The 57,138-nt window shown below is 40.4% G+C and carries 59 protein-coding genes, 1 tRNA gene and 1 riboswitch; of the genes, 50 read left to right on the top strand and 10 right to left on the bottom strand.

The genetic code is table 11. The features are described 5' to 3' along the window. Positions 1 to 233: ATP-binding protein (locus BSG1_RS04570; RefSeq protein WP_006835723.1), on the top strand; the 233-nt coding region annotated here is incomplete at its 5' end. A gap of 141 nt (positions 234 to 374) precedes the next feature. After that, on the top strand, positions 375 to 926 hold the full coding sequence (locus BSG1_RS04565) for a YtxH domain-containing protein (RefSeq protein WP_006835722.1): 552 nt from the start codon (positions 375 to 377) through the stop codon (positions 924 to 926). A 384-nt stretch (positions 927 to 1,310) separates the two neighbouring features. Here the strand turns inward: BSG1_RS04565 and BSG1_RS20750 are convergent. After that, positions 1,311 to 1,407: transfer RNA gene (locus BSG1_RS20750), tRNA-Sec, on the bottom strand. A 254-nt stretch (positions 1,408 to 1,661) separates the two neighbouring features. Here BSG1_RS20750 and BSG1_RS04560 point away from each other — a divergent pair. The 12 genes from BSG1_RS04560 (at position 1,662) to BSG1_RS04505 (ending at position 14,155) form a co-directional block, all read left to right on the top strand. Continuing rightward, on the top strand, positions 1,662 to 2,195 hold the full coding sequence (locus tag BSG1_RS04560; RefSeq protein ID WP_044022391.1) for a hypothetical protein: 534 nt from the start codon (positions 1,662 to 1,664) through the stop codon (positions 2,193 to 2,195). A 630-nt stretch (positions 2,196 to 2,825) separates the two neighbouring features. Continuing rightward, on the top strand, positions 2,826 to 3,044 hold the full coding sequence (locus tag BSG1_RS04550; RefSeq protein ID WP_006835719.1) for a DUF1659 domain-containing protein: 219 nt from the start codon (positions 2,826 to 2,828) through the stop codon (positions 3,042 to 3,044). A 37-nt stretch (positions 3,045 to 3,081) separates the two neighbouring features. After that, the gene (locus BSG1_RS04545) at positions 3,082 to 3,297 is read left to right on the top strand and encodes a DUF2922 domain-containing protein (protein ID WP_006835718.1); all 216 of its coding nucleotides are present in this window, start codon (positions 3,082 to 3,084) and stop codon (positions 3,295 to 3,297) included. A gap of 90 nt (positions 3,298 to 3,387) precedes the next feature. Next, entirely contained in the window at positions 3,388 to 3,528 is a 141-nt protein-coding gene (locus tag BSG1_RS20115; RefSeq protein WP_083802837.1) for a YvrJ family protein, read from the top strand. Between the two features lie 558 nt (positions 3,529 to 4,086). Further along, a complete protein-coding gene (locus BSG1_RS04540; protein ID WP_006835715.1) occupies positions 4,087 to 5,232 on the top strand; it encodes an exonuclease SbcCD subunit D in 1,146 nt (381 codons plus the stop codon). Further along, complete coding sequence (locus BSG1_RS04535) at positions 5,229 to 8,363, top strand: AAA family ATPase (protein WP_006835714.1); 3,135 nt, start codon at positions 5,229 to 5,231, stop codon at positions 8,361 to 8,363. The genes BSG1_RS04540 and BSG1_RS04535 overlap by 4 nt, the downstream gene beginning before the upstream one ends. Before the next feature lie 393 nt (positions 8,364 to 8,756). Next, a complete protein-coding gene (locus BSG1_RS04530) occupies positions 8,757 to 9,050 on the top strand; it encodes a hypothetical protein (RefSeq protein WP_006835713.1) in 294 nt (97 codons plus the stop codon). After that, positions 9,047 to 9,847, top strand: a complete 801-nt coding sequence (coaW, locus tag BSG1_RS04525) for a type II pantothenate kinase (RefSeq protein ID WP_006835712.1) — start codon at positions 9,047 to 9,049, stop codon at positions 9,845 to 9,847. Before BSG1_RS04530 ends, coaW begins: the two co-directional genes overlap by 4 nt. 120 nt (positions 9,848 to 9,967) lie before the next feature. Beyond that, positions 9,968 to 10,564, top strand: coding sequence for an SCO family protein (locus tag BSG1_RS04520; RefSeq protein ID WP_006835711.1), 597 nt, complete (start codon positions 9,968 to 9,970; stop codon positions 10,562 to 10,564). Positions 10,565 to 10,964: 400 nt separating this feature from the next. Beyond that, positions 10,965 to 11,501 (top strand): GNAT family N-acetyltransferase, encoded by a 537-nt coding sequence (locus BSG1_RS04515; protein ID WP_006835709.1) that lies wholly within the window; start codon positions 10,965 to 10,967, stop codon positions 11,499 to 11,501. A gap of 197 nt (positions 11,502 to 11,698) precedes the next feature. Continuing rightward, entirely contained in the window at positions 11,699 to 13,591 is a 1,893-nt protein-coding gene (gene selB / locus BSG1_RS04510; RefSeq protein ID WP_006835707.1) for a selenocysteine-specific translation elongation factor, read from the top strand. 84 nt (positions 13,592 to 13,675) lie between these two features. Then, a complete protein-coding gene (locus BSG1_RS04505; RefSeq protein WP_006835706.1) occupies positions 13,676 to 14,155 on the top strand; it encodes an 8-oxo-dGTP diphosphatase in 480 nt (159 codons plus the stop codon). A 55-nt stretch (positions 14,156 to 14,210) separates the two neighbouring features. Here BSG1_RS04505 and BSG1_RS04500 read toward each other — a convergent pair whose 3' ends face one another. Then, positions 14,211 to 14,978: a SurA N-terminal domain-containing protein gene (locus tag BSG1_RS04500; RefSeq protein ID WP_006835705.1), complete on the bottom strand. Its 768-nt coding sequence runs from the start codon at positions 14,976 to 14,978 to the stop codon at positions 14,211 to 14,213. Positions 14,979 to 15,160: 182 nt separating this feature from the next. On the opposite strand from BSG1_RS04500, the gene BSG1_RS04495 reads away from it, so the two are divergent. Next, a complete protein-coding gene (locus tag BSG1_RS04495) occupies positions 15,161 to 15,598 on the top strand; it encodes a Dps family protein (protein WP_006835704.1) in 438 nt (145 codons plus the stop codon). A 43-nt stretch (positions 15,599 to 15,641) separates the two neighbouring features. On the opposite strand, the gene BSG1_RS04490 is transcribed toward BSG1_RS04495, so the two are convergent. Then, on the bottom strand, positions 15,642 to 15,911 hold the full coding sequence (locus tag BSG1_RS04490; protein WP_006835703.1) for a YpbS family protein: 270 nt from the start codon (positions 15,909 to 15,911) through the stop codon (positions 15,642 to 15,644). A 221-nt stretch (positions 15,912 to 16,132) separates the two neighbouring features. Between BSG1_RS04490 and BSG1_RS04485 the strand changes: the two genes are divergently transcribed. The 8 genes from BSG1_RS04485 (at position 16,133) to BSG1_RS04455 (ending at position 24,942) form a co-directional block, all read left to right on the top strand. Then, positions 16,133 to 16,690 (top strand): VanZ family protein, encoded by a 558-nt coding sequence (locus BSG1_RS04485; RefSeq protein ID WP_006835702.1) that lies wholly within the window; start codon positions 16,133 to 16,135, stop codon positions 16,688 to 16,690. An 86-nt stretch (positions 16,691 to 16,776) separates the two neighbouring features. Next, on the top strand, positions 16,777 to 17,010 hold the full coding sequence (locus BSG1_RS04480) for a hypothetical protein (RefSeq protein WP_006835701.1): 234 nt from the start codon (positions 16,777 to 16,779) through the stop codon (positions 17,008 to 17,010). 1,827 nt (positions 17,011 to 18,837) lie between these two features. Further along, positions 18,838 to 19,413, top strand: coding sequence for a GNAT family N-acetyltransferase (locus BSG1_RS04475; RefSeq protein WP_006835700.1), 576 nt, complete (start codon positions 18,838 to 18,840; stop codon positions 19,411 to 19,413). Between the two features lie 89 nt (positions 19,414 to 19,502). Then, complete coding sequence (locus BSG1_RS21515) at positions 19,503 to 19,637, top strand: hypothetical protein (RefSeq protein WP_006835699.1); 135 nt, start codon at positions 19,503 to 19,505, stop codon at positions 19,635 to 19,637. Positions 19,638 to 19,727: 90 nt separating this feature from the next. After that, the gene (locus BSG1_RS04470) at positions 19,728 to 19,910 is read left to right on the top strand and encodes an H-type small acid-soluble spore protein (RefSeq protein ID WP_044022389.1); all 183 of its coding nucleotides are present in this window, start codon (positions 19,728 to 19,730) and stop codon (positions 19,908 to 19,910) included. Between the two features lie 423 nt (positions 19,911 to 20,333). Next, on the top strand, positions 20,334 to 20,756 hold the full coding sequence (gene gsiB / locus BSG1_RS04465) for a glucose starvation-inducible protein GsiB (protein WP_006835697.1): 423 nt from the start codon (positions 20,334 to 20,336) through the stop codon (positions 20,754 to 20,756). Between the two features lie 208 nt (positions 20,757 to 20,964). Continuing rightward, the gene (gene ggt / locus BSG1_RS04460; protein WP_006835696.1) at positions 20,965 to 22,668 is read left to right on the top strand and encodes a gamma-glutamyltransferase; all 1,704 of its coding nucleotides are present in this window, start codon (positions 20,965 to 20,967) and stop codon (positions 22,666 to 22,668) included. A gap of 975 nt (positions 22,669 to 23,643) precedes the next feature. Next, a complete protein-coding gene (locus BSG1_RS04455; protein ID WP_044022411.1) occupies positions 23,644 to 24,942 on the top strand; it encodes a Glu/Leu/Phe/Val family dehydrogenase in 1,299 nt (432 codons plus the stop codon). 41 nt (positions 24,943 to 24,983) lie between these two features. Here BSG1_RS04455 and BSG1_RS04450 read toward each other — a convergent pair whose 3' ends face one another. Continuing rightward, positions 24,984 to 25,814 (bottom strand): hypothetical protein, encoded by an 831-nt coding sequence (locus BSG1_RS04450; protein ID WP_044022388.1) that lies wholly within the window; start codon positions 25,812 to 25,814, stop codon positions 24,984 to 24,986. 225 nt (positions 25,815 to 26,039) lie between these two features. Here BSG1_RS04450 and BSG1_RS04445 point away from each other — a divergent pair, with 225 nt between their 5' ends. From BSG1_RS04445 to BSG1_RS04420, 6 genes are all read left to right on the top strand, one after another. Continuing rightward, positions 26,040 to 26,684: a class I SAM-dependent methyltransferase gene (locus tag BSG1_RS04445; protein ID WP_044022387.1), complete on the top strand. Its 645-nt coding sequence runs from the start codon at positions 26,040 to 26,042 to the stop codon at positions 26,682 to 26,684. A gap of 93 nt (positions 26,685 to 26,777) precedes the next feature. Continuing rightward, positions 26,778 to 27,239: an S-ribosylhomocysteine lyase gene (locus BSG1_RS04440; protein ID WP_198008184.1), complete on the top strand. Its 462-nt coding sequence runs from the start codon at positions 26,778 to 26,780 to the stop codon at positions 27,237 to 27,239. A gap of 15 nt (positions 27,240 to 27,254) precedes the next feature. After that, positions 27,255 to 28,172: a PLP-dependent cysteine synthase family protein gene (locus BSG1_RS04435; protein ID WP_044022386.1), complete on the top strand. Its 918-nt coding sequence runs from the start codon at positions 27,255 to 27,257 to the stop codon at positions 28,170 to 28,172. Between the two features lie 4 nt (positions 28,173 to 28,176). Next, complete coding sequence (locus BSG1_RS04430) at positions 28,177 to 29,313, top strand: bifunctional cystathionine gamma-lyase/homocysteine desulfhydrase (RefSeq protein ID WP_006835689.1); 1,137 nt, start codon at positions 28,177 to 28,179, stop codon at positions 29,311 to 29,313. 352 nt (positions 29,314 to 29,665) lie between these two features. After that, positions 29,666 to 30,619 carry an ElyC/SanA/YdcF family protein gene (locus tag BSG1_RS20110; RefSeq protein ID WP_198008181.1) on the top strand — a complete coding sequence of 318 codons (954 nt, stop codon included), beginning with the start codon at positions 29,666 to 29,668 and terminating at the stop codon, positions 30,617 to 30,619. Between the two features lie 179 nt (positions 30,620 to 30,798). Further along, a complete protein-coding gene (locus tag BSG1_RS04420; protein ID WP_006835687.1) occupies positions 30,799 to 31,326 on the top strand; it encodes a GNAT family N-acetyltransferase in 528 nt (175 codons plus the stop codon). A gap of 371 nt (positions 31,327 to 31,697) precedes the next feature. Here the strand turns inward: BSG1_RS04420 and BSG1_RS04410 are convergent, their stop codons facing one another. From BSG1_RS04410 to BSG1_RS04400, 3 genes are all read right to left on the bottom strand, one after another. Beyond that, positions 31,698 to 32,207: a hypothetical protein gene (locus tag BSG1_RS04410; RefSeq protein WP_006835685.1), complete on the bottom strand. Its 510-nt coding sequence runs from the start codon at positions 32,205 to 32,207 to the stop codon at positions 31,698 to 31,700. 130 nt (positions 32,208 to 32,337) lie between these two features. Beyond that, a complete protein-coding gene (locus tag BSG1_RS04405; protein WP_006835683.1) occupies positions 32,338 to 33,228 on the bottom strand; it encodes a VanW family protein in 891 nt (296 codons plus the stop codon). A 19-nt stretch (positions 33,229 to 33,247) separates the two neighbouring features. After that, on the bottom strand, positions 33,248 to 34,066 hold the full coding sequence (locus BSG1_RS04400) for a hypothetical protein (protein WP_006835682.1): 819 nt from the start codon (positions 34,064 to 34,066) through the stop codon (positions 33,248 to 33,250). A gap of 252 nt (positions 34,067 to 34,318) precedes the next feature. On the opposite strand from BSG1_RS04400, the gene BSG1_RS04395 reads away from it, so the two are divergent. From BSG1_RS04395 to BSG1_RS04355, 11 genes are all read left to right on the top strand, one after another. Continuing rightward, positions 34,319 to 35,302, top strand: a complete 984-nt coding sequence (locus BSG1_RS04395) for a ring-cleaving dioxygenase (protein ID WP_006835681.1) — start codon at positions 34,319 to 34,321, stop codon at positions 35,300 to 35,302. Positions 35,303 to 35,315: 13 nt separating this feature from the next. Continuing rightward, the gene (locus BSG1_RS04390) at positions 35,316 to 35,927 is read left to right on the top strand and encodes an alpha/beta hydrolase (RefSeq protein WP_006835680.1); all 612 of its coding nucleotides are present in this window, start codon (positions 35,316 to 35,318) and stop codon (positions 35,925 to 35,927) included. Between the two features lie 514 nt (positions 35,928 to 36,441). Further along, entirely contained in the window at positions 36,442 to 36,681 is a 240-nt protein-coding gene (locus BSG1_RS04385; protein WP_006835679.1) for a hypothetical protein, read from the top strand. 308 nt (positions 36,682 to 36,989) lie between these two features. After that, positions 36,990 to 37,283, top strand: a complete 294-nt coding sequence (locus BSG1_RS19710; protein ID WP_006835677.1) for a hypothetical protein — start codon at positions 36,990 to 36,992, stop codon at positions 37,281 to 37,283. 56 nt (positions 37,284 to 37,339) lie between these two features. Then, positions 37,340 to 38,239 carry an EamA family transporter gene (locus BSG1_RS04375; RefSeq protein WP_044022408.1) on the top strand — a complete coding sequence of 300 codons (900 nt, stop codon included), beginning with the start codon at positions 37,340 to 37,342 and terminating at the stop codon, positions 38,237 to 38,239. A gap of 123 nt (positions 38,240 to 38,362) precedes the next feature. Continuing rightward, positions 38,363 to 38,497, top strand: a complete 135-nt coding sequence (locus BSG1_RS21290) for a DIP1984 family protein (RefSeq protein ID WP_006835675.1) — start codon at positions 38,363 to 38,365, stop codon at positions 38,495 to 38,497. A 268-nt stretch (positions 38,498 to 38,765) separates the two neighbouring features. Further along, positions 38,766 to 38,897: a DIP1984 family protein gene (locus BSG1_RS21625; protein WP_006835671.1), complete on the top strand. Its 132-nt coding sequence runs from the start codon at positions 38,766 to 38,768 to the stop codon at positions 38,895 to 38,897. Positions 38,898 to 39,156: 259 nt separating this feature from the next. Continuing rightward, a complete protein-coding gene (locus tag BSG1_RS04370; RefSeq protein ID WP_006835670.1) occupies positions 39,157 to 39,702 on the top strand; it encodes a GNAT family N-acetyltransferase in 546 nt (181 codons plus the stop codon). 16 nt (positions 39,703 to 39,718) lie between these two features. Then, the gene (locus tag BSG1_RS04365) at positions 39,719 to 40,555 is read left to right on the top strand and encodes a DUF2785 domain-containing protein (RefSeq protein WP_006835669.1); all 837 of its coding nucleotides are present in this window, start codon (positions 39,719 to 39,721) and stop codon (positions 40,553 to 40,555) included. A gap of 12 nt (positions 40,556 to 40,567) precedes the next feature. Beyond that, positions 40,568 to 41,044, top strand: coding sequence for a GNAT family N-acetyltransferase (locus BSG1_RS04360; RefSeq protein WP_006835668.1), 477 nt, complete (start codon positions 40,568 to 40,570; stop codon positions 41,042 to 41,044). 112 nt (positions 41,045 to 41,156) lie between these two features. After that, positions 41,157 to 41,459, top strand: coding sequence for a GNAT family N-acetyltransferase (locus BSG1_RS04355; RefSeq protein WP_332248295.1), 303 nt, complete (start codon positions 41,157 to 41,159; stop codon positions 41,457 to 41,459). Positions 41,460 to 41,625: 166 nt separating this feature from the next. Here the strand turns inward: BSG1_RS04355 and BSG1_RS04350 are convergent, their stop codons facing one another. Next, entirely contained in the window at positions 41,626 to 42,123 is a 498-nt protein-coding gene (locus BSG1_RS04350) for a L,D-transpeptidase family protein (protein ID WP_006835665.1), read from the bottom strand. Positions 42,124 to 42,351: 228 nt separating this feature from the next. Here BSG1_RS04350 and BSG1_RS04345 point away from each other — a divergent pair, with 228 nt between their 5' ends. Then, positions 42,352 to 43,833 carry a Na+/H+ antiporter NhaC family protein gene (locus tag BSG1_RS04345; RefSeq protein WP_006835664.1) on the top strand — a complete coding sequence of 494 codons (1,482 nt, stop codon included), beginning with the start codon at positions 42,352 to 42,354 and terminating at the stop codon, positions 43,831 to 43,833. Between the two features lie 116 nt (positions 43,834 to 43,949). On the opposite strand, the gene BSG1_RS04340 is transcribed toward BSG1_RS04345, so the two are convergent. Next, positions 43,950 to 45,242 (bottom strand): NCS2 family permease, encoded by a 1,293-nt coding sequence (locus BSG1_RS04340; RefSeq protein ID WP_006835663.1) that lies wholly within the window; start codon positions 45,240 to 45,242, stop codon positions 43,950 to 43,952. A 95-nt stretch (positions 45,243 to 45,337) separates the two neighbouring features. Further along, a riboswitch (purine riboswitch) is annotated at positions 45,338 to 45,438 on the bottom strand. A gap of 650 nt (positions 45,439 to 46,088) precedes the next feature. Between BSG1_RS04340 and BSG1_RS04335 the strand changes: the two genes are divergently transcribed. From BSG1_RS04335 to BSG1_RS04300, 8 genes are all read left to right on the top strand, one after another. Beyond that, a complete protein-coding gene (locus BSG1_RS04335) occupies positions 46,089 to 46,817 on the top strand; it encodes a YwaF family protein (protein ID WP_006835662.1) in 729 nt (242 codons plus the stop codon). A gap of 81 nt (positions 46,818 to 46,898) precedes the next feature. After that, entirely contained in the window at positions 46,899 to 47,201 is a 303-nt protein-coding gene (locus BSG1_RS04330) for an EthD family reductase (RefSeq protein WP_006835661.1), read from the top strand. Positions 47,202 to 47,312: 111 nt separating this feature from the next. Continuing rightward, positions 47,313 to 47,720 carry an NUDIX hydrolase gene (locus BSG1_RS04325; protein WP_156791393.1) on the top strand — a complete coding sequence of 136 codons (408 nt, stop codon included), beginning with the start codon at positions 47,313 to 47,315 and terminating at the stop codon, positions 47,718 to 47,720. Positions 47,721 to 47,934: 214 nt separating this feature from the next. Next, positions 47,935 to 48,471: an RNA polymerase sigma factor gene (locus tag BSG1_RS04320; protein ID WP_232214190.1), complete on the top strand. Its 537-nt coding sequence runs from the start codon at positions 47,935 to 47,937 to the stop codon at positions 48,469 to 48,471. Next, positions 48,452 to 49,624 (top strand): RNA polymerase sigma factor SigX, encoded by a 1,173-nt coding sequence (locus BSG1_RS19705; protein WP_006835658.1) that lies wholly within the window; start codon positions 48,452 to 48,454, stop codon positions 49,622 to 49,624. The genes BSG1_RS04320 and BSG1_RS19705 overlap by 20 nt, the downstream gene beginning before the upstream one ends. Positions 49,625 to 50,116: 492 nt before the next feature. Beyond that, positions 50,117 to 52,126: a putative bifunctional diguanylate cyclase/phosphodiesterase gene (locus BSG1_RS04310; RefSeq protein WP_052302358.1), complete on the top strand. Its 2,010-nt coding sequence runs from the start codon at positions 50,117 to 50,119 to the stop codon at positions 52,124 to 52,126. A 32-nt stretch (positions 52,127 to 52,158) separates the two neighbouring features. Next, positions 52,159 to 52,725, top strand: coding sequence for a GNAT family N-acetyltransferase (locus BSG1_RS04305; protein WP_044022384.1), 567 nt, complete (start codon positions 52,159 to 52,161; stop codon positions 52,723 to 52,725). A gap of 103 nt (positions 52,726 to 52,828) precedes the next feature. Continuing rightward, on the top strand, positions 52,829 to 54,514 hold the full coding sequence (locus BSG1_RS04300) for a M3 family oligoendopeptidase (protein WP_006835655.1): 1,686 nt from the start codon (positions 52,829 to 52,831) through the stop codon (positions 54,512 to 54,514). Positions 54,515 to 54,744: 230 nt separating this feature from the next. Here BSG1_RS04300 and BSG1_RS04295 read toward each other — a convergent pair whose 3' ends face one another. Beyond that, the gene (locus tag BSG1_RS04295) at positions 54,745 to 54,972 is read right to left on the bottom strand and encodes a hypothetical protein (protein ID WP_006835654.1); all 228 of its coding nucleotides are present in this window, start codon (positions 54,970 to 54,972) and stop codon (positions 54,745 to 54,747) included. A gap of 742 nt (positions 54,973 to 55,714) precedes the next feature. Between BSG1_RS04295 and rlmN the strand changes: the two genes are divergently transcribed. Beyond that, a complete protein-coding gene (gene rlmN / locus BSG1_RS04290; protein WP_006835652.1) occupies positions 55,715 to 56,791 on the top strand; it encodes a 23S rRNA (adenine(2503)-C(2))-methyltransferase RlmN in 1,077 nt (358 codons plus the stop codon). Positions 56,792 to 57,138: the final 347 nt, after the last annotated feature.

Raw genomic sequence — 57,138 nt, 5'->3', positions numbered from 1 at the left:
GGGAAGGAATGGACGAACAGACACTAAATAAACTTGGAGAGCCTTTTTATACCACAAAGGAAAAGGGAACAGGCCTGGGCTTCATGGTATGTATGAGGATCTTAAAAGATCACTATGGATCAATCCATGTAGAAAGCGAAAAAGGCAAAGGGACAACCTTCGATATTTCATTGCCGGCTGCGCTTCCTAAGAAATCGAAAAGAGGCAAACAGGCTGCAAAAGAATCGGTTTAAAGCTGTAGAGAAGTTTACAGCTTTTTTTGTATGGAAAATTTTGCAGTTAGTTAGCGATAGGCATTAAAGTTTAAAGTCATCAAAAACGGGAAAGAAAAAAATAAGCATATAACTAAAACAAGTCTAGGAGGATGTTTATTTATGACACAAACAATATCGTATAATGATACTAATGTTGCAACTAACGAAGAAGAGAAGAATGGTAAATTAGTAAAAGGAATGGTGCTTGGCGCAGTAGTTGGAGGAGCATTGGCAATGCTGGATTCTAACACAAGACAGAAAGTGGCTTCCAATACCAGGACTATGAAAGACTCTACAATGGATATGGTGGGACAGGTTAAAAATGATCCATCCGGTGTAAAAAATGATCTTCAGGATCGTCTTAAATCTGCTTCATCTGTTCTAAAAGAAGCCATCAATGATGCTCAAAATTTATATGAAAAAGTAAATGGAGACATCGTAGAACAAGTAAATCAAGTAAAAGATGAATCTAATGAAATTCTATCATCAGCGAAAGATGCTACATCAGACTTGAAGGAAATTGGCGGCAAGGTGAAAGAAGCCGGCGAAGAAGTAATGGATGAAAATTCAACTCAATCTTCAAGTAATACAACTAGTGGATCCACTACTAATAACAGCACTAACACTAGCACAAACAATAATGACAGCAAAATTCCAGGTCAGCTTGGATAAAAAACCGGTTTTTAACCGGTTTTTTATTTTGCAGAAAAATCATTTTTACCGTATAAGCACTGTTCTTGTGACCTTGATCGTTTTTTACCACCTTGTCTCGCAAAGATTTGAAAGGTGGCACTAGTCTTCCTATTATGCGAAAATTGTCTTGAAAGTGATTAGGTACATATTATTGATTTTTACTGATTAATAGGTAGTGACCTGTTATAGGAAAGGCGGTTTATTTTATGGGATTATTAGTAGATCTTAGCGGCATAATCATTGGTTTCATACTAATTTATGCTGCCTACAGGATGTACAAGAAAGGTAAGAACAATAATTAAAAAAGCCCCTAAGGCAGATGCCATAAGGACTCAAATATATTTTAGTGTTATTATGTACATTTGGCGGGACTGCCTGGGAATCGAACCCAGCGGAGACGGCACGCGCCTCCCAAGCGGTTTTGAAGACCGAGGCATGCACCAGCAACACAATCAGCCCCATGTATTGAACAAGATCTATTATGGAATAGTTTTAACGATTTTTCAAGTAGAAGGTTCTGGCTATTTTGATTCAGAAATCAGGTAATATTTACAATATTTAAACTTTAACGAAATGGGGGAATATTCCTTTACCTTTGGCTGGAAGACATGATAAGATACATATCGGCTGAGACATAGATAGCTGCCTTTAAACGCAGTTGCTTATCTTGCCAATATTCTATTCAACATGGGGATATCAGAAAGGATGAAGAACATGAAAAAATTATGGTGGTTAGCATTGGCTCTTTTGTTAGCGGTTGCAGGTTGTGCGAACAACGGAGAAAACAATGCAGCTGGCGATAACACAGCTGAAAATGCGGAAGATACAGAGGCAACTGAAGAAGAAACTGTTGATGCTTCAGGTGCAATGATGGACTTCTACTTGAATATGACTAGCACGCTTAACGGAATCGATAATGAGCTGAATGACTATGAAGCTGCTATGGGCGGAGAAGAAGCTCCAAGTGCAGAACTGAAAGCGGCAGCTGCTGAATCGGCTGCAGCTGCTAGTGAAGCAGTAAAAGGATTTGAAGTATCAGGAGATCTTTCTCAATTTGAAGAAGAACTTGAAACATTCAAAACGACTCTTGCTGAATCTTATGACATGAAAGCTGCTGAACTTCAAAATGAAGAAGTGAACTTCGACGCGGCAAACGAAAAGTTCACAGAAGCTGAAGAGCAAATCGGAAGCCTTCTTGAAGAAGCAGGACTTGTAAAATCAAGTCTTAGCAACGATATTAACGGCTAATAGATAGTCAGAAAAGATTGTCCCTACCTAGGGGCAATCTTTTTTTGTGGAACAAGATTCCACATGTCTTTCAAGGCACCAGGAACAATGGGTATTGGTATGCGACTTTCCTTAACCTACAAAATCTCATACGAAAGGGAGCATGATTGGTAGGTGAATGCAGGCTAATTTCATACATCACATACAAATCACCTAGTTATTGGTATGTCATTTCGCCAAACCTTGTACTCTCATACAAATGCGAACATTATTGGTAGGTGAGTGCAACTATACCTCCTAAATCACATAAAAATCTACGCAATATGGGTAGGCGACATTCCTTAACCTGCAAACTCCAATACAAATATAAGCTGAATCCCGCCTCGCCTGCTATTCCCCACACAAACCAGCCCCTAATAGTAACAAACCATTCAATCTCGGCAAAAATGACAACATAGGCAATTGGATCACAACGCAATATGCATCTCGTCCTGAATCCTCCCTCAGCCTGCTGATCACAGTTTCCATAGATAACTCCCTCACATAAACCAAACCAAAAAAGTCTCTATTAAAAAGTTTAAGAAACCTGAATTTCCAGGTGTCCATATCCACCTCTTTTTTCTATATAAAGGGTGAAAGGAGGTGAGGCACATGGCAACAGCAGATTTGAAAAGTATCAAGCTTAAAATGGTGTTTGATAATGGAGTGGATTCAGAAGGTAAGCCGCAATATTCCAACAAGACTTACAGCAATATTAATTATGCTTCGCCGCCAGATGAAATTCTTCAGGCAGCAGATGCATTGGCAGGACTGAGTGTAAGACCGCTGGTACTGCTTGAGAAGAATGACAGCTTTGACATCAACGCCTAAGTAATGGTTGGGGTTTAGTAGAAAGGAGGTGTGATTAATGGCAAAAACATTGGAATTACAATTCACTACCCAGTTGGGGAAAACGGCGCGTCTATCCATTGACGAACCAATTGAACCAGTAGATCCAGCCAATGTAAAAATGGTTATGGACACTCTGATTGCCACAAATGTCTTCCAAAGTAATAGTGGCGCCTTGGCTGCAGCAAAGGGAGCGCGGGTAATCGAGCGCAATGTGACGGAATATGAAGTGTAATGGCAGTAAAGGTGTCCTGTCGGCTTCGGCCATAGGGCACCTTCTTTAATAGAGAAGTGTTTAAATCTTATCTTGAAGGAGGTGAAGAGAATGGAACAACTGATTCCGTTTATCTCTGAAGTCGGTTTTCCGATTGTGGTTACGATGTACCTGCTTCATCGAATCGAGTCAAAGCTTGAAGCTGTCATTAGCTCCATTCGGATGCTGCCGCAGGAGATGAAGAATCAATAAGGCTCTATTCTTAAGCTTTGTTGCTATTTAATTTGATTTCGAAAAATATATATCATTCACACGAAATATCCTGGTATGCCAGGAAGAAAAGAGCTACCTCCCTGTTCAGAGAGAAAAAACCGTTTAACCAGGGAGAAAATCCGGCACTAGGGATTTTTCCGAAAGCAACAACCTTACGAAAACAGCCATCAATAAAGCAGGTCAGCGCTTACCTTACCAAATCCAGGTCGGGTTAAGCGCTATTTTATTTAGGAATTTAATATGAACTTCGAAAAATATAGACATCAATCACTCGAAATATCCTGGTAAGCAAGGAAGAAAAGAGCTGCTCTCCCTGTTCAGAGAGAAAAAACCTTGTAACCAGGGAAAGAAACCGGCACTAGAGATTTTGCCGAAAGCACAATCTATTCGAAAACACCCTTAAATGTTAAAACGGTTATCTTCTTGTGTCCCCCTTTTCATACTCCGTTAATTCATGCCATCTCCCAAGAACTGTAACAAACCAAGAGAAATCTCTGATATAATACGGATAGAATATTTGTTCGAGGGGTGACCGTAATGAAGTTTATACATACAGCAGACTGGCATTTGGGCAAGCTGGTGCATGGTATTTATATGACAGAACAGCAGCGGGAAGTGCTGTATCAATTTGTGAATTTAGTAGAAGAAGAGAAACCGGATGCGGTTGTTATTGCCGGTGACCTGTATGATCGTTCCGTACCGCCTACGGAAGCCGTTGAATTATTGGATGAAATCCTTTATAAGATAAATGTTGAGCTTGAGACACCGGTGATCGCCATTTCGGGTAACCATGACAGTGCCGAACGGTTGTCATTCGGTACTTCCTGGTATCGCCAGAGTCGATTGTATTTGAAAGGGAAGCTGACCAATGATTTCTCACCGATCCAGGTCGAAGGGGTTAATTTTCATTTAATTCCCTATGCTGAGCCGGGCATCGTGAAGCAGCTTCTTCAGAACGATTCTATTCAATCCCATCATGATGCAATGCAAGCCCTTATCGGTGAGATAGAAAAGAATATGGACCCTGCTGAACCACATGTGTTTGTTGGACATGCCTTTGTTCTCGGAGGCAAGACATCTGATTCAGAGAGAACTTTGTCAGTAGGGGGATCGGGCTGCGTCGGTTCTGAATTGTTCGCCCCGTTCCACTATACCGCTCTTGGTCACTTACACAGTCCTGACGCGATTAAGCATGAGCGGGTGAAATATTCTGGGTCTCTATTAAAATATTCATTCTCGGAGGCCAAACAGAGGAAGGCCGTTTCGATAGTTGAAATAGATGCAAAAGGCAGTATTTCGATTGAGGAAAAGACTCTTACTCCAAAACAGGATATGCGCGAAATTGAAGGGCATTTGGAAGAACTCCTGGATCCGCAATTCTTTCAGCAGCAGAAAACAGATGACTTCCTAAAAGTGATCTTGCGGGATGAAGGTGCCCTGTTTGACCCAATCAATAAATTGAGACAAGTATATCCAAATGTTCTTCATCTTGAAAGAAAAGTAGAACAATATGATTTAAGGGTCAAAGAGGATTATTCGACCACAAGGGATGACAAAAAATCAGAACTGGAACTTTTTCAACAATTTTATGATGAAATGACCACTATGGACTTCACTGAAGAAAAAAAGGAAATTATGATAAGCGTTATCGAGAAGGCAAAGAAGGAGGCTGAAAAGAAATGAGGCCATTGAAGTTAACGATGCAGGCATTCGGACCTTATCCCAGTGCCGAAACTATTGACTTTCAGCTTCTGGGACATAGGACCATGTTTGTGATTTCAGGAAAGACAGGCGCCGGCAAGACAACCATTTTTGATGGAATATCCTTTGCGATTTATGGGAAGGCATCCGGAGAAGACAGGCACGGCAATGACCTGCGCAGTCAATTTGCCAATGACGATGATGTAACGGAAGTCTCATTGACCTTTTCTCTGCGTGGGAAGATATACCTTATCATTCGTTCTCCCCAACAGGAAAAAAAGAAGGCACGTGGGGAAGGCTTCACAACAGTCAACGCCAAGGCTGAACTTTATGCCATAAATGAAAATGGAGAAAAACAGCTGTTGGCAGCAAATGTCCGAGATGTAGATGAGAAGATCAAAGAAATCATTCAGCTCGATGCGAACCAGTTCAGGCAGATTCTGATGATTCCACAAGGGGAATTCAGGAAACTGTTGACTTCAGACAGTAAGGATAAGGAAGGCATTCTGCAAAGGCTTTTTCACACCGAATTTTACAAAATTATTCAAGATAAGTTAAAGGAAGAAAGCGACCTCTTGAAACGGGATGTCGAAAAAGCCATCGAAGATAGAACCAGGCGCCTACTGGGCATTCATCCGGAACAGAATGAGGAACTGAGGGAACTTCTTCTTAAGGAGCCTTTAAATGATCATATGATACTGGAGAAGCTCCAGCTGCATATTGAAATGATGGAAGAAAACCTATCTCAACTGAATCATACTTATGAAGAAAAGCACAAAGAACGGGACCAGCTTCAAGCACAATTGGTTCAAGCTCAAAAACTGGTAGAACAGTTTGAGAAAAGAAGAGCCCTGCGGGAAGAAAAGCGCTCTCTTGAAAAAAGACAAGAAGAAATTGATAAATTGAAAATACAAATTAAAAAAGCTTACCAAGCGGATAAATTGGTGCAGCAAGATGAGTATTGCCGCAGATTAAGCCGTGAATTAAAGACAGTCGAGCGTGAATTAGAAAAGCTGCTGGCAGAACAACAAGAATTAGCAGATAAGATGAGCAAGGCACGGAAAAATTGGGAAGAAGAGCAGCAAAAGGAAGAAGCAAGAAATGAAGCAGCCAAGAAAGTCAATACACTTGAAGGGTTAAAAGAAGATGTATACTCACTTGGACAGCTCGAGGATGAAGTTAAGGATTTGGACATAAAGAGGAATCAATTGAAAAATGAGATCAGCCGAAAGTCAGTGGAGCTGAATTCGAAAAAAGTCCTTCTAAATGAGCAGGAAAGAAAAAAAGTAAATTTAGAAGAGCTGCGATTAAAGTCCTTCGAATTAGAAAAAGAGGTTACACAGTTACAGAGTGAAGAGAAACTTTTTACACAGCTGCAAAAATTACAGAAAGAAACCGTGGAAGTGGAACGAATACTAGCCAACCGCAAAGAACAGTATCACTCTGCTTCTCAAGAAGTTGAAGATGCCCGTTCTACTTTAATCTGGCTGGAAGACAGATGGAACAAAGCGCAGGCTGGAATTCTCGCCTCTAAACTTGTTGATAAGGATCCATGCCCGGTTTGCGGATCCGAACACCATCCCAATCTTGCTCATCTACAGGATGATCTTCCGGATGAAAAAGATATCAAGGCCGCAAAAGAAATGGTGATGGTAAAAGAAAAGCACGAGAATGCGACAAGCAGAGCTTTTTATGAAATTGAAGCCAAGTACAACGCCGTCCACACTCAAAAACAAGAAGCACTCGAAGAAATAATCCAAGTTCGCGAGGTTTTTAAAGAGGAAGAGGTCGATTTGGAACTTACCTCAATAAGAAACAACTTGGAGAATAAGAATATTCAACTGAAAGGATTCAGTCTGCAATTGAAAGAACTCAACTCTATTGTTGAAAGGATAGAAGCAGCTAAAACGGGAATAACAGAGCAAGAGGAAAGATTGGAAAAGCTAAAAGGCGATGAATTAGGTGTGTCGGAAGCTTTCCATGCAAAAAAAGGTGCTTTAGACAGCAGGAGGACTGCTATTCCACTTGAAATCAGAACAAGGGAAAAATTCAATGCAGCTTTGAAGACAGCACAAGATAAACTGAATACCTTAAAGGCATCCTATGAAAAAGCGCAGGAATTATATAATCGTTTGTTAAAAGAAGTGTCTGTGAATGAAGTTCAAGTGAAAGATAAACAGCAATCTGCCTCAAGGCTTCAGGCGGAAATGGAGGAAGAACGGAATAAATTCCTTCAAATCCTTGAAGAGCAGGGATTTGAGAACTATAAAGCCTTTCAAGAAGCTAGAAGAGCAGAGTCAGAGATCAGTTTAATGGAAAAGAAAGTTACAAGTTACGGAGAAGAAGTCCGCTCCGTTCATGATAGACTGGAAGAACTTGAAAAGGCCCTTCAGGATACGGAAGAACCACAGCTTGAAAAACTCCAGCTGATTTTTACAGAAATAAACGAGGAACTTAAGAAGTTGAATGAAGAATATAATTCCTTGAAGATGAAAATTTCTGAGAATCAATCAATACATGAGTACGTCTGCAACCTCAATAAACAGATGAAAGACCTGGAAGAAAGGTACAGCATTGCTGGACATCTTTCAGAAATGGCAAGGGGACAAAATGCCCACCGCCTGACCTTTGAACGTTATGTCCTGGCATCTTTCCTGGAGGATATCCTGCTGGTGGCAAATGACAGATTGATGAAGATGACATCAGGAAGATACAGGCTGATCCGAAAAAGAGATCGAAGTAAAGGAAATGTTCAGAGTGGGTTGGAGCTGCTCGTCTTCGACCAATACACGGGACAAGAACGGCATGTGAAAACTCTTTCCGGCGGAGAAAGCTTTAAAGCGGCCTTATCATTGGCATTAGGTCTGGCCGATGTCGTCCAGCAGTATGCAGGAGGAGTCTCCCTGGCAACGATGTTCATTGATGAAGGGTTCGGTACTCTCGATCCTGAATCTCTTGACCACGCAATCGAAGCTTTGATGGATATTCAGAGCAGCGGCCGCCTCGTCGGACTCATCTCCCACGTGCCTGAGTTGAAAGAGAGGATCGATGCCCGTCTTGAAGTAATCGCATCCCAACACGGAAGTACCACAGAGTTTCACTTTTTAGCATAATAGGTAAGGAGGACCTGGAGATTTCCGGGTCCTTTTTTTTATTTCAGCATGGCAAAAGTTAGATAAGTATGGTTTCATTTCAGTTGAAAATCCATCCAAAGAGTCGAGGGTGCACTTTTTACCTTCATCATTTACTTCAATATATTATCTTCATCCTAAACTTAACCGCTTCCATAAAACTAGCTGAATCTCTTGGTTTTTGTGTAGCAGGGAGACATCCCGTTTTTATTTTAAAGAAATAACTTGGCTCACGCTATCACGCCATATGCAGTTTAAATTTAGAAGTGCACGGGTAATTCGCCAATTAGACGATTATTTTTTCCATTTTACTTTAAATTAGCATAAATTACTAATAAGATAGAAATATCTTAAAGATGGCAGGTGGTTCGAGACATGCAATTACTCTTGTTTTTATTGATCGTTCTCCTGGCTGCTGCAGTTTCTTTTATATGGAGCTGGAAGCGGCTGCTTGATTTCAATAGTTATAAAAAGCCATTTATCGAAGGGACTATATTTAATTTCATTATTTTGCTGCTGGGCTCCATATGGTGGTTTTTTACAGAGAACAATGCTGATGAACAGCTTACTGGCATTTTCTATTTCTTGGTTTGCTTTCTGATGATAATGGTATTAAACGGAGTTATATTGGCTTTCTTATTCTCTAAGAGGAAGGATTCAGCTTCATGAATAAAGTTGGTATCGATGCCGGAGGGTCACTGACCAAGGTAGTTTTTCATGAAAAAGGAAGAAGGCATTACAAAACCTTCCCTTCCAGAGACATTAACCAAATGAGCCAATGGATTCAGTGGCTGTCACCTTCGTCAGAGTTCTATGTAACGGGCGGAAAAGCGGGTTTAGTCAAAAAAATCCTTAATAACTCTACGGAGATATCTGAATTCAAGGCGGTATGTGAAGGTTCAGCACACCTTTTAGCCGAGGAGCACGCGAGACAAGGTCCATTTATCTTAGCCAATATAGGAACCGGAACCTCTTTCTTCTGGGTCAATCAAGAAAAAGGGGAATACCGACGCCTATTAGGAACTGGGATGGGCGGAGGAACTATAATGGGACTGGGAAAAATATTATCAGGAAAAGTTTCCTTTAGCGAAATAATCTCTGAGGCGAAGTCTGGCAACCGGGAAAATGTCGATTTGCTGGTGAAGGACCTTTATGAAGGCGAGGAGCCTCCCATTCCGGGCTTTCTGACAGCGGCAAACTTTGCTGGGGACCTGTCCGGAGAGGAAACTCCGAACGATTCCTTAAGATCAATGATTAACATGATTGCTGAAACTATCATTCTCCTTGCTGCTCGTGCTGCTGAGACGGAAGGTATTAAAACAATCGTTTTTACCGGAGGTGCACTGTCTGGTAATCCGCTATTAAAATCGGATCTTTCACAATTTGTAGACATCATGGAGTATGAACCAGTGTTCTTAGAGAATGGAGCTTTTGCAGGGGCCATTGGCAGCCTGATTAATAGTTAAAAGGAAATCCCTTCACAAAATATTCATGTAAAATTTTCTATGTAGATTGTATTCTTTTGGCGTTTACACTAACATAGTAAAGAAGTTGAGATTATTGCATGAAAGTTTGGAGGGATTTCTTTGTTTAAAAAATATAAGCTGCTGGCTTTTTTGATAGTGTCTGCAGTCATACTTGCAGCATGCGGTAATGGCGGATTTAAAGCAGACCACAATTGGAAAGTTCAGGATTTCAGTTATACTAACCAAAATAATGAAACTGTAAGCCTTGAGGATTTAAAGGGAGAAGTGTGGATCGCCGATTTCATTTTTACAAACTGTAATACAGTTTGTCCCCCAATGACCTATAATTTGACTCTCCTTCAGGAAAAGTTGAAGGAAGAGGGTATTGAAGATTACCGAATTGTTTCATTCAGTGTGGATCCTGAAGTGGATACGCCTGAAACATTATCTGAATTTATCAGTAAGTACGATGCTGATACAAGCAAGTGGGATTTGCTGACTGGTTATTCACAAGACCACATTTCTCAATTTGCAGAGAAATCATTTAAATCCCTTGTTGCAAATGATCCAAACAATGATCAAGTCGTTCATCAGACCAGCTTTTATTTGGTCAATCAGGAAGGGGTAACCGTTAAAAGTTATGGCGGCTACGAAGAAGTTCCTTTTGACCAAATCGCAATGGATATCGAAGCGTTGATTAAAGAAGGACAAGAATAGAAGGAAAGGGACTGTCGACAGCGGCAGTTCTTTTATTTTGCTGATATAGCTCAGGGGAGAGTTATTATCGGAAATTCCTGTGTGATTGTGTTATACGGGGCAAGTTTTGTCTGTGTTATTTCAGGTCGCATATAATTTTGTCTAGTTCATGGTTAATAGTCTGTATTTTTACTCTCTTAAAAAATTTGGTCAAATTGGGAGGTTAATAGTCCGTTTTCTATCAGGCCCCATAGAATTTGTCCTTTGATAATCCGTAATTTCCTCATGCCCTCTAAAGAATTGGTTCTTCACCGCATTAACCTTCGCCTCTCCCAGTTCCAACCACCCAAAATCCAGCCTTAAAGGAATCCCGACCACAATGTCGAATCAATAGATAAATTGAAGAAAGGCGTGGTTTAAAATGAATATAGAAATAAGGCCAATTAGAGTAAGCGATGCTGAAGAGGTTACCGAAATTATGATTCAGGAAAAAGTACTGCCGAATGTGGTATCATTACCAAGTATCCGTGTGGAGCGTTTCGAAGCGATTCTTAAAGGTGCCTCTCCGGAACAGCATGACTTTGTGGCAGTCAGCAGCGGGAAAGTGATCGGATTTGCAGGGCTGCATCAGGGGAAAGGGAGGAGGGCACACAGCGCCACCCTTTTTATCATGATCCATGAAGAGTACCACGGAAAAGGGGCAGGTACAGCCTTAATCAATAAGTTAATTGACTTGGCTGATAACTGGCTGATGCTTGAAAGAATTGAATTGACTGTTTTGGATAGCAATCATCGGGCTAAGAAGCTTTACGAGAATCTTGGTTTTTTGAATGAAGGATTCTCTAAAGGGACAATCATCCAAAACGGAAGGCACGCTGGAGAATACAGAATGGCCAGGTTCCGGCCTGGAGGGATGATTGAAGAGAGGATGACAGAGGACAGTGAAAGAAAAGACTAAAAAACGATTGTTTATGTTTGATGTGGTGTTTACTATTTTTATATTCATTTGGGTCGTGAAAACCTTTATGGATGGTGACACATCTAAAGGGCTTATTTTTTCAGCGATGCTTTTAGTTATGATGAGCATACTGATTTTTAATAGAAGAAAACGATAAACCAGATAAATATCGGGCAATTTAGGAAGAAGGTGCAGGCATGACGAAAAGATATTTTACTGTCGGAATGGCAGGACATATCGACCATGGAAAGACAGCTTTAGTAAAAGCATTGACGAATAAGGATACCGACCGCTTGAAGGAAGAGAAAGAGAGGGGGATATCCATTGAGCTGGGCTTTGCTCCTCTGATGGAGACAGAGGATATGGATATCTCTGTAGTGGATGTACCCGGACATGAAAAGTTCATCAAACAAATGATTGCGGGTGTGGCCGGAATTGATTTGGTTATTCTTGTAGTGGCTGCTGATGAAGGTGTGATGCCGCAGACCAAGGAACATCTGGAGATTCTCTCTTTTCTTGGTGTTGATCATGGCATCGTGGTACTTAGCAAGATGGATAAAGTAGATGAAGAATTACATAACCTTGCAAAAGAAGAAATCAAAGAAGAGTTGGTAGGGACTGTATTTGAAAGCTCACCTGTCATTCTGGCAGACAGTTTATCAGGGAAGGGTATCTCAGAGGTGAAACAAACGATTCTACAGTTCTTGGAGGAAGTTCCATCAAGAAGTATTACGGGAGACTTTCGGATGCCAATTGATCAGGTCTTCACTGTAAAGGGACAAGGAACAGTCGTAAGAGGGACGGTCTATGAGGGAAGTGTTAAAGAGGGAGAATCACTTATGCTCCTTCCTTCGGGAAAAGAGACGAAAGCAAGGCAGATCCAAGTCCATCACCAAGAGGCTCATGAGGCGTTTGGCGGGCAGCGGACAGCGATTAATTTATCGGGGCTGTCGAGAGAGGAAGCCGTACGGGGAAATGTCCTTGTGAAGTCTGAATTCTTTACGGTTACTGATACGATCGATGTAAGTATCGAGATGGTTGAAGATCTGGAACATCCTGTTAAACAAAGGATGCCGGTTAAGCTGCACACCGGAACATCCGAAACTATGGGGAAAATCATTTTCTTTGATCGTAATGAGGTAGAGACAGGGCAAGAGGAAATCCTCTGTCAAATAAGGCTTGATGAGAGTATTGTTGTGAAACGCAATGACCGATTCATTCTTAGAAGACCGACGCCTGCCGAAACGATTGGTGGAGGATTCATTATCGATCCAAACGGCAGCAGGTATAAGTTTGGCAATGAAACAATCCAACTCTTGGAACAAATGAAAAATGGTACACCTCTGCAGCGAGTCGAAGATACACTCTTAAAGCACAAGTCCTTAAGTAAAAGCAAGCTATTGCAAGAAACCTCGTTATCATCATCGGTGCTTGAAGAATTATTGGAAAACAAGGAGCTGCTTGTGCTTCCTGGGGGAGTTATTACTTCAGTTGAGGTGATGAGAGAAATCGAGCAATTAATGAATTCAGAGTTTGCCGAGTTCCACCGTCAGAATCCAATGAGGACAGGGTATGATAAAGCAAGAATCATACAATTTTATAAAGACCGATTTAAGGAACCTCTTTTGGAACATGTTATTAGACTAAATCTTCAAGCGGAGAAGTGGTACCAGAGCGGTCATTTCCTGGCGCTGAAGGAATTCACGCCGCATGTACCTGATCAGTGGAGAAAAAGATCAGAACAGGTTCTGGAATTATTGAAAAACGACGGGATGAAACCTGATGATCTGGCAGGGTATTTAAAACAGGCAGGAATTCCAGCGGATATGCAGCTAAATCTGATGCAATTTTATCGTGAACAGGGGAAAGTGGTCCATTTAGATGATAATATTGCCTTTCATCAAGATGTTTTTTATGGGGCGGTCCATCGATTGCATGAAGAAACCGATGAAGAATTCGCATTGCCAGAGGCGAAAGATTCGTTAGGTCTATCGCGGAAATACTTAATTCCTTTCCTGGAGAAGCTGGACAGTCTTGGGTATACAGTCAGAATTGAAAATAAACGAAAGTGGAAATCATCGGCACATTGATATAGAGGGCTGTATCGGGTAGGTAAAGGCGTAATCCGGGGCGGAAATTGTTCCCGGATAATCAATTGGATTACAGGTGATGAAATGAATTGGAAAGAATATGAGACACAGCTATACACAATGGTCATGATTGAAAAAGGGGACAAGATACTATTAGTCGAGAGGCCTTCTGAAAAAGGGTTTCCAGGGTATATTGCCCCTGGGGGAAAAGTCGACTTCCCGGAGAGTCCGGCTCAGGGAGCAGAACGGGAAGTGAAGGAAGAAACCGGTCTGACCGTTGAGAAGTTAAAATTCAAGGGAATTGATGAGTTTGTGATTCCTGCTCAAAAATACCGCTACGTCGTCTATAACTACCTTGCTGTTGAGACAAGCGGAGAATTGTTGGCTGACCCGCCGGAAGGAAATCTGAAGTGGATCGATAGGGAAGAGGCAGGCGATTTGCCCATGCAGCCTTGGTTCAGGAGGAGATTTCCATACTTTTTTAAAGAAGGGGTTTTTGAGATTCATTCTAAATGGGATGGAAATAACCGGCATGATGCCAAAGTTACAATTAGAGAATTATAAAAAACAAGCCTGCTAACATCTTTTTTTAAGATGAGCAGGCCTGTTTTGAGAATGCTTATATTTTAATTTCAATCGAAGCATTTTCTTTTAATTCCTGTACCTTTGCAGCTAAGACTTCTTGAGTCTTTTGTCTTTCCAATTCTTGTTTGATTTGATCTTTTACTTCTTCATACTCAGGAATTTGAGATTCCGATTCTTCTGAGCCGCTGCTTTGTTCGGCGTATTGGTCGTAATACGCTTTAACATCCTCGTCTTTTACTTCTTCGATAGTCAGTTCTTTTTCGACAAACGCTGTATATTTGATATTATTGGCAACTTCAGTTTTTAGCTGGTCGATTGTAAGCCCATTAGTTTTCAAAATTTCTTCAAATTGAGCTTCATCTTCATAATTGGCTTTCAACGTATCGATTTCCTTTTGAATTTCCTCATCAGTAGCCTCGTAACCTTTTTTATCCGCTTCTTGTAGAAGAAGGGTCTGGCCGATCAGGCTGTCGATCGTGCTTTCCTTAAGTTGTGTTGCAAGTTCTTCGGAAGTGGGATCCTGTCCCATTTGCTGATATTGTAATTGCGTCTGAGTGAGGAGCGTATTGTATGCTTCTCCTTTGATATCTTCATCATTCACAACTGCAACAGTCTTTTCTGCCTCAACATGCTGCTTTTCCAACTTCTTCTGCATCTCTTCCAATTCTGCTGTTTGTTCCGTCTGTTCTTGGTTAGTATTCTCGGTTTCCGCTTCTTTGCTGTTTTCTCCATTGTCTCCGCAAGCAGCCAAACCTATTGAGATCATGCCCGCAAGCATGGCTAATTTCCATTTGCTATTCATTTGAAAACCCTCTTTCGTCTAAAAATGAGGTATTTTTTAGTCTCTCTTATCCTTAGATAATCCAGAAGACAATTTAAAAATTACCTAGTGGCAAGTGTATATCATTTGTGAATAAAAGGAAAGCTAAAACAGCTGATTTAATAAGATTGAAATATAAATTATAGAAAGGGGAAAGTCACTCTATGGCCAACGGACTTACAGTAATGCTGAATAATCAACTTTCAAATTGGAATATCCTATACACAAAACTGCATAACTACCACTGGTATGTTACAGGGAACGATTTCTTTACTCTTCATGAAAAATTCGAGGAATACTATACGGAAGCCGGCCAATACATAGATGATATTGCCGAGAGGATTCTCACATTAAAAGGAAAGCCTGTTGCTACGTTGAAGAAATACTTGGAAACGGCAACAATTGAAGAAGCTTCATGCCAGGAAAATGCCAAAGAAATGGTGGAAGTCCTGATAAAAGATTTTGAACAAATCATCAAGGAATCCAAAAAGCTGATTGAAACAGCAGAAGATCTTCATGATCAGCCAACCGCTGATATGTTCATTGGAATTAAATCCTCATTGGAACAACATGTTTGGATGTTAAATGCTTATAATGCATAAGAAATACCCCGGACCTGATGAGGCCGGGGTATTTCTTATGTTCTTACTTGTTTTTCCCAGACAATGAAGCACAATAGTCTTTGACCATTTCAACTGTCACGTATTTCCGTTCGGGAACGATTCCCAGTCTTGCCTCATCATTGATTCTCTTGGTCACTTCATTTATTTTATCTGTCGAAAAGCTTTCGCCTTTAAGGCAGAGGTTTACGGCTTCATCGATATAATATTCCCTTTGCTGATCAAGTTGAAGGAATTCTTTTGCTATCGCATTTTGCTTCTTAGAATGCTCTGTGATGGCTTTATGTACACTCATTTCATTTCACTCCTGTCAGAAGTTCTTATAGACCCCTTATTATTATGCTCATTTATTTATCCTATCGCAACTGATTAAAATAAAAAAGCTTTTTCCACGAAGTTTAACTTGATTCAAAGCATATTTTCAATGAAAATAGTAATCGACACTTATAAAAGTAAGAATAATAATGTAGTATTTTAATAGAATTCAACAGTATCAAGTGAGAAAGTAGGCTGAAAATGATACAGCTCTGGAGACAGTTCAGTTGGGTTATCCCTATCTTGGCATTATTGACCGCCGCCTTGGTGACCGCCGTTTATATATGGAAGAATTACAAAGGAAAAGGAGAAGTAAAATGGTCGGATTTAATCCCGGTACTATTTACACTCATTTCAACTGGAGGAATCTTTCTAATAACACTCTCTCCGCTGGTGCCGGGAGTTGCACTCGAAGGCAATACCAATTTCCAGCCTTTTGATAACTTAAGACTGAACTTAATTTACCGAAATCACCTTGAGGTACCAATCAGAAATTTATTGGCGAACATCGTGTTGTTTATTCCGTTTGCCTTTTTTTATGCCTGGTGGATCGGAAGCCGAAAATGGGTTTTGTTAAAAACTACTTTAGCAGGAAGTATTCTTTCTATAATGGTGGAAATGATCCAATTTTCTCTTCCTCTTGGCAGGTCGACCGATATCGATGATTGGATGATGAATACATGTGGAGCCTTGTTAGGAGGATTACTTTTCAAACTATCTATCAAGATCTATAGGCTGTATAAAAGAAATAAAGGTTAATGATTTTCGTCAGAATCGGGATTAGCTCCACATTATTAAGGGAATTAGACTAAATATAAACCCTGTATTAATGAGGAGGTTATCTTTTGAGTCATTCTCATGAAAAATCGGAATCACAAAAAGCAAATGAAAAGCTGAACCAGGAATTCTATAGTGAAGAGAATTCAAGCATTGAGGAAACCTCAACAGAGAAAGCAAACCAGAAGATAAAGGATCGTTTAGAAAACGGGGAACCTTCAAAAGGGGTTAATCCAGATCACTATTTAGCCAATAATGGAAATTCCCTTGTCTTGAAAGGTAAGGACAAAAAAAAGTCGTAGAGCATGGTGTTCATGTTTTTAGACCGTAGATAAACCCCATTCAACCTTTTAAGTTGAATGGGGTTTATTAGTTTTTGAAGTAAATATTCTTGTATATCAGAGTGGACAGGGGACTCGCTAAGTCCGGTTTCTCAATCTTTTTAAGATTCATGTCTGTAATTTCAATTTACTTAAGCGTTTGTTCCATGTCGGACTATATGCAGCTGCAATATAATATTTACCTGTCTTTCGTCAAGATAAATGAATCATAACCAATACCTGGTCAACCTACATTACTAAGAGGTAATGAAGAGGGTCGACTAGTAAATCAATCGTTACAATATAACTGACTATATTCCAAAATGTTCTACACTCTTTAAGGGACATAGAGTTGATCGGAGCGGAAGGTGTACGTCTTTCTGCGGGAGCAGCAGGACGTCTAGTTTCAGAGCCCGAGGTTACGTACGTTGTTTACTCCCTTTTCGACCCAACATCTCTTCATAAATTCAATCTCCTTGGGTCGTTTACACCTTTTTCGACCCAACATCACTCCAAAATTTCAATCTCCTTGGGTCGTTTACTCCTTTTTCGACCCAACATCACTCCAAAATTTCAATCTCATTGGATCGTTTACTCCCTTTTCGACCCAACATCACTCCAAAATTTCAATCTCATTGGATCGTTTACTCCCTTTTCGACCCAACATCACTCTAAAGTTTCAATCTCATTGGGTCGTTTACTCCTTGTTCGATCCAACATATCTTCATAAATTCAATCTCATTAGGTCGTTTACTCCCTTTTCGACCCAACATCTCTCTATAGTTTCAATCTCATTAGGTCGTTTACTCTCTTTTCGACCCAACATCTCTTCATAAATTCAATCTCATTGGATCGTTTACTCCCTTTTCGACCCAACATCTCTCTAAAGTTTCAATCTCATTGGGTCGTTTACTCTCTTTTCGACCCAACATCTCTTCATAAATTCAATCTCATTGGGTCGTTTACTCCCTTTTCGACCTAACATCTCTCCAAAATTTCAATCTCACTGTGTCGTTTACTCCCTTTTCGACCCAACATCTCTCTAAAGTTTCAATCTCATTGGGTCGTTTACTCCTTGTTCGACCCAACATCTCTTCATAAATTCAATCTCATTGGATCGTTTACTCCCTTTTCGACCCAACATCTCTCTAAAGTTTCAATCTCATTGGGTCGTTTACTCCTTGTTCGACCCAACATCTCTTCATAAATTCAATCTCATGGGGGCGTTTACTCCTTGTTCGACCCAACATCTCTTCATAAATTCAATCTCATTAGGTCGTTTACTCTCTTTTCGACCCAACATCTCTCTAAAGTTTCAATCTCATTGGGTCGTTTACTCCCTTTTCGACCTAACATCTCTCCAAAATTTCAATCTCACTGTGTCGTTTACTCTCTTTTCGACCCAACATCTCTTCATAAATTCAATCTCATTGGGTCGTTTACTCCTTTTTCGACCCAACATCACTCCAAAATTTCCATCTCATTGGGTCGTTTACTCCCTTTTCGACCCAACATCACTCCAAAATTGCAATCTTATTGGGTCGTTTACTCCCTTTTCGACCCAACATCTCTTCATAAATTCAATCTCACTGTGTCGTTTACTCCTTTTTCGATCCAACATCTCTCTAAATTTTCAATCTCATTGGGTCGTTTACTCCCTTTTCGCATCTATATCTTTCCCAAGGGGAGATTATGGTGTTCCTGTTCTTTTTTTATGGAAAATTGCTTTCGTCGACAAATTCCAACACACAGACCTCACACATCTTTATTATGATAGTCTTTATATTGCTTATAAAGAGAGGGATACATATGTCATTTCCTGAGTTAGAGACTGCACGGTTAAAATTAGTTGAAATCACATTAGAGCGGAAAGAGCGGTATTTCGAAATAATGTCTCTTGAATCTGTAACAAGGTATTACGGGATGGAAAGCCTTGAAAGAATTGAGCAGGCTGAAGATATTATTAAATCGTTCAGAACGGGCTTTGAAAACAAGAGGTCAATGAGATGGGGAATCGTTATAAAGGATACCGGTGCATTTATCGGAACTGTTGGCCTGAATAACATGCAAATTGGCAATAAAAAAGCTGAAATCGGTTTTGAAATTCATCCAGATTATTGGAGCTGTGGTTATACATCTGAAGCAGCTCAAGCTGTTATTAGATATGCTTTTGAAGAATTGCATCTCTTCAGAATGGGAGCAGTCACTTTTTTGGAAAATAAAGCTTCTATCGGCCTTTTGGAGAAAATGGGCTTTATAAAGGAAGGAATATTAAGAGGGTTCATTTATCAAAATGGAGTTTCCAATGATACCAATGTATTTTCCTTGCTGCATCCTGAATGGAAAAGTCGACTGAAGGCCAAAGAGACTGCTGCCACCAATTAAGGAATTATTCTTTTGGGCATATTTCCTAGATTCGGTAGGAAACGGAAGCCTTTTCTGTTTAAATAGTAAAAGGAATAGGAGGAGAAAGAATGAATAAAAAGCGTATCAGTGTTATTTCCATAATGTTTATTATTGCAATCCTGCTTGGATGTCATTCCGAAAAACACCTGTCACCTGAAGTGGAATTGGGAGAAACGATGATCATTCATAATAACAATGGTTGACCTCCAGTCCTATTACTGTTCAGCAGAATATGAATAAATTTCATGAATTCAGGCAAACTATGTCCATCCTTAAGAATGGAGGTAGTCCCAATGGAAGTTAATAGAGTCAAACAAATACTGGCTTCTTCGGCAGATATCAATGTGACCTATCAAGGAGCAGCGGTATGGATAGATGAACTGCTTGAAGATGAAAAACTGGCGAAAGTTCACTTAAGAGGACCGCTTGAAGAACGGACTCAGGTTGCGATTGGAGATTTAATAGAAGAATCGTAAAAAAGCACCCAATTCAGGGTGTTTTTTTTGTTTGGTGTAAAGTATACAGGTATTGACAAAGTTTAAAAGGCCACATCTATATATCGAGTTAATTTCTTAAGTAATAATGTTTTAATAAAAGCGATAACTGCCATTAACAAATTACTGTAAAAATAATATTACAACACTAATTAAGAAAATGAACATAAAATTATAAACCACTAGAAGTAGAAGGCTTTATACCATAAATCAATTATAAATAGAACTACAGGAATGTTACAAAAACATTAAAATGGATTATTAGTGTTTAATAGATTGAGTACGTGGAAGAATAAGAACAAAGGTTAAGATAAAAAGCTAAAACAAATTGACACCTAAGAAAACAGCTAGAGTAAAATCATCTAAGATTAAGAAATCTATTTCATTAATTAGGAGGAATTTATAATGGCTAAAAACAACAATCAAAACAACAATGGTAAAATGAGTTTAGAAGAAGCAGGTCGTAAAGGCGGCAAAACAACTGCACAAAATCACGATAAGGAATTCTATCAGGAGATTGGCGAAAAAGGCGGAGAAGCAACGTCTAAAAACCATGATAAAGAATTCTATCAAGAGATCGGTGAAAAAGGCGGAGAAGCAACGTCTAATAACCATGATAAAGAATTCTATCAGGAAATTGGTAAAAAGGGTGGAGAAGCAACATCCGAAAACCATGACAAAGAATTCTATCAAGAGATCGGTGAAAAAGGCGGAGAAGCAACGTCTAATAACCATGATAAGGAATTCTATCAGGAAATTGGTGAAAAGGGCGGAGAATCCCGCAGCCGACAAAACAACAACAATAACAGCAGTAACAACAATAAATAAAGTCAGCTGAAAACTGTCTTTAACAAAACAAAGAAGCTTGCACTGATTCAGTGCAAGCTTCTTTGTTTCTTAGCCCCAACTTTCTATCTGAATGGTTTAAACCCTTTTGAATAAAGGGTAACGGTATTACTGAATCCAAAATGGCATACTCAATAGCAAGGAAGCGATTATTAAAGCGGGAACCAATGGATTAAGCAGGAGGGATAATATGGACGTAAGAGACATCTTGAATCACCAAAAATTTGAACGCAATGACGATCAATATAAAGCCGTTGGAGATTATGGTATGACAGCTAGCGCAACCAAGGAAGCCAGCGACATCGGGGCGGAAGTACTCAGAAATGGGGGGACAGCCGCTGATGCAATTGTGGCTATGCAGTTTGCCTTGGCTGTATCTGAACCTTTTAACACTGGCGTAGGAGCTAGCGGATTTATCATGTATCATCATAAATCCTCCGGGGAAACAAAAGTCTTCAATGGTCACTCCAAAGCGCCTGAAAGCGCTCACCCTGAACTTTGTTATGATGATAGTGGAGAATTGATACCATTTGTGGAAAGGACCATGAATGAAAGTTTTGTTGGAATCCCAGGTATTATGAAGGCTCTGGACACTATTAATAAAACATACGGTACTAAGGAATTGGGAGAGCTCATTGACCCTTCGATTGACTTGGCTGAAAATGGAATCGAGGTGAATTTCCTGTGGGATATGGCCCTAAAGCTATATGGAAGCAGGGTTGGAGATTCATCCAGGGAGTTCTTTTTCCCTAAAGGTGTTCCCCTCGTAGAGGGCGACCTTGTGAGAAACGAAGCACTCGCAAAGACCTTTCGTATTTTTAAGGAGGAAGGGATAGACGCCCTTTATAAAGGAAGAATTGGTCAGGCGATTGTAGACAGGCTGCAATCTCATAACGGCCATATGTCAATGAGTGACCTTGAAAATTATGAGTGTCAAATACAGGAACCAGTCATCAGGAACTATAGGGGATTTGATGTGGCGGTCCCTGCTCCTCCAAATGGTGGTGGAACAAATCTCCTGCAGATATTAAAGATTATTGAGCAATTTGATTTAAGTGGATATGATGCATCTTCCTGGGAGAAATATTTTATCCTGTCTGAAGCGATGCGTCTCGTATTCTCGGATAAACTTGCATACATGAGTGACCCTGACTTTCATAATATACCGATAAATGGCTTGCTGGACCCTGAGTATATTACTGAGAGGGCAAAATTCATTGATTTTAACGGAAGAAATCCGGATATTGATTTCGGGAACCCATGGAAATATGATACAAGCGGCATGACTCCCGGGGCTGCTTCACAAAAAAGGACAGAAGGCGGTGAAACGACTCACTTTACTGCTGTAGACAGATGGGGTAATGTTGCTGCCTGTACTTCCTCGCTGGAACATTACTTCGGGGCTGGGATAATGATTGAGGAGTACGGCTTTCTTCTAAACAATGATCTGACGGACTTTAAGGTTGAAAAGAACCACATTAACGAAATGCGGGGAGGTAAATATCCGGTCAGCGCGAAGTGCCCGACGATTATTTTAAAAGATGGGGAGCCTTTCATAACACTCGGTTCGCCGGGAGGCCCAACGATTGTCTCATCTGTAGCTCATGTAATTTTAAATGTCCTCGACTTTAAAATGGATTTGAAAGAAGCGATCGAACATCCTCGTATATATAACAGTACCGCACCTGAAGTCTGGGTGGAGGATGATTTCGAAGATGGAGTCAAAGAAAAGCTGAAAAGTCTGGGTATAGAGATCCTCGATGACTCCATGCCGATAGGAAATGTCCAGGCGATCATGATTGATAGCGAAAACAATAGACTATACGGAGCTGCAGATTCAACCCGTCCCGGTAAAGCATCAGGGGTTTGGAAAGATGAAGCAGAAAAACCTTAAACAAGGCTGCGATTTGCAGTCTTGTTTTTGATTTTTAATATTCGTTTGTTGCTCAAGAATGAATATTAGGTGTAAGTCAATTAATTTTTGGTTGTTAGTTAATGATGTTAGTTATCGGGATTAACAAGCAAAATTTTTTTCTTTTCACAAACTGTATTATCTTGATCTTGATCCTGCTCATTTAGTTTTTGAATAGTTGGTCTAGAAACTTATAGAATCGTTAGGTTTTTTAGTTCTAAAAACTCGAGTTTTAATGAATATAGGAACACTGTTGATAGAAGCGGAAGTTGTGCGACCTCCTGCGGGATTAGCGGGACGTCTAGTTACAGCGCACGAGGGGACTGGAACGGACTTAGCGAAATAAGTCATCAAGATCATTTCCTCACAGAGTCAATAGAGCGACGTTGAAATAAATCGGCTTCTGGATTTTTTTCTGTCTTAAGCTTTGTTACGTGCAAAGCGCACTTTTGGAAATGGGAAATGATCATCGAATCGCTAACGCTCTTCGTGATTCCTTTATCTCATGCGAGAGCCCTACAATCTGTACGTAGCTGAACGGCCGCTACCGCTTTTTAGTTCACCGCCCGCCCCGCGGAGTCGCGCGCCTGAATCGGAAATCTGGGAACACCATTCTTTAAAAACAACATTATTTTTTAATAGAGCTTAACCTAATTAGTTTTGAAGGTGAAAAGGTTCCTGCTGCATTTATCAAAAGTTAGTTGATGTTTTTGATTATAAATGCTCTCGGCCACTATTTAATAGTTCCTTACCAATTGGAAGCGTTTATCGAAAAGTCTAAGGGGTATTTGAAAAAATGAGAGAGTACGGGTATATCTAAAACTTATGAATGGAGGGAATGTAATGAGAAAACCCGATCCAGCAAAGGATATTAAAATGGATGAAAAGCCAAAAGTGACGAATAAAGAGCCGCAAAATGTCGTACAAGATGAGCCTGCAGCGGAAGTGAAAAACGAAATGCCTGTAAAAGAACAGAAAAACGGAGAAGAAATCACTAATCCTTACCAAATAGCACAGCAATTGATTAAAAGGGCAGCAGAATCTCTTGATTTGCCTGAAGGTGTCTATAACATCTTAAAGAAGCCAAAAAGAGTAATGAAAGTTTCCATCCCGGTACGCAGAGACAATGGCGAATATGTTAATTTTACAGGAATACGCTCACAGCATATCGATATCCTTGGACCGACAAAAGGGGGAATACGGTTTCACCCGGAGGTCAGTGAGGATGAAGTAAAGGCTCTTTCCATGTGGATGTCATTGAAATCTGCACTTGTAGGTCTGCCGTTTGGAGGCGGAAAAGGCGGAGTCATTGTAAATCCAAAAGACCTTTCTGAAAGAGAACTTGAAGAATTAAGCAGAGGCTATATCAGGGAACTTGAGCCAATTATTGGGCCCGAAAAAGATGTGCCTGCTCCTGATGTGAATACAAACGGACAAATTATGGGATGGATGCTGGATGAATTTGACCGTTTGCGAGGAAAGGATGTTTCAGGTTTTATTACAGGGAAGCCTGTTATCATCGGTGGATCAGAAGGCCGGATTGAAGCGACCGGAAGGGGAGTCGTCATCAACATCATGGAAGCTGCGAAGCGTTTAGGACTTGAAATGGGTAAGCTCTCAGCTGTAGTACAAGGCTTCGGAAATGTCGGTTCCATCACAGCTAAACTTCTCCATGAGCAAGGCGTAAAAGTCATGGCTGTAACAGATGCAGGAGGAGGAGCTTATCAGCCAAATGGACTGGATATCGTAGCGCTTATTGATTACGTGAACGAACATGGAACCGTAAAGGGGTTTGAGGGCAGCCAGGACATTACAAATGAAGAATTGTTTGCTGCTGATTGTGATATCCTTGTGCCTGCTGCACTTGAGAATCAAATTACAGAAGAGACTGCGCCAACGATTAAAGCAAAAATTGTTGCTGAAGCGGCAAACGGTCCAACTACACCTCAAGGTAATGAAATAATGGAGGAAAAAGGCATTTTTATTATTCCGGATATCCTGTGTAATTCCGGGGGTGTCACTGTTTCCTACTTTGAGTGGGTACAAAATGCTATGCATTATTTCTGGAAAGAAGAGGAAGTCAACGAAAAATTGAAGGAAAAAATGGAAAATGCTTTTGACAGTGTATACCGAATGAAAATGGAAAAAAATGCTTCGATGAGGGAGTCGGCTTATCTCGTTGGAGTAGGACGCCTGGCAGAAGCTATGAAGGCAAGAGGCTGGATAAAGAATTGGTCTATGCCCATTGAATGTTAAATAAACGAACTAAAGAAGGCTGATTCAACGAATATGTTGGGTCAGTCTTCTTGTTTTTTAAAAATAAAGGACTTTAGAAACGGGGAAAGAACAATCATAAAAATACTTTGAAGTATAAGTTGTATGAAAGTAATCTTGCTGTTGATAATTTTCACAAGCGAAAGAAGGTAGTTTATCGTCAACATAATGATGAAAGTCAGGATCTTAATTGATTTTGTATTCTTAATGGCGGGAAGCAGAGCTGCACCCGAAAAAATGAACATATACAATGGGGAAATCAAAAAATGTTCCTTCCATGTGTGAACCCTCCCTAAGCCGATCTTTTGTTTCTTGAATATATCCAAAATAAAGGCAAGTGTTTTTGTCACTACGCCAACTGATAAATATGTGGAAAGCCACATTACCCATTGTTTTTTTAGTTGGAGTCTGCTGTCCCAGAAATCACTGCACACGAAATAAATAGGCAGCAGCAGACTGGTATAGAAGGGCTTCCACCAGTATAGTTTGTAAATTTTCCTTTTAAGGAAGTAATACTCAATACCATGAAAATAAAAAATGAAGAAAAACTTCCACCCCCACCCAAGTCGAAATATAGAAAGGAAGGTTGCTGTTACAGGTACATAGACTGATTGGGAAAGTAAAGCTCCTATGGCATTATCAAGCTGCCGTGTTTTTAAGATTTTTGGACGATATCGATAAGAGCGAAACACATTAAAAACAAAGTACTCAAAGATATAGGCAAAACTGATATTTGATAACAGAAGAGTCATTGTCCGCCGTTCAGGTTTTTTTATAAGTGTAAAGAGTAAAAGGGAAACATGCAGCATAGATAACAATAGATACGGCAACGAATTTTTATTAATACGTTTCAAGGCTTTTAAATACCCCCTTTCTAAATGAAGTTGATAAGCTCACAGAGATCAGTTCCTTTATATACTTTGATGGATATAACGATGCTATGCCCCAAGTCCAAATATTTTTTAGATTTTTGGGTATTTGCGGATTTATTTTTCAGAAATGTTATGTTATTATTAAAAACAACAGTAAATCCAAGTATTCTTATCGGGTTTATTAGAAAAAGAACAAGGGTGATAAAAATGAGTCGTGAATTTGTTGATTTATTCAATAATTGGGCCCAAACCTATGATCAAACAGTTTCCGAAGATGGAGATATCGAATATAGAGAGGTTTTCGAGAGTTACGATGAGATCCTTCAATCAGTCGTGGAAGACACCAAAGGGCCGAATGTTTTGGAGTTTGGTGTAGGAACGGGTAACCTCACAAGAAAACTAATAAATCGTGGATACAATGTATTTGGAATAGAGCCCTCAGTAGAAATGCTGAAAATCGGTCAATTAAAAGTCCCGGAAGCGAAAATTAAAGACGGAGATTTCCTGAACTTTCAGGTGCCTGATGTACAAATCACATCGATAGTCAGTTCTTATGCATTTCATCACCTTACAGATAGTGAAAAAGAAATGGCGATTGAAAAATACAGTAGTATTCTCCCTCAAGGGGGAGTCATTGTATTTGCCGACACTGTTTTCAAAGACAAAGCTGCCAGAAGAACGATTATGGAACAGGCCATTGCCTCTTACTACAATAATCTAGTTGATGATTTAAACAGTGAGCACTATACCTACTTGGGAATCTTGAAGGGGATATGTGAAAAGCATGGCTTTACCGTTGAATTTATTCAGAAAAATAAGTATGTTTGGATTATGACAGCCACGAAAAAGTAACTGAATAATCTGGAATGGCGGGGGGAGTGAATTCAAGTACCTGTTCACTGCTTCGGCCATTCACAAAATAAAAATAGAAAGCGGGAGATGGATATGCCGAAAATGAATGTAGAAAGTTTCAATTTGGACCATACAAAGGTAAAAGCGCCTTACGTACGGTTGGTTGGTATCACTGAAGGGCAAAGCGGAGATAAGATTTACAAATATGATTTCCGTATAAAACAGCCAAACAAGGAATACATGAATATGCCTGCATTGCACTCCCTTGAACATATGATGGCTGAATTCAGCAGAAATCATCACGACCGAATTGTAGATATTGGTCCAATGGGATGCCAAACTGGGTTCTATATTACAATTCTTAATGACGAAAGCTATGAAACTGTTTTGGATGTTATAGAAAAAACTTTGAAAGATGTATTGGAAGCAACGGAAGTTCCGGCATGCAATGAAGTACAATGCGGATTTGCAGCTAGTCACAGTTTTGAAGGGGCAAAAGAACTTGCTAGAGATATGCTAGCTAAAAAAGATGAGTGGACAGAAGTATTCGCATAATAAGGGGAGCTTTACTTGAATTACGTCAAAAATGTACAAGAACTAATCGGACATACGCCATTAGTTGAACTCACCAGAATGGGAATTCCTGAGGGTGTCAGGTTATTTGCGAAGCTGGAATACTTTAACCCGGGAGGCAGCATTAAGGACCGTTTAGGCGTCAAACTGATTGCGAGTGCTGAACAGTCAGGTGCTCTTCAAGCTGGCGGAACAATTATAGAGCCGACAGCCGGAAATACTGGGATAGGCATTGCTCTTGCTGCAGTTGGAAAAGGCTATAAAGTGATATTTGTGGTCCCTGAAAAGTTCAGCGTGGAAAAACAAACACTCATGCGAGCGTTGGGAGCGGAAGTGGTTAATACACCAACAGAACTGGGGATGAAGGGCGCTATCCAAAAAGCGAAAGAACTAAGTCAAGAAATTGAAGGTTCATACTGTCCGCAGCAATTTGACAACCCTTCCAATCCGGAGACATACTTTGAAACACTTGGTCCGGAAATTTACAGTGCCTTGAATGGGAAAGTGGATGTATTTGTTGCTGGAGGAGGAACAGGCGGCACCTTTATGGGAACAGCGAGATACCTTAAAGAGAAGAACCCATCCGTAAAGACGGTCATCGTCGAACCGGAAGGATCCATTCTGAATGGCGGGGAATCAGGCCCTCATAAAACAGAAGGGATCGGGATGGAATTTCTTCCATCCTATATGGATACAAACTACTTTGATGAAATTTATACAATTAGAGATGCAGATGCATTTAGAGCTTTAAAAGAACTTGCTCTTAAGGAAGGCCTGCTTGTGGCCAGTTCATCAGGTGCAGCTTTTGTAGCGGCATTGGAGGAAGCGAAAAAAGCTGAAAAAGGAACGAACATTGTGACCATTTTTCCGGACAGCAGTGAACGTTACTTAAGTCAAGGAATTTACGAGGAGTGAAATAATGAGAAGAAAAACGAGATTAATTCATGGTGGAATTACAGGGGATGAACAAACAGGTGCGGTTTCAGTTCCAATTTATCAAGTCAGCACCTATAAGCAGGATGGTGTTGGGCAGCATAGAGGTTTTGAGTATTCCCGTACAGGAAATCCAACACGGCATGCACTTGAAAGCTTGATTGCAGATATTGAGGGAGGTCACGCAGGGTTTGCTTTCGGCTCGGGGATGGGGGCGATTACTTCACTTTTGATGCTCTTTAAATCGGGCGATCACATCATTTTCACTGATGATGTTTATGGCGGTACATACCGTCTGATTTCAAAAGTGATGAATCGTTTCGATCTATCCGTTTCATTCGTGGACACTTCAGATACAGACAAAATAAAACAGGCAATTCAGCCGAACACGAAGGCAATTTATATTGAAACACCGACGAATCCTCTCTTGAAAATTACAGATTTGGAAGCTGTGTCCGTTATCGCGAAAGAAAATGACTTACTGTTTATCGTAGATAATACGTTCAGTACACCATACTGGCAAAACCCGATTGAACAGGGAGCGAATATAGTACTTCATAGTGCTACAAAATACCTTGGCGGCCACAGCGATGTAGTAGCTGGTTTGGTTGTGGTGGATTCAGCGCAGCTTGCAGAAGATGTACACTTTGTCCAAAATTCTGCAGGTGCCATCCTTGGACCGCAGGATTCCTGGCTGTTAATGAGGGGAATAAAAACGCTCGGAATCAGAATGGAAGAAATAGAATCCAACACAAAACGTTTTGTGGATTTCCTTCAGCATAATCCGAAGGTCAGCTCCATTTACTATCCAGGCCTTGAATCACATACTGGCAGTGAGGTGCACAGGAAGCAGGCGCGCGGAGCAGGCGGGATGATTTCCTTTGACGTCGGAAGCGAAGAGAATGCAGAAAAGTTACTGACGAATGTTCGCTATTTCACGTTAGCAGAAAGTCTTGGGGCTGTTGAAAGCTTAATCTCAGTTCCTGCTAAAATGACACATGCATCCATTCCGGCAGAAAGAAGAGCGGAGTTAGGGATAACTGATGGATTAGTGCGTGTGTCCATCGGATTGGAAGATATAGAAGACCTTATAGAAGACGTTGAGCGTGCATTGGAGAAATAAATAAGTGTGAAAAAAAAGCGGGTGCATGCACTCGCTTTTTTTATGTGAATTTTTGCTAAGTTTCTTTAATTTTGTATAGGAGCTCTGAAATCAATCAGTAATGATTTTGAAACACCTGTTGATTGTAGCGGAAGGTTTGCGACTCCTGCGGGAAAAGCGAGACGTCTTGTTCCGGCGCCTGAGATCACGCGTACCCACTGGATAGTAACCCGCGGAGTCACGCACCTGCAGCGGAAACTCAGCATCAGTATGCATGTTAATGCATTATATATAAGTTTTGTTAATGATTAATATTAAAGTAGTTGAAAAACATGAAAAAGCATGTAAAATAATGAATGAAGGAGGTGGGAGGATGATATACAGAATGAAGAAATACGAAATCATCCCGGATAAGCTGGACTTGTTCAACGAATTTTTTAAAGAATACTTGCTGCCAAACCAGATGAAGCATGGATCAACACTTGTTGGGAGATGGGTTGACCTAGCCAATACAAAGGTTACAGCTATATGGCAGTATGAAAGTATGGAACAATATGAAGAAATTGAAAGAAAAATCCGCCTGACAGAACTGCATGAACAAGCAAAAAAACGCAAAAAAGAGATTGATCCATTATTTGTTGATTCTACACAAGAATTTTGGAAGATGACAGGAGCTTATCATATGAAGGAGAACGGAATAATGAAACCAATTATATCAAAAGAACCTAATATCCCGAACTTCACCGAACGAAAAATACAGGATTTAACCGATATTGTTTTTGGTGAGAAAAGAGAAGTGAAAAACTGTGATGCGTTGTTTGTTTTCAGTGGTACACATCCTGGACACTGGGAGAAAGCCATCGAAGCTTTTAGAAAAGGGTTTTGCGGAAAAATCATCGTTACGGGCGGTAAGAGTTTGACGGGGACTCCCCATGCGGATTGGCCGGATGAGTCAGCTAAAGAAGCGGATGTGATTGTATCTCATCTAGCGGAGGCAGGTATACCGAAAGACAAGATAGTATATGAAAACCGCTCAACAAACTCTTTGGAGAATGTTCTATATGCAAAAGAAAGTTTTGATTTTTCGGGAATTCATAAACTAATGTACATATGTAAAAGTCATGCTGCTGGAAGACAAGAAAGAACGTTAAGGAAACATTTGGGGGAGTGGGTGGAATATGTTCCGTTTCCCTTTGATGCGGAGTACCAGGGAATTAAGGTAAACAGGTATACGTGGAGTGAAACAGAAACAGGGCGAAAAAGAGTTTGGGGAGAGTTTTTAAGAATTTTAACCTATGGAGAAAGAGGAGATATCATTCCTCTATAATCAATCTTTTATATAGTCTCATTTCTTAGACTTAGTTGCTATTCAATATGTATTTCAGTAAATATATGTTTAGCCAGGGGGAAATCCGGTCCTAGGGATTTTCCGATAGCAGCAATTTATTCAAAGGTTGACTGTTCTGTGGTAATATAGTGTCAATTTACCACGCAGGAGGTAAGGTCATGGGTAATAAAGTCACCCTCGTTAAGCCGACAATCAATTTGAAAAAACAGTATCTTGAATTTTATCAAGAATGGAAAGACAGTGGGGAGGATATGGTCCCGTGGGTGATTGAAAAGGATCCCTCCGACTTTCAGGCAATGCTTTCATTCATTGAAAACAATTCAAAAGGAGTTAACCTCCCTGCAGGATGGGTGCCGGATTCGACATATTGGTTGGTTGATGCCGGGCAGAATGTAGTTGGAGCCGTTAATATAAGGCACTCTTTAACTGAGGCGCTCCTGAACGCAGGAGGGCATATCGGATATGGTATCCGTCCATCAGCCAGAAGAAAAGGTTTTGCCACTAAGATATTGGCTTTGTCATTAGAAAAAACGAAAGAACTCGGTATCGACAGAGTGCTGGTCGTATGTGATAAAGGAAACATCGGGTCGGAAAAGACCATAATAAAAAATGGCGGAAAACCAGACGAAGATTTTATCGAAGAGAATGGGAATGTCATTAAAAGATATTGGATTCAGAATACGTAAAGGTAACGCTCTGTTAGTTGTTAGTGCTAAAAGAAGATAAATTATAAAGCTTCAAAGATTTTACCCTGTTTGATTGGAGCGGAAGGCGTGCGACCTCCTGCGGGACTAGCGGGACGTCCAGTTGCAGCACTCAGCCCCTCGGGGTCAAATAACCCTCATCGAATAAAAGGAAAGATCACCTTTTTTTCGATGAGGAACATTTGCCTGTCGGGGCTGAACGGGGCGCTTCCACTTTTTATACAGGCGCAGCCGAGGAGGCTCACCGCCCGCCCCGCGGAGTCGCTCGCCTGCAGCGATTATGGTTATGAAATCTCTTTAACAGAGCGAAAGGTAAAGGTAAAGGTAAAGAAGGCCGCTTAAGCGGCCTTCTTTTATTTCACTTCTAAAACGATTGAACCTCTTTCGGTGCCATCGTACCCCACGTCAATTCTCCACTGGCCTTCATCAGGAAATGTAATTGTTAGAGGGGAAGTTTGGTTGTTCATTGTGACAGTGATCGGGTCAATGGTATTGCCATCCTCGGAAACGCCGGTTAAAACTGCATTTGCCCCATCCCGGCTACCTGGAATAAAGATTTCTGTTTCAAACGGGCTCTCTGCAAATGGGAATGATTCATGAAGTATTGCGGGTCCGTTTTTGTTACCGACATAGAGTTGTGAATCCTTTTGGAAAATTGGACTGGTGTACCATTGAGCTTTCGAAAGGCCGTAATAATGACCTGCAATGATAGTGAATGAGAGCAGTAATAAGACGATTTGGGTCCACCAGAAGTGTGAAGGCTTATTAAAACTGTTCAAAAGTTCTGATTCGGGTGCAAACCATTTGGCCAATAAAAAAACGAGGTTAATTAAGAGTACGGCAAAGCCTATATAAAGTAACATTCTTCCTCCTTAGTATTTAGACTATTCTAAATTATATTATGAACAGTATAGCATATGAGCAGGAAACTAAAAAAGCAGTGCATGTAGACACTGCTCAATTGGCTGAGGCCAGAACTGTTAATATCCAGCATTAATTTCCCGCCTGGTATTGCCATACGCTCGGCACATTTTTTCGGTTATAGTCAATGTCTTCGGAGGAAAAGACCATAATAATCATTTGGCCGCCCACAACTCTTGAGCGGATCAAAAGCGGCTGGTTATGCTGATTTTTAAAAGTGAAGTCAGGACCATACCAACTGACGGTTGCATCCCTTTTTGGAGGAACATATGGGACTCTTCTGCTGTGGGAATAACGCTCCATTATCTTAACGCCTGCACGGTCAACTGCATTAAAAAGAGTGGAAGAAACCTGGCAGATGCCTCCTCCAACACCTTCAGAAAGTTCCCCTTTCACAATGACCGGTGCAGGCAGATAACCCTTCGAAACCGTCCGCTTGCCCACCACCCGGTTAAAAGAAAATGTTTCACCAGGAAAGACGACGTAATTATTTATTGCTTGGGAAGCAAGCTTGATATTGTGAACTCTATCTTTATTTCTGCTGTTAAAGTACGTAACATAATGGCTGATTCTCTTACGGTTTATCTTTTCAAGGAGTTCGCTGTCTACTTTGGGATACACTGTCTTAAATGGTATATCCAGAGTAACCGGCTTATTTTTATAAAATGCGCTATAAAATAAAGATTTGAACTTTTCTTTATCGACGATTTTCCCGTTATGTTCACTGATGATTTGGTTGTTGTCATCAAGTTTAGCATTGATTGGCTGCCGGGACAGATGCTGATTTAAGTCAGATATTAAAGCATCCAGTTGCTGCTGGTTGATAATATATTCAGGAAAAGGCATAGTTTCATACTCAGATCTATTTATGGAGGCAATTGTTTTACCTTCATGAACTAATTCCAGTTGTATGGGTGCAGTATTCATTTGGACCGCTATTAAGAATGAAAGTAAAAATTTCATCTGTATCTCCTCCGGTTAATTATTTCAGCAGTTTCCATAATGGACTTCCGTCTACTTTCCAGGCGGAGTCAGGAGAGGTTTTAACAACTGTAAAGGTTATCTCTGCTTTTAAAGGACCGCTGTCTTTTATATAAAGTTGCAGGTCTGCGTTTACTTCTTTTATAAAAGGACCGGTATCCTTATCGGAGGAGGTGGTCTTCCATCTGAGTGCTTCTATTTTGTCTAAAGAGTTCAGATTGGCTTTCTTTTCCGTAATTGTTTTTCTTACAAGGCCCGGGTCATTATTTTTTACTCCAGCCAGAAAGGCATCGACCAAGGGCTGAGGCTGAAGTTCGTTCAGAAAAGAGTCCAGGTTGCCGCCTGCTTTTAGAATCATCAGGTGGTGGGATAGATCGGGAGAATCGGTTTTATGTGTTGTGCTTCCCTTGTAGTGAATGCAGAAATGACCGGGAAAACCGTTTTGTAAAGCTCCAGCTCCATGCGGCATCCCGTGCATGGAACCTGCAATGAGAAGGTTATCCGAGTAAACCAATACGGCTCTGCGCTTCCAGCTCCAGCTTCCTCCATAAATCTCTTTCATGATTTTCGTATCCTTATGTGTCAGAGGTTGAACGTCTGCATGACTGCTGCCTGCCCGCCTCTGCACCTTAAACCGTTTTCCGGTTTCCACATCAATGACTGTGAACTTTGATTTGCGTGGTAACCTGTCGGCAACCTCTTCCCAGGGGGTCATATCAATATGGTATTCAAGGATGAAGGCTGTTTTCCCTGAGGTTTTCTGCGTATGCAGCCCAAAAAATAACGAGAAGGTAAAAAGAATGAAGGCTATTTTCCTCAATGTATCTCAACTCCATAGATCATGAATTATCCTTATTCTGTGCGGGAACCTTTCTAAGAATAGCTTCAAATAAATGGAATATATAGGACTTTACCCCTTTAAAGCACTAAGAGGGACTGTCCCTCTTAGTGCTTTAAAGGGGTAAAGTGAAAATACTTCAATGTCAATTATTTTTAATTTGAGATATTTCGCGTTAAAATTATATATAGGTCATAATAAAAGAAGATATTTATCATTTGAGGAGGGGTTTGCATGGAATTAAAACCATTGAAAGGGCAGCACCATGTTTCAGCGATTACAGCGAATGCAAAGGAAAACTATAAATTCTACACTAAGGTATTAGGGATGAGGCTTGTTAAGAAGACAGTCAATCAGGATGATACGTCTGTTTATCATCTGTTTTATGCGGACGAAAGAGGAAATCCCGGCACGGATCTGACGTTTTTTGAAATTCCAAATGCCGGACGGACATATAAGGGAACGAATAGTATTTCGACTACCTCTTTACGAGTTCCGTCTGATGAAGCCCTTAACTATTGGGTTAAGCGATTGGAGTCAGAAGGAGTAGAACATGATGGAATTTCGACTGAAAGCGGAAGAGCAACGCTTTCATTCAGAGATTTTGAAGGCCAGCGTCTGATGTTTGTCTCTGATGAAAACAACCACGGAGTAGAGGGCGGAAAGCCTTGGAGCAAGAGCACGGTACCCGAGGAATATGCGATCAGAGGGCTGGGTCCTGTCCAGCTAACAGTGGCCAAAAGAGAAAATACGGAAAAGATTTTGACTGACTTAATGGGTTACCGCAGAAAAGGAAGTTATACCACAACAATTGATGGAAACTCGTACGAGGTTAATGTTCTGGAAACGGGAGAGGGCGGTACAGGCGCAGAGGTTCATATTCTTGAACGTCCAGACCTTCCGATTGAGAGACCGGGACGCGGAAGTGTTCATCATGTAGCCTACAGAGTGGAAAATGAAGAAGAGTTGAAAAAGTGGGTGGAGGTGCTGAAAGACCTTCGAATTCCAAGTTCAGGTTTCGTGGAAAGATACTACTTCCGTTCCTTATACTTCAGGGAAGCAAACGGGATCTTATTTGAACTTGCTACGGACGGACCAGGTTTTGAAGGTGACGAGGATTTCGAACATCTTGGTGAAAGCCTTGCGCTGCCGCCATACTTTGAAAACCAGCGTGATCAAATCGAAGCTCGGCTGAAACCGCTTGAGACGAAAGAATAAGGGGGAATAGAAGATGCAGCATATTTTTAAACAAGGCAATAAAGAGAACGGTCCAACGCTGCTGTTATTGCATGGTACCGGAGGAAATGAGCGTAATTTACTTCCCCTTGCTGAAATGATTGCACCCGGCTATTCAGTGCTGGGTGTCAGAGGAAATGTTTCTGAACATGGGATGCCGCGTTTTTTCCGAAGGTTGGCTGAAGGTGTATTCGATGAGGAAGATCTTGTTTTCAGGACGAAGGAATTGAAAAAATTCATTGATGAGTCTGCGGAGAAATATGGTTTTGACCGCAATAACGTGCTGGCAATCGGATATTCAAATGGTGCCAATATTGCCGCCAGCATGATGTATCATTATAACGATGCCGTTCAAGGTGCTATCCTGTTCCATGCCATGGTACCACTGCGTAGTGTCGATATGGCTGATTTAAGCGGGACTCCAGTCTTCCTCGGTGCAGGAGAGAATGATCCGCTGATTCCTGCTCAGGAAACGAAGGAACTTGCTGATGCCTTAAGAAGCTCAAACGCCGATGTTACGGAATATTGGACAAGAGGCGGCCATCAGTTGACAAGAGAGGAAATTGAACAGGCTGCAGATTGGTTTAAGGAAAAATATCAGAATTGATTTAGTAGCAGGGCAACCATTTAGGTTGTCCTGTTTTTATTTCACCAATAACAAATTTAGAGTAATAACGCATAGTTAATATCATTTCTTGGTGGAAAGGTTTATAAATATAGCCTAAAAGTAAAATAGAGGATTAACATTGAGATTTTAATGGCATCTTTCAGGGGTTGCACTCTTGGCCGCTTGAAGATAGGAAGGCGTTGGTTCGTCTGATGATATCTCTGCTTTGGTTGGGTATGAGACAGGCTGGGGCGAGGCCATATGATTGTTCATGAGACACCCTAATCTTGAAAATCAGAGAAAATAGGTCTTTTAAAGCGATTAATACTTCAAATCACAGTACACTTCTACGCTAATAAAAAGTACCATTACCATATCCACAGAAACCGGGAGAGCTAAAGGGAGCTCCAGCTTCTCTTCAAAATAGTAAAATAGTGAAAATTATCTAACCGCTCAAAAGAAAAATATGGTATTTTTAGGTTATTATACAATTTTTTCTATATAAGGTGTAGTTATGCATAAGTATAGAAGAAGGAACACTCCCGCCTTTACTTTTTTTGCAAGGGTAGCTTTATTCGGGGGCGGTCTATACAATGAAACCAGTTTGGAGTTAAACGAGAAAGAATATTATCTTGCGGTCGGTTCCATCGTTACACAAAAAGTAACTCGTGATAATGCTGAAGGTAATGAGATCCTGGTCGAACAACAACAAAGCCGAAACAGCAACACCAGCGGAACAGGAGGCAATTTATAAACCCTAGCTAAATACTAGGTGAATGAGCGGTAAGCCGATAAAAAAGCGCAGCGGTCCTTCAACTGCGCTTTTTTATGAGGAGGTAAATCTTATGGTCAAGGATATCATTATTGAACAAAAGAGGAGGGTAGCGGATTGGGCTCAGCCCTTCAAACAGCTGCCTGACGATTTATGGTTCCAGCCGTTTAAAGAAAGATCGTGAGGAACCGCGGAGGTAATATCCCATTTTATTTTTTGGGACCGGTTCGTCATCGATAACCGATTAAAACCGTATCTCCAAAACGAAGGGTTTCTTGAAGAGGAAGTTGATGTTCAAAAAGGTTAATGAAAGCGCTGCTGAATATGTACGGAAGGGGTCTAAATCCCGTCTTATAGATGAATTTATCAGTGTCAGGGAAGAACTTATCGGGTACATTGGGATGATGTCGGATGCTTCCTTTTTTCAAAAAATACCGGGGAAATCAACATCCTGGGAGCTCTATTTTAAAGGACTGATTTACCATGACAGCACGCATCAGAATGAAATTGATGCCCATCTTAAAAGGCTGTTAGAGGAAGAGCGTTCCGAACCGGGACCCAAAGTTATCAAGTGCTTGCCATAATTAACCCGAAAGATGAATATATTGATTTGAACTTGCTGACAGGATGTGAGATCGGGTTGAAATGGAAATACCTTTTAGCTGTATTTATCGGAGCATGCTCATATGGAGTGCTATCCACCGTTGTTAAATTATCATATCTGGATGGTGTCAAAAAAAACGAGTTGATAGTTGCCCAATTCTTCGCAGGGTGGCTGATGATAACCCTAATTTATTTATTTAAAAATAACCGCCCAAAGATAAGTTTAAGGAAAAAGGTTCTATTAATGGTGGGAGGTATCCCTTCCGGATTAGTAGGGGTTTATTATTATACTTCTTTGGAAACGGTGGAGGCCTCCTTTGCTATCATCCTTTTATTTCAGTTCGTATGGATGGGAATCGGGATTGACAGTATTTTTACAAGGAGGCTGCCTGATAAAAAAACAACAGGGTCCATCATCATTCTCCTGCTGGGGACAGTATTGAGCAGTGGCATATCTTTACAAGGTGCGATTGATTCTGTTGACTTCAGAGGAATTGTTTTTGGTTTACTGGCGGCAGCGTGTTTCGCTCTCTTTATTTTTGCCAACGCTAGAGTAGCACCGGAGATCGGGGCAGCACAACGAAGTTTTTATATGGTGTCAGGAAGCTTCTTCATCGTTTTGCTTATTCTAATTCCGGCGGTTATGACACAAGGCATAGGAAGTCCTGGTAGTCTGTGGATTTATGGTGTCATCCTTGGATTCTTCGGCGTATTCATACCCCCGTTTTTATTTGCTTACGGAATGCCTCACATCGGTTCTGGAATAGGAAGTATCCTGGGCTCTGCAGAACTGCCTGTGACCATCCTTCTTTCTATGTTGATTCTTCATGAAATCGTGTCAGGACTTCAATGGATTGGAATTCTATTGATACTGATGGCCATTATTCTATCTAATGCCCCATATAAAATAAGACAGGCAGACCAGACGATGGGTTGAATTATACAGGCTGCTGGTGTTAATACCGCCAGCAATCTGTAAATTAAAATCTGGATTTTCAGAATTGTGTAATATATGATACTATCAATAAAAACCGGATAACCGTAATAAGGGGGGTGTAAAATGAAATTAGCAGAGGCGCTGCTGGAAAGAGCTGATTTGCAAAAGAGGCTGGCCCAAATGACTGGAAGACTTGAGCGGTCCGCTGTCATCCAAGAGGGAGAAGACCCGCCTGAAGATCCTCAGGTTTTTTGTTAAATGCTGTTTTCGTATATATTGTTGCTCTCGGAAAAATTCAAAGAGCCGGATTTTTCCCTTGGAGACAAGGGCTTTTTTCTCTGAACAAGGTGAATTAGCTCTTTTCTTCTTGTTTATCAGCTATTTTTAGTTAATTAAGTAAGTATTTTTTATAGTTCGTATTAAATAGCAACAAAGTTTACGAAAAGAGCCTTGCTTGCTTCCACAACCGATGCCTGATCAGCCAACGTCTGCAGCATCTGCCTCTTTTGCATAATCACGATACAGCATGTCAGAAATACGGAGAATTCCCACAGTCAGTGTGAGGAAGTTACAGAAAGAAATTGATGAGCTGTCAAAAGAGTATAGAATGCTAGACACCAAAATTCAGCAAGCAAACTGGTTAACAGAACTTGATTAGTAATTTACTGTAACAAGTGTAAGTCAGTGGCAGCCTGTTCATATAGCGGATGCATATAAAACATTGTCGCAGGGCTGGGAGAGAGCCCGTCGGTTCAAGTCCGATTTTACAACTTACTCTCAGCAAACTTAACCATTTATAGTGTATATATTATTTTAACTACCATGCATCGGATATGTCAGGTCAGGGCGGGAATGGGGTAAAATTTTTAAAGGTTCAAATTGAAGATAGGCAGAATTTATAGAGGGAGATTGCAGAAATGTTCATACATAAAATTGATGAAGACCTTTCATTAAAAATACCAGAGCTTAGTGATGCAGAAGAATTTTTTCAGCTAACAGATACTTCCCGCGAGTACTTACGGGAATGGCTGCCGTGGCTGGATGGTACAACTACCACAGAGGATACTAAAGGGTTTCTGAAAAATGCCTTATTGAATTATGCCCAGCAGAAAAGTTTGACCACCATAATCCTTTTCAAGGGTAAAATTGCCGGAACGGCTGGCTTTAACCGTATAGATTGGTCCAACGGTATTGCGTATATCGGATACTGGCTGGGTCATGAGTTCCAAGGAAATGGAATCATGACAAGAGTGGTTGAAGCACTGACGGACTATGCCTTCAATGAAATGAAGTTGAACAAAGTAGAAATCAGGGCAGCGTCAGAAAACCAAAAAAGCAGAAGTATACCGGAAAGACTGGGATATGTTAGGGAAGGCAGGATCAGAAGGGCAGAAAAACTTTATGATCATTTTGTAGACCATGAAGTGTACGGGATGCTTGCTGACGAATGGAAGAATAACTAGAATAGAGGAATATAGAATGGATCTTAAAGGTAAACTGCAAGAATTCAAGAACCATAGAGACTATGATGCTGTGGATAATGTACAGCTAATTCTTACAGAGATGATTGAGAATATCGGGCATCCTGACCCGGAGCTAAGAGATCAACTAATTTACACCACACTTTATCATTGGGTAGAGCGAGGCGTGCTCTCAACGGGCACCTTAAGGAACTTGTTGAAAATTGCAATAGATGAAAACCACCTTTTTTATTCTATAGGTGAGAGGGAAACGGATACGGTGTTTACCAGGAGCTTTTCTTCGCTGGCTGCTGCACTTGTGATTGAGAAAGATGCAAAATTACTGTCCCTGCCCGACAATCTTATTATGGAAGCGATTGAGAAATCGATCCAATACCTCCACGCAGAACGGGATACGCGGGGGTATGTACTAGGTAAGGGGTGGGCACACAGCATTGCTCATGGTGCAGATTTATTGACGGCCTCTATCAATCATCCCTATTTTGACGAATCTTTAATTCCGTCCTGCTTGGAAGCTATTGCAAATTGTTATGAAAAAGAAACTGTTTACATGGATGATGAGGATGAAAGGTTAATCTTTGCCATTGAGGCTCTGCTTAAGGCAGGGATGACAGAAAAACAGTTACTGCAGTGGATCAAAGGACTGAATAATACCCTGGAATTTCACTTTGAAGAAACTGGATTTTCAGTAGCTTTTTTTCGAAGGAAGAAAAACTTACTCGACTTTCTGAAGTCGCTTTATTTCCGGCTTGGCTACTTGAAAGAATACCGCACGGTACGAGAAGAGGTCAGCTCTATACTTGAGAAGTGGCATCAATCTATCTATCAACCATGAGGAGGATAAACTTTGGATATTAAATTTAGAGAGGCCGTAATAGAGGATTATGAGAGACTCAAACCTATCCATAAAGAAGTACATAACTTGCACGTTCTAGGAAGGCCGGATAAATATAAGCCCGCTGACGAAACGCTCGATCGGGATTATTTTATTGAATTGATCGAATCGCCTGACGGAAAAGTATTTCTCATCGAGGATGGAGATGCAATTGCTGCATTTATGATTTTAAAAAAAGTGTGGCCGCCTAAGTGGGGAACAAAGGTTCAATCCCCCGTTGTATTCATGGAAGATTTGGGTGTGACGCCCTCTTATCAAAGGAAGGGGTTAGCCAGGAAGCTGTTTGAAAAGGCGGTTGAATTCACAAAGGCTTGTAATGCCGAAAGTCTTGAACTGGGAGTATGGGAATTCAATCGGAGTGCGATTAAGTTTTATGAGGAAATGGGTATGACGACACAGGCAAGGAAAATGGAATTTAAAGTGAAGTGAGAAGTTATCATGGTGGATAACTTCTTTTTTGATTATACAAATAAGAATACGGGAAAATTAATTGATGAACACGAAGTTGTTTTAACGACTTCGAAAGAAGGGAATAAGTTACTTGAACCAAGTCGGTGAGAGGAGTGTTGTGATGAGTGAAGTTCAAAAAGGCTCGAATAAATTTTTCGTAGGTCAAAACGAAAATGAACCCGAGGCAGAAATCGTTTTCTCCCAGGAACAGAATAAAATGGTTATTCAACACACGTTTGTCTCAGGAAAATTAAGAGGACAGGGTGTAGGTCAAGAACTGGTTGATGAAGCAGCCCGGCATGCAAGGGAAAAAGATATCAAAATTGACTCACAATGCCCTTATGCGAAAGAGGTATTGGAGAAGAATGAAAAGTATCAGGATGTTTTGGCGTAGCTCAAGTCAGAAGTGTTTGAGGAACCCATAGATTGGGTTCTTTTTTTGCTCAAAACTATATCCAGGAATAATTGCTGCATCAGCGGATGAATTAGTCAGACTTCTAAGTGTAAATGTTCACGCTTTAAAGTGAAAGGGGTTGTTAGCGAGTTGCTTGTTTTATTTTTCAAGGGGTAATCACGACCCGTGTTCCGATTGGGATGGTCCTGGCCAGTTCTTCAACATCGCTGTTATACATTCGGATGCAGCCTTTCGATACGGCTTTTCCTATAGAAGCAGGGTTATTGGTACCGTGAATTCCATAATGTTTTTTGGATAAAGACATCCACATAGTGCCGAATGGTCCGCCTGGATTAGGCGCTTTATTGATAATTACATACTGTCCGACAGGTGTGGCGGAAAGCATCTTGCCGACAGCAATCGGATAGGTTTTAACGACAGTCCCGTTCCTTTGAAGTGTTAATTTTCGCTGACTCGTCGATACGTGGATGGAAAGCGGGATTTGATTGGGATCAGGCAGACCAGGGATGGTAATTTTTTGGCCAACCAAAATGAGGTTTGGATTTGTAATATTATTTGTCCTTACCAATTCACGAAAAGAAACCCGGTAATCTTCAGAAATGGACCACAGTGTTTCGCCTGGCTTAACTGAATGCTGATACATGTCATACCTCCACTATTCGTTTAGTTTACCTTATGTAAGGACATCAGAAAAAGTGGCATCAAATATGAGGGAGAAAAATTTATTATTTGAGTATCATTATTTGGTTAGGTAAAAGGTTGTTTTATAAGCTGCTAAAGTACTAAATTGCTATTCTTTTGCTAATATTGTTTTCAAAATATTTTGGGTAATGGTAGACTGGTAAACGACTACAACTTAGGGGGGGAACTTATGGATAAAAAACAAAGAGATGAAGTAATTGATGAAGCTATAGGAAAAAAATCCATTGAACGGCTCGAATTCAGGGGCGGAGTCTTTTCCGCTACAATTCCGCTTGTGTTCTTTATCGTCTGGGCAATTTCATTAAGTGTTGCAGAACTTGTGACGGAAGAAGCACTTGTGCTGGGGATGGTCTTGGGAATTGCGATAGGTTTATTTTTCTGTAAATCGAAATGGTCAGATTATGCTCAGAGTTTATTCTCAGGAATGGCGCAGCCGATTGGGGTTATAGCTGTAATTGCCTGGTTCTGGGCAGGAATGTTCGCTAAGCTGCTTTCTGCTGGCGGGCTTGTTGATGGACTGATATGGTTTGGGTTTCAGACAAATCTGGAAGGCGGACTTTTCGTCGGATTGACGTTCTTGCTTGCTGCCTTGTTTTCCACTGCAGTCGGAACAGGGTATGGAACGGTGGCGACCTTTGGTATTCTGATGTATCCAGCGGGAATTATTTTAGGTGCAGATCCTGTTGTATTACTTGCTGCCATTCTGAGTGGTGCTGTGTTTGGGGACAACCTTGCACCCGTTTCTGATACGACCATCGTATCTGCAACGACACAGGAAGCGGATGTTCCGGGAGTGGTGCGTTCCCGATTTAAGTATTCCATCGCGGCAGCTATTCCTGCGCTGATCTTATTTGTTCTGTTCGGCGGAGGTGGAGAAGCAGGGAGCACCGCCGCTATGGCGCAGCTTCAGGAGCAAGTAACACCTAACGGACTGCTGTTACTCATTCCATTTGCGATTGTCTTGTATTTGGCGCTCTCAGGTCACCATTTGCTGACATCCCTCACATGGGGAATTGTGGCATCCATCGCCTTCATCTTCATTTCCGGTACACCTTTTACAGAAGTTATTCATATCTACAAGAATGATGCCGGAACAGCGGTGGTTGAAGGAGCTTTGATGAGCGGGATCGGCGGTTATTTCAATATGGCGATCTTAATATTATTTATCTTGGCAGCTGCGCATTTGATGGAAGCAGCAGGAACAATGGAAGTCATCAAGAACTTCTTCTTGAAACTGATTAATAATGTTGTACGCAGAGCGGAGCTTTCCATATTTGGAATTGTGGCCTTCTTGAATATTTTCATTACAATTAATACAGCAGCAGAAATCGCGGCTGCACCATTTGTCCGTAAGATCGGTAAAGAAATGAATATTCATCCATACCGAAGAGCCAATTTCCTGGATACGGTGTCCTCTTCACTTGGATATATTTTTCCGTGGAGCGGCGGTGTGCTGCTTGCGTGGGCAACCATTAAAGGAGCAGCTGATGAGTATGATTTTCTGCCGATTGTCAGTCCGACTGAGGTATTTCCATTTGTATTCCAGGGCTGGGGCTTGTTGATTGTCATGCTGATTGCGGCATTAACTGGTTGGGGGCTGCGTTACACCGGTAAAAATGGAGAAGAAATTAAGCCGAAAGACTATAAATAGACAAGAAAAGAGGTGCCGGGGCGTATTGCCGGCACCTCTTTTCTTGATAAACGCATCAACGCGCTAACACGTTAAAAGGGACAGTCCCTCTTAGTGCGGTGAAGCGTTAAAGTGCTTTAGACAAACAAGAAGTAGGATGTGAACAAGATGCAAAGTGCATACATGATCGGATGTACTTCTTTAAAACGTTTTTGAGAGATGAGGGCCAATGGGTAAAGGATAAATCCAAGGGCGATCCCAGTAGCAATGCTGAATGTCAGTGGCATCATCAATATCGTGATAAAAGATGGAACTACAATCTCCATTCGGCTCCAATTGATTTTACTCATTTCAGTTGCCATAAGCGCACCGACAATAATCAACGCTGGAGCTGTGACTTCAGGAGTGATGACACCTAAAATCGGTGAGAAAAACAATGCAATGAAGAAGCATGCTGAAATTACAATGGAAGTAAAGCCTGTTCGCCCGCCTACAGCAATCCCTGCTGAAGATTCCACAAAGGATGCGGTTGTGGACGTACCTAATACCGCACCGACAACACCTGAAGTGGAATCTGCAAGCAAAGCTCGCCCTGCATTAGGGATTTTATTATCTTTCATTAAACCTGCTTGGCTGGCTACCGCGATTAAGGCACCGGCTGTATCAAAGAAAGCGACAAACAAGAAGGTAAAGATAACAGTCAGGACCTGTGGAGTAAAGATGTCTCCAAGGTGATGGAATACTACACCGAATGTCGGTTCAAGACTAGGCACCTTTCCGACGATCGAATTCGGGATGCTGATTAAACCGAAAATCATTCCAATGATTGTGGTTATGACCATTCCGATAAAAATCGCCCCATGAATACCACGCACGAGCATCAATACCGTAATGACGAAACCGGCCACAGCCAGTCCTGTCAAAGGTGAAGCAAGTTTTCCGATGGATACGAAGGTATCAGGGTTGGAAACGATGATTCCTGCATTTTTCAAACCAATGAAAGCGATGAAAAAACCGATTCCAGCAGCGATTGCGTGTTTTAAATCCTGTGGAATGACATTGATGATTTTCTCACGGATTTTCAGCAAGCTTAAGATCATAAATATTATTCCTGCAACAAATACTCCAGTAAGGGCGACTTCCCAATCAATGCCCATTCCGATACACACAGAGAATGTGAAGAAAGAATTCAAACCCATACTCGGGGCAATGCCGATGGGATAATTGGCCAATAATCCTATAAGGAGTGTACCGACAATCGCTGATAAGGCAGTAGCGGTAAATAAGGCACCTTTATCCATTCCGGATTGACTTAAGATAATCGGGTTGACAACCAATATATAGGCCATCGACAAAAATGTCGTGATACCGGCAAGCGTTTCTTGCTTATAGGATGTAGCACGCTCTTCAAATTGAAAAAACTTTTTCATGATGATTGACCTCCTGTTGTAAAAATCCGATAAAAAAAGCCCTGGCAGGTATCAGCCGCCAGAGCAATATCTAAAAGAATAGAAATAATTTAAGATTCAATCATCACTATCCTTGTAGACAAGCTATTTATGGTAGCTGGTAGAAACGCTCAGGCCATATTCCTGAACTTATACAAGGTTATTATTCAAATATAATAGTAGACATCTTAACAGCAGAAAAACGAAGCGTCAATAGAGATTGAAATTGTCATTCTAATTAAATAATTCTAGAGTCTTTCCCGCTTTAACGCACTAAGAGGGACAGTCCCTCTTAGTGCGTTAAAGCGGGAAAGCAAGAAGCATGCCAAGGCCTGGATTTATAGGGTTTATTAAATGGGGTTCAGGGAATTTTAAAAATACGTATTTCATATAAATGTGTGACAAGGTTTAATTTTCTTAATATAGTAGAAGAAGTGGATAGAGGTAGATCAAGAAACTCCGCTGCCTAACAGAAAGGATCGGACAACAATGCCTCCTCAAATAATGGATTATTTTCAGTTGGGTGTTTTTTCTTCCAACGTAATCATGCGTATGGGACTGTCCACAATAATACCTCATCAGGGTCTCAGTGCCAGTCTGTCCAGCATGCTTTCGGGGCCAAAAAGCGGCTTTATCATGCATAATATTCAGAGAGTTTAAATAGACTATCGATAAGAAATATAGGAAAAATCTCACCAGTCTATGGGAGATGAGATTTTCAGTAGACATAATAGAGTTATAATAAACTTATACTTCAATGCGTTAAAGCGGAAAAAGGGACTGTCCCTCTTAGTGCTTTAATGTGGTAAAGGGAAGGGGGCGGTTTGGTTGAGAGACATTTTAAATTTTGATCAGGAGAGTTATCCGTTTGAGATGTTTTCACCGGTTCATATCCTGGCAATAGGAACTTCAATCTTGTTAATTATCTTTTTCTATCTGGGAAGAAACAGATTAAAAGGGGATTTGAAAGAGCCCGCCAGGTATATACTCGTTGGTTTGCTTATATTCGGGGAGGTTTCCTTTCAGTACTGGTACTATTTCAATGACAGGTGGGACATGATAATCAATTTGCCTTTCCAGCTGTGTTCCTTATCCATGTATTTATGTGCGATCATGCTGTTGACCAGAAGTTACCGGATCTTTGAAATTAGTTTCTTTGTCAGTATGACAGGCGCATTTGTAGCTATCCTTACACCTGAATTGTTTTTCGGATTTCCTCATTTCCGATTCTTCCAATTTTTTATCGCTCATATAGCAATCGTCCTTTCTTGTTTATATATGGTATGGATTGAAGGATATAGAGCGACTTACACATCTGTCTTTAAATCACTTGCTGCCTTGAACCTATTAGCTTTTCTTGTTTTCTTATTGAATATCACTATAGGGGCAAACTATATGTTTCTTCGCCATAAGCCTGTCAACGCAAGTCCAATTGATTTCCTGGGACCCTATCCATGGTATATATTCTCATTGGAAGCTGTGGCTTTTATATTATTCTCTCTCTTATATTTGCCCTTTCATTACTCCAAGAAAAAGAACTATTCAAGACAGTACTAAAAGTCTATATGCCCAAATAGAATAAATGGGAAGGTTTTCACCGGAAAACTTTCAAATTTTATCAAAGGGGTAATATAAACGATGCCAAAAGTTATTGTGATGTATGAACAGCCGAAAGATAAGGAAGGGTTTGAGAATTACTATTTTAATCACCACACGCCACTTGTCGATAAAGTTCCGCATGTTGTATCTGCTTCTGTTCAAAAAGTGCTTAACACTCAAAATACAGACCTTCAGCTATATATTGTGACAGAAATCGGTTTTGAAGATAAAGCAGGAATGAAAGCTGCTTTTTCCTCCTCGGAATGGCAGGAAGTAACGAATGATGTGCCCAACCTTATGCCATTTTTAGAAAAGCCCCCAGTCATTGCAGTAGTGGATTAACCAGGAGAATCTTTTCTTTCAATTCGAAAGAAGAGATTTTTTTATTGCACTGATAAATAAGAATAAACTTGTATAATTAGAAGTATTCACTGAAATGTTGGGGGGATGGATATGAAAGAATGGAAAGGTGCGGCGGCAATTTGTGTGAATGATCTTAATGAAGTACTTGTCGTCAGGGGTGTCGGCGCAGATACATGGAGTGTTCCTTCAGGAGGGATAGAGCCCGGAGAAACACCTGAAGAGTGCTGCATCCGTGAAGTGGAAGAAGAAACAGGCTGCAAGGTAAGAATTATAAAAAAACTTCAGGTAAAAGATACAGTGATTCAGGGGATTAAAGTGACTACCCACTATTTTGAGGCAGAAAAGACAGGCGGGGAAATAGTGGTCAATGACCCGGACCTGAACATCGAGGAAGCTTCCTGGAAGTCAATTGAAGAATATAAGTCTCTTGCTCAAATGTATCCTGAGGATTTTCCACTGATACATAAGATTGCCAGTCTGCGCAAAACAATTACATAATCAAAAAGGAGCCAACTTCACAGGCTTCTTTTTTATGAACGAATGATAAAAGAATAATAAGCCGCGGAGGAGGGAGTTGTACACCCATACTCGATAACTCCATGCAGCCTGGAAAATTTCCGGTAATACATATTGTTTTTAAATTTTTTTCAGTAAATTGAAACCATTTTTTATAACATTACGACTAATGTGTAGTCTAAAGGGGGGAAAGGGATTGAAAGATTCATCTTTGAATGAAGTATATGAAACTCATTTTCAGGACGTCTATCATTACCTGTTATATTTTACAAATAGTCAGTCAGATGCAGAAGATTTGACTCAAGATACTTTTATCAGAGCTCTCAAGAATTATGAACAATTTGAACAGAGATCTTCTGTAAAAACATGGATCCTGTCTATTGCCAGAAGAACAGCAATTGATCATTATCGTAAAAGAAAAGTGATATCCATTCTACCCGACATTATTGCACATCTGGGAAAAAGTAATGAGGGAAACCCGGATATTGAATTGGATCAAACTAATGATTGGGAAACGTTGCAAAAAGCACTGGCAACACTGAAGCCTGACTATCGGAATGTCGTGATTCTAAGAGGGCTGAAAGAGTATTCTGTCAAAGAAACAGCTGAGATTCTAAATTGTAAGGAATCCAAGGTAAAAGTAGACTTTCACCGTGCCATTAAACTGCTGAAGAACCAACTGTCCAAATCTAGTGAAGGAGTGGTGATCTTTAATGAACAAAAGAGAAGTTGATGAATTTTTGAAACCTTTAAAGAATCGTCCGGACATAAATCCGCGAGAGGAATTCAAACAGGAACTGAGAAATGAACTGTTTGAGAAAAAAACTGGAATGAATAAAAGACCATTCGTTCATTGGATACCCAACCTGGTGGCAGCAGCCTTGTTAGTTATGGGCATCTACATTGGGACGGACCTGATAATATCAGACAATACTCAAGATGAAGTGACGCCTGCCCAACATCTGGACCCTTCCCAATCTGTAATGATACCAGATATAACGGAAGGAGAAGCAAGGGAAGTGGTTGGAACTGCGTTTGCTCATTATTCTGTTATAGTCAATGGCGGTGATCCGGAAACAGGCGAGGTTTTCCAGCATGACGGCATGGAGTACCGTTTCTTGGGGGAAGATTTTTCAACGGAAGAGGAAGTAATGTCTTATCTTCAAGAAAAATATACTGTAAGAGCCGCTGTGATGATTTATAATGAGATTCCATTTATCGTCTTGAAAGAAAAACTTGCTCAGCCAAATAAATATGTATCCGGCAATCTGCTATGGGCTGACGGCGAAGTGTTGCAGCTCAGGGAAGAGGGAGAGAAAACTCGACTGGTGACATATAAGGTGCCTGTTGAGAAAAGTGATCAATATCAAACATTTGAGGTGACTCTCCAATATGAAAATGGGTGGAAGCTTGATGAACAATTACCTTTCACTCATGGAGATAACATGGAGGGAACACCCCAAACTAAAGACGGAGCGTCCGAGAAAGAGTTCACCTTGACCGATGAAGAACAGGAGATTTATGAAAAATTCTTATTGGATTTTAACGAAGAACATTTAAGGAGCCTTGACCCTATCAGCATAGCTAAACTTTATATTTATGCTGACGCGGAAAATAATCAGGAAGCAGTATACGAATTATATACTGACAAAGAAGGACACGTTCAATGGACGAAAGAAGAGCATATTCAGATGTTTGAAACAAGAGAACGCTCAGCAGAGGAAATTCTTGACGCGTATAACGGCTTACCGGATGGTGAATTCCTGGAAGATGAAGACGGGGAGTCGGGGTACATTAAATTTTATAACGCCAATGGGATGATGGGCTTCCAAATGATAAAAGACGAAGATGGCATTTGGAATGTTTCATATATGCCAATACAATAAGATTTGATAAGGCCGGCCGGTGACAGCCGGTTTTTTGTTGTATGTAGTAGCATCTGAAGGAACCTATATCACTCACATAGATAGGATATTAACCTCCACAATAAGACACGAATCCACCTAATCCAAAAAATAAACCTGTAGATAAAAGCAGAATATGGTAAAATAAAAAAGAATTCTGAAATATTAGAAACCGCTTGATGGCGTGTGGTTAATAAAACATATTAATCTTTTTAACATACATAAAATGGAAGGTATCGCTTTTCCTATTAACAGGCTGGGCAGTATTAGGTCCATAAATCATAAAAGAAAAAGCTTATTATGAAGTAAAGCAGTACAGATTCATTATCAGGACTCAAGGGTTTTATCTTTTTCTGTAAAAAAACTTGCAGAAGAAAATAGACTTTAAATATAATAGATAGGAATATATACCTAATTTTTCAACATAGTTCACTAATTTTCGCATGCTTGTTTGTAACGGAAGGGGTCGGATGAGTGAGCACCGAGAATTTATTTATACTAATTTCCATACTAGTGATCAGTGCTTCTGTTTTTGTTTTATTGAAGTATAGTATCCTCTTTCGGAACTCAAAAGCTGTCGGTATGAATTCCGTGGCTGCTTCAGCAGTCATATGGTTTGTCATCACCCTTTTGACAGTTGAACATGGACTACATAAACAGATTTTATTGCAAGATACCTGGTACATTATCATATGTCTGTTTTTATTTACAATATTGGCATTCAGTCTCGTTTTCTATAATCTGAAAAATATTGAACAGGCTAAGAATTCATTGGGATATTTTATCAGCAGTTCTATTTCAGGTGTTTTCCTTATAGCCATACAGTGTAATTTCTATTTAGAAATTACGGGGTTTGATACATATATTTTTAATAATACTTTGCTTTTTGCAGTGCTTCATACAGTGATTACCTTATTTTTATTGACCAGGGTACTGCAACAGATCAGGTTTGATCAGCTTCATGCTCCTGAAAAAGTCCGGAATGCTTCTTTACTTGTGATCTCGCTGATTTGTGGTCACTCTCTTTTCGGGTCGTTATTGACAGTCACTGAAGCTTTCGGCATTACGGTCAATCACGATCTATTCAATGTTGAATATATCAGCGCCATTCTTTTGTTCTTCATTACTGTGGCTAAAGGCGAAAGACAGTACCTGGATGAAAGAGAAACTTTAAATTATATGGCTTACCATGACTCTCTCACAGGTTTAAAGAATCGTTCTTTTATCCAGGAAGCCCTGGCTAAAAAGACGGCTGAGAGTCAAGCGTTTCATCTATTGCTCCTTGATCTGGATTATTTTAAGCACATCAACGATACTCACGGTCATTTTATTGGGGATGAAGTCCTAAAACAAGTTGCGGAATTTATTAAAAGTAAACTCGCAGAAAATGATATAGCTGGAAGATTGGGCGGGGATGAATTTGTTATCCTCTATCACAATGAAAATAGAACATACACAGTAGAAGAATTTTGTTTATCAATACTGGATTATTTCTCTCAGCCGCTCGTTATTGACGGACGGCAAATGACGGTTACCCCATCCATCGGCGTTTCGGCTTTTCCAGAAAATGCTCAAACACCTGGCGATTTATTGGTGAAGGCAGATATCAGCTTGTATAAAACCAAAGGGGACGGACGGAATTCATTTACCATCTTCAATGAACAGCTTGAGAAGAGGTTCAATCAGGAAATCACTCTTCAAGGAGACTTAAGTAAAGCATTGCTGAATCAGGAATTTGAAGTGCACTATCAGCCGATGGTCAGTCTGAAAGAGAAGAAAGTGATTGGTTTTGAAGCGTTATTAAGATGGAATCATCCAGAAAAAGGGATGATCAGTCCCGGCGAGTTCATCCACATTGCTGAAGAAACAGGCTTGATTGTGCCGATCGGTGAATGGGTCGTCAAGGAAGCTTGCCAGCAGGTGCATGAATGGAATCGTATGCTGGATAAAAGTTATAGTATTTCCATCAATTTATCACTTAAGCAATTCTCGAAGAAGGATATTTACGAAGTGCTCACTGGTATCATCGAAGATAGTGGTATGTCACCTTCCCTGGTCACCATAGAAATTACAGAGTCTATGGCAATGACAAATACGGAACACACCCTTTTAACCTTGAAGAAATTTAAGGAGAATGGATACGGAATCTCTATCGATGATTTTGGTACAGGCTATAGCTCACTCAGTTACCTGAAAGACTTTTCCATTAAAACAATTAAAATTGATCGTTCGTTCATTAAGAGTGTCAATGACAGCGGGAAAGACGATGCGATTGTCAAGGCTATCTTGTCAATTGCAGGTAATCTTGGACTGGAAGTGGTCGCCGAAGGAGTGGAGCTGCCCCATCAGGAACATTTTCTCTTGAGCCAGCACTGTAATTATGCACAAGGGTACCATTACAGTAAACCGTTAAACAGCCGCGACCTACTGAGTTACTTAGAGAAAAAGAGCATGGAATATACTATTGAACCTGCACTCACATAAGGGGTTAAAGCGGAACAGAGAGGGAGATGTTCATGAGCTCAGAAGGCAGATTCACCAGCCTGCCAGTCTTGGAAACAGAAAGGCTGATACTGCGAAAAATCACTATGGCAGATATTGATGATATCTATGAGTATGGATCGGATTTACAAGTTTCCAAGTATGTTGGCTGGCCTACTCATGAATCCATTCAAGATACAAAGGAATTTGTGGGACATATTATCAAAGAGTATGAGAGTGAATGTACAGGCTTTTGGGGTATTGAGTTAAAAGAAAATCAAAAGTTGATTGGGACAATTGACTTTGTTTCCTGGCAGCCTAAACATAAAACAGCTGAAATTGGTTATGTACTGTCCAGAGATTATTGGGGCAGGGGCTTCACATCAGAAGCCGCAAAAGAAGTTTTGAGGTTTGGTTTCAACCATATGGAATTGGTCCGGATACAAGCAAGATGCTTTCTGGAAAATATCGGATCCCAAAGAGTCATGGAAAAGGTGGGAATGACCTTTGAAGGAGTAATCAGAAAAGGCTTATTTATGAAGGATAAGCATCAGGATTTAAAACTCTATTCGATTTTAGCAGAAGAATTCAAAAATCAATAACATTCAAAAGTCCGATTAATATCGGGCTTTTTTTTTATTTTTCAGAATATTAGTTGCGTTTAAGAGTAAAATTAATTACTATATAAAGTAAAGGAGGGGTAAAATGGAAAAAAACAAAATTGAAAGTGGCTTCTGCTTTGAAGAATTTCGTGAAAACTTTAAGGATCTGATAGCGGAATTTTCTCGCTCTAAAGAATTTGCAGTTCAGAACAGTTTATTAAAAGAAATGAACAATCTCCGATTTGAATTTGAAGCAGCTAAAAACCTTTATACGTTACGCCATGTCCAGGATTATCATGATATAAAAGCAGAGAAAGAGTACAAGGCTTTCATTTCCAGGGAAGCGGATTATCAGGAACTGGTTCAACTTTATTACCAAGCTCTGCTACTTACACCGAGAAAAGAAGAACTGGAAAAACGCTGGGGAAAACAGTTGTTTCGGCTGGCTGAGGTAAAAGTTCATTCATTTAGTGATCATATAAAAAAAGAAGTGGAGCTCGAAAACAGTCTTATGGGAGAGTACGGAAAATTATTGGGGACTGCGGAGGTTGAATTTAAAGGTGAGATGATTGGGTTACCATCTCTGGCTCAACAAATGAGCAGCAGTGACAGAGAGACCAGGAAGGCTGCATATGTAGCGAGGGCAAGATATTTTGAAGAAAACGAAGAGAAATTTGATGATATTCTTCATAGACTGATAAAAGTAAGGACCGCCATGTCCCGAAAACTGGGCAGGCAAAATTTCATATCACTTGGTTATGAGAGAATGAATCGGACAGATATGTCTCCAAATGATCTGGAAAAATATCGGAAGCAAGTAAAGAAGCACGGAGTTGGGTTTGTTTCTTCCCTAAGAGAATATCAAAAAAATAACTTAGGAGTTGAAGGCTTGAGATTCTTTGATGATAAAATACTATCGGCTGATGGCCCTCCCTCTCTGCAATTGGATACAGATGAGTTCCTGGATAAAATGAAGGACTTATTTAAAGAACTTTCTTCGGAAACAGAGGTATTTTATGATTCCCTAATGGAAAAAGGAAATTATGATCTTCTCCCAAGACCAGGAAAGAAGGGAGGAGGATATGCTACGTATCTCGGGAAGGAGAAGGAGCCTTTCATTTTTGCCAACATGTCCGGTATATCAAATGATGTGCGCCTCCTTACTCACGAAATCGGTCACGCTTTTCAATTTTTTATGAGTAGAGATTTGAATTGTCCCGAATATATTATTCCAGTGGACTCGGCTGAAATCTTCTCGTTTGCAATGGAACGGTTTACATGGCCCTGGATGGAAACATTTTTTGGAGAGGATACGACTAAATACAAACTCTCACACTTAATAGAGGCTTTTATGTACATGCCACTGGCGAGCGCTATTGATGAATTTGAACATTTTCTTTATGAACAGCCCGAGGCTACCATGAGGGAAAGGAAGCAAAAGTGGAGAGAACTGGAAGCATCTTATCAGCCTGAGCTTGATTATGACGGAAATGAATATTTAGAGGCCGGAGGAGCTTTTCATGGAATACCCCACATTTATTTTAGTCCATTTTATTTCATAGACTATGACATAGCCCATATCCTAGCGGTGCAATTATGGGAGTGGGCACAAAAGGATTCTGAAGCAGCGTGGAAAACCTATTTAGATATGTGCAGAGCGGGAGGAAGCCATTCCTTAAAGGAGCATATAGAAGCAGCAGGTCTAAGATCACCTTTTGAAGAGGGTTCATTATCTCAAATCTTTACCTCAGTTGAAAAGTGGCTGAACAAGAATGGCCTTTATTCTTAATGAAGGGGAAAAGATTAGAGAAGAAATAAGCAAAAAATGGTGAGGATAAATCTCTGGGTGTTTGAATAGAACTCAAGGACTCTGCCCTTCACTTTTAATATGGGGCTGACGTAGAGAAGGGCTGGGCGAGTACACCTGGCGGCTTCCTGGCACAGGCAGGAAGTGTTGAGGAGAGTACCGGCCCAGGGAAATCAGCCCCTTCATTTTTGATCAGATTGTAGAGCACAGACTTATATAATTTCTGTCTTATCTTTCGGACGTTCCAATTTCATACGTTCCAGCTCGAGTTTCATCTTTTCGGTCTCCATAACAAAGTTTTTTTGTTTAAGTCTTTCGAGTTCGAGTTGATCTTGGAGAATGGACTGCTTGTACTTATAACTTTTCTGGAAATGATCCGTCACAATGGCTATAATCGGAATAGAGAAAATCATGACAACAGTAACGATGGCTATCAGCATAAAAACGCTCCTTCAAAAGTTTTTTTTCGGGTGTATCCCATTCACTTAAGTATATTCTATCGAATTTGATAGATAATTTTCTCCGTCTTAAGGCGGAGCTTTCATCAACAAGAGAAGGAATTCAATTTGAAGAAAATACTAGCAAGGATTCTTGTCCTCCTACGCCTTGATTTATAAGGATAAATTAACATCCGCTGTGTCATAAAGAAGAATCGGACAGCAAATTCTACATAACAGTAAAAGACAAAAACCTATTGATAAAAGATGAAAGTTTGTGGAACATCATTGGTGAAAATACACCCTATGATATTGAATACGAATGGTATGGCGAAAAAGTTCCATATGTTACGAAAATTTTTATTCATGGACAAGCTCATTCGAGTGAGAATGGACATTAAACCGGTTAAATCATTTATTTAACCGGTTTTTACTTTTAAAAAACCATTGAGTTATTTCGGTCAGTAAATTGCAACTGTGATGTTCTTAAGAGTTATGGGTGGGTTATATAACTCAACATCAAGGTGAAGTAAATTGATGGCAGATTGTAGTTGCTTGGAATGTAAGGTGTTCGATAGCCCGCCGCGAAGTTACTCACTGGCTGGGAAAATCAACTTGTCAGCTCAAAAGCACCAATGAAGCAATAATATTTTTCTTTTCATTATAAATGGGTTGCGACATTGGCATACTTTAAGTAGTATAGAAAAGTAGAAAACGGCAAGTCATTTTGAAATGAGGTTTTACAATGGAGAAAAATTCAATATATGGTTTAACTATAGATCAGCTAACGTCTTGGATTGTTGAAAATGGTGAAAAGAAATTCCGGGCTGCTCAAATCTGGGACTGGTTGTATAAAAAGCGCGTGACGAACTTCGCGGATATGAAGAATATCGGCGCTAACTGTATTACTCTGCTGGAAGAAAATTTCCACCTGGGTACTCTTAAAGAAGAGATCAAACAGGAGTCCAAAGACGGAACAATCAAGTTCCTGTTCAAGCTTCAAGATGGCAACTTAATCGAGACAGTTCTTATGAAGTTTAACTATGGGTATTCTGTCTGTGTGACAACCCAGGTTGGCTGTAATATCGGCTGCTCCTTCTGTGCCAGTGGATTGCTGAAAAAGAATCGTGATTTATCCAGCGGTGAAATCGTTGAACAGATCATGAATGTCCAGCTCCACTTGGATTCCAAGGGAAATGACGAAAGAGTAAGCCATATCGTCGTAATGGGAATCGGTGAACCGTTTGACAACTATGATAACCTGATGGATTTTCTTCGTGTCGTAAATGACCAGAAAGGTCTTTCAATCGGAGCAAGACATATCACGGTTTCAACAAGCGGTCTTGCAAACCGGATCTATGATTGGGCAGATGAGAATATTCAAGTGAACTTGGCTGTATCATTGCATGCACCAAATAATGAGCTTCGTACACAGATTATGAAAATCAACAAAGCTTATCCACTTGAAAAACTAATGCCAGCTATTGATTATTATCTTGAAAAAACAAACCGCAGGATTACATTCGAGTACATCTTGTTACAAGATGTTAATGATCACAAAGCAGAGGCACTTCAGCTCGCGAAACTTCTGAAAAATAAAAAGCATTTATCTTACGTTAACCTAATTCCTTACAATCCAGTGGATGAACATGGACAATACCAGCGAAGCACAAAAGAAGCCATCGTTGAATTCTATGGTACTCTATTGGATCAGGGAATTAATTGTGGTGTCCGGACTGAACATGGTACAGATATCGATGCTGCCTGCGGACAGCTGCGAAGCAAACAAATCAAAAAAGATAAAGAAAAGATCCGTTCATAAAAATGAGAGTCGGTATGCTACTAAGCAGCCGGCTTTTTTGTGCTTTTTACAGAGCGAGGTCACTATACCTCGCCGGTGCGGTACATCATTTGCATCGGAATTTCAGGTTGTCCATCCACCTTGCCATCTCGGTACATAATTTCTTGGTAATTTGTAAATCATGCCCCTCGCTCCGTGACGAGCGACACAAAAGTATTAACAACATTGAAAATCCATAAATATCCTCGTATTCAACCAAAGGGCCATTTAAATGAACACTAAAATCTTGAGTTGGAAAAAAGCCTCACATTAGCTTCTTTGCTTTGTACCTCTGCCAAAAGGCAGCACATTAAAAATTATTTGCATAA

Source organism: Bacillus sp. SG-1, from assembly GCF_000181495.1.
GTDB lineage: Bacteria > Bacillota > Bacilli > Bacillales > Bacillaceae_B > Rossellomorea.
The sequence above is the reverse complement of the archived record's forward strand: the minus strand, read 5'-3'. Positions and strand labels throughout refer to the sequence as shown.

Coding starts and splice junctions, on each gene's coding strand:
- BSG1_RS04565 (WP_006835722.1), top strand. CDS start 375: ATGACACAAACAATATCGTATAATGATACTAATGTTGCAACTAACGAA.
- BSG1_RS04560 (WP_044022391.1), top strand. CDS start 1,662: ATGAAAAAATTATGGTGGTTAGCATTGGCTCTTTTGTTAGCGGTTGCA.
- BSG1_RS04550 (WP_006835719.1), top strand. CDS start 2,826: ATGGCAACAGCAGATTTGAAAAGTATCAAGCTTAAAATGGTGTTTGAT.
- BSG1_RS04545 (WP_006835718.1), top strand. CDS start 3,082: ATGGCAAAAACATTGGAATTACAATTCACTACCCAGTTGGGGAAAACG.
- BSG1_RS20115 (WP_083802837.1), top strand. CDS start 3,388: ATGGAACAACTGATTCCGTTTATCTCTGAAGTCGGTTTTCCGATTGTG.
- BSG1_RS04540 (WP_006835715.1), top strand. CDS start 4,087: ATGAAGTTTATACATACAGCAGACTGGCATTTGGGCAAGCTGGTGCAT.
- BSG1_RS04535 (WP_006835714.1), top strand. CDS start 5,229: ATGAGGCCATTGAAGTTAACGATGCAGGCATTCGGACCTTATCCCAGT.
- BSG1_RS04530 (WP_006835713.1), top strand. CDS start 8,757: ATGCAATTACTCTTGTTTTTATTGATCGTTCTCCTGGCTGCTGCAGTT.
- coaW (WP_006835712.1), top strand. CDS start 9,047: ATGAATAAAGTTGGTATCGATGCCGGAGGGTCACTGACCAAGGTAGTT.
- BSG1_RS04515 (WP_006835709.1), top strand. CDS start 10,965: ATGAATATAGAAATAAGGCCAATTAGAGTAAGCGATGCTGAAGAGGTT.
- selB (WP_006835707.1), top strand. CDS start 11,699: ATGACGAAAAGATATTTTACTGTCGGAATGGCAGGACATATCGACCAT.
- BSG1_RS04505 (WP_006835706.1), top strand. CDS start 13,676: ATGAATTGGAAAGAATATGAGACACAGCTATACACAATGGTCATGATT.
- BSG1_RS04500 (WP_006835705.1), bottom strand. CDS start 14,978: ATGAATAGCAAATGGAAATTAGCCATGCTTGCGGGCATGATCTCAATA.
- BSG1_RS04495 (WP_006835704.1), top strand. CDS start 15,161: ATGGCCAACGGACTTACAGTAATGCTGAATAATCAACTTTCAAATTGG.
- BSG1_RS04490 (WP_006835703.1), bottom strand. CDS start 15,911: ATGAGTGTACATAAAGCCATCACAGAGCATTCTAAGAAGCAAAATGCG.
- BSG1_RS04485 (WP_006835702.1), top strand. CDS start 16,133: ATGATACAGCTCTGGAGACAGTTCAGTTGGGTTATCCCTATCTTGGCA.
- BSG1_RS04475 (WP_006835700.1), top strand. CDS start 18,838: ATGTCATTTCCTGAGTTAGAGACTGCACGGTTAAAATTAGTTGAAATC.
- BSG1_RS21515 (WP_006835699.1), top strand. CDS start 19,503: ATGAATAAAAAGCGTATCAGTGTTATTTCCATAATGTTTATTATTGCA.
- BSG1_RS04470 (WP_044022389.1), top strand. CDS start 19,728: ATGGAAGTTAATAGAGTCAAACAAATACTGGCTTCTTCGGCAGATATC.
- gsiB (WP_006835697.1), top strand. CDS start 20,334: ATGGCTAAAAACAACAATCAAAACAACAATGGTAAAATGAGTTTAGAA.
- ggt (WP_006835696.1), top strand. CDS start 20,965: ATGGACGTAAGAGACATCTTGAATCACCAAAAATTTGAACGCAATGAC.
- BSG1_RS04455 (WP_044022411.1), top strand. CDS start 23,644: ATGCCTGTAAAAGAACAGAAAAACGGAGAAGAAATCACTAATCCTTAC.
- BSG1_RS04445 (WP_044022387.1), top strand. CDS start 26,040: ATGAGTCGTGAATTTGTTGATTTATTCAATAATTGGGCCCAAACCTAT.
- BSG1_RS04440 (WP_198008184.1), top strand. CDS start 26,778: ATGCCGAAAATGAATGTAGAAAGTTTCAATTTGGACCATACAAAGGTA.
- BSG1_RS04430 (WP_006835689.1), top strand. CDS start 28,177: ATGAGAAGAAAAACGAGATTAATTCATGGTGGAATTACAGGGGATGAA.
- BSG1_RS20110 (WP_198008181.1), top strand. CDS start 29,666: ATGATATACAGAATGAAGAAATACGAAATCATCCCGGATAAGCTGGAC.
- BSG1_RS04420 (WP_006835687.1), top strand. CDS start 30,799: ATGGGTAATAAAGTCACCCTCGTTAAGCCGACAATCAATTTGAAAAAA.
- BSG1_RS04410 (WP_006835685.1), bottom strand. CDS start 32,207: ATGTTACTTTATATAGGCTTTGCCGTACTCTTAATTAACCTCGTTTTT.
- BSG1_RS04405 (WP_006835683.1), bottom strand. CDS start 33,228: ATGAAATTTTTACTTTCATTCTTAATAGCGGTCCAAATGAATACTGCA.
- BSG1_RS04395 (WP_006835681.1), top strand. CDS start 34,319: ATGGAATTAAAACCATTGAAAGGGCAGCACCATGTTTCAGCGATTACA.
- BSG1_RS04390 (WP_006835680.1), top strand. CDS start 35,316: ATGCAGCATATTTTTAAACAAGGCAATAAAGAGAACGGTCCAACGCTG.
- BSG1_RS04385 (WP_006835679.1), top strand. CDS start 36,442: ATGCATAAGTATAGAAGAAGGAACACTCCCGCCTTTACTTTTTTTGCA.
- BSG1_RS19710 (WP_006835677.1), top strand. CDS start 36,990: ATGTTCAAAAAGGTTAATGAAAGCGCTGCTGAATATGTACGGAAGGGG.
- BSG1_RS21290 (WP_006835675.1), top strand. CDS start 38,363: ATGAAATTAGCAGAGGCGCTGCTGGAAAGAGCTGATTTGCAAAAGAGG.
- BSG1_RS21625 (WP_006835671.1), top strand. CDS start 38,766: ATGTCAGAAATACGGAGAATTCCCACAGTCAGTGTGAGGAAGTTACAG.
- BSG1_RS04370 (WP_006835670.1), top strand. CDS start 39,157: ATGTTCATACATAAAATTGATGAAGACCTTTCATTAAAAATACCAGAG.
- BSG1_RS04365 (WP_006835669.1), top strand. CDS start 39,719: ATGGATCTTAAAGGTAAACTGCAAGAATTCAAGAACCATAGAGACTAT.
- BSG1_RS04350 (WP_006835665.1), bottom strand. CDS start 42,123: ATGTATCAGCATTCAGTTAAGCCAGGCGAAACACTGTGGTCCATTTCT.
- BSG1_RS04345 (WP_006835664.1), top strand. CDS start 42,352: ATGGATAAAAAACAAAGAGATGAAGTAATTGATGAAGCTATAGGAAAA.
- BSG1_RS04340 (WP_006835663.1), bottom strand. CDS start 45,242: ATGAAAAAGTTTTTTCAATTTGAAGAGCGTGCTACATCCTATAAGCAA.
- BSG1_RS04330 (WP_006835661.1), top strand. CDS start 46,899: ATGCCAAAAGTTATTGTGATGTATGAACAGCCGAAAGATAAGGAAGGG.
- BSG1_RS04325 (WP_156791393.1), top strand. CDS start 47,313: ATGAAAGAATGGAAAGGTGCGGCGGCAATTTGTGTGAATGATCTTAAT.
- BSG1_RS19705 (WP_006835658.1), top strand. CDS start 48,452: ATGAACAAAAGAGAAGTTGATGAATTTTTGAAACCTTTAAAGAATCGT.
- BSG1_RS04305 (WP_044022384.1), top strand. CDS start 52,159: ATGAGCTCAGAAGGCAGATTCACCAGCCTGCCAGTCTTGGAAACAGAA.
- BSG1_RS04300 (WP_006835655.1), top strand. CDS start 52,829: ATGGAAAAAAACAAAATTGAAAGTGGCTTCTGCTTTGAAGAATTTCGT.
- BSG1_RS04295 (WP_006835654.1), bottom strand. CDS start 54,972: ATGCTGATAGCCATCGTTACTGTTGTCATGATTTTCTCTATTCCGATT.
- rlmN (WP_006835652.1), top strand. CDS start 55,715: ATGGAGAAAAATTCAATATATGGTTTAACTATAGATCAGCTAACGTCT.